Origin of the sequence: Salinivibrio sp. IB868 (assembly GCF_001995655.1) — a bacterium.
Lineage (GTDB): Bacteria > Pseudomonadota > Gammaproteobacteria > Enterobacterales > Vibrionaceae > Salinivibrio > Salinivibrio siamensis.
Genome location: NZ_MUEW01000003.1, coordinates 1 through 57,455, shown reverse-complemented (window position 1 = coordinate 57,455; position 57,455 = coordinate 1). Strand labels below are relative to the sequence as shown.

The following is a 57,455-nucleotide window of genomic DNA, read 5'->3' as shown; positions in this document are numbered from 1 at the left end:
AGGTATCACCGGCAGCCAGCATCACAGATTTACCTTGATCTTGGAACTGGCGTGCTAGTTTGCCGATGGTGGTCGTCTTGCCCACTCCATTGACCCCGACCATTAAGATCACGTAAGGCTTTTGGTCAGTCAGCACCAACGGTTGCTCGACCTTTTCCAACATCTGCGCCATTTCTTGTTTAAGAATGCCATACAAGGCTTCGCCATCTTTTAGCTCGCGGCGACTGGCTTTATCGGTCAGGTTATCGATGATTTTAGTGGTCGCTTCCATCCCCACATCGGAGATAAGCAGCTGCTCTTCGAGCTCCTCGAATAAGTCATCATCGATTTTCTTACCGCTAAACAGGCCAAAAAATCCAGAACCTAAGTTGGTTTTGGTTTTTTGCAGGCCACGCTTTAGGCGGGCAAAAAAGCCTTCACGTTGCGGTCTTTCACGCTCGCGAACCGCAGCAGATTGTGGCTCTGGCTCTGGCTCTGGCTCTGGCTCTGGCTCTGGCTCTGGCTCTGGCTCTGGCTCTGGCTCTGGCTCTGGCTCTGGCTCTGGCTCTGGCTCTGGCACGGTATTGACTTCGCTTTCGCTATCAGATGCAAGGGTTTCTTGCGGTTGTTGCGAGTTCGCCTCATCAATCGATGTTTCTACCGATGTGGTTGACTCTGCCGTCTCTTCCGCCACGTCTGGCGCAGTCGTTGGTGACGCTTGTTCTGGTTCAGGCTGTGTCTGGTCTTTTTTCCGACCCAGACCCAACCATGACATAAATCCACGTTTCTTTTTTTCTGCCATTGGCAAATCCTAAAGCATGCTTGATACAATCAGCGGCTCAATACCGAATCGGCATAGTCTATCACCTTCTTTACGGTCAAAAAATCTATGGTTAAACGCGCCAACCGCAAATCTTCATCAGCTCACGCTTCCCGTGGGGCTGGAGCTGTTCGTATCATTGCTGGCCGCTGGCGTGGCCGTAAGCTTGTCGTGCAAGACGCACAGGGGTTACGCCCCACTACCGACCGGGTGAAAGAAACCGTATTTAATTGGCTGGCGCCCCATCTTCCGGGAGCGCGCTGCTTGGATGTGTTTGCGGGCAGTGGTGGACTGGGCTTTGAAGCGCTCTCTCGCGGCGCGACTTGGACGCAGTTTTGCGAAAAAAACCCCGTAGCGGCCAAACAACTTCGAGATAACCTCGATCAGCTTGGCGCAGAGAATGCGCAAGTAGATAGCACAGATGCACTGACTCTACTCGCCGCGCCACCGCAAAACAGCCCGTTCGATGTGGTCTTTGTCGATCCCCCGTTTCATCAAGGGTTGCTTAACGACACCTTGGCTGCGCTCGCAAACAACGGATGGCTCGCACCTGGGGCATGTATTTACGTTGAAGCGGAAAGTGAGCTGGATGACTATCACGTCCCAGGAAACTGGCACTGTCATCGTGAAAAACGTGCAGGACAAGTCAACTTCCGTCTATATTTCAACGACCAAACGTAAGAGACACACTATGAAAGGACTAATTCTACTCGCCAAAGCGGCCATCGCCTTTGTTTGGATCGTCTTACTGGCCAACATCGTTCACCCGTTTCCAGGGGTGGCCGCCATGGCGCTCTATATCATGACCGGCTTTTTGTTGGTGATGCATGGGCTACAAATGCTGATTTTCTTAGGAGCATTTGGCGACAAAATTACCATGACGCGCTGGGAAAAATGGTCAATCCTGATTTTTGGGATTTTTGCGCTGCTCGATATTCGCCGCAAGCATATGATGTAAGTGTCATTCGCGACTATGCTGGCATTGCCAGCATAGTTCAAAACTGCCGGCGTTCTCTTCTCCACAGTGCTGGCATACCCAGTGTGTCTCGCTTTGCTCTTCATACGCCTGCAGTAATTGCCTTGCTTGAGCGACATTTTCTGGGGCAACCCATAAGGTTACGCCTTGCACATCAGTGGGTAACTCGCCCACTGCCGCACTCAGCGCTTCGCCTTTCAATACACAATCAATACGATGGCTGGATAACAGGCCTTTTAAGCTGTGCGCCTCCAAGGTGTTCATCGCTTGATAGACTTTTTCCATCTCACCCTCCTTGGGCGATCACCACCGAGGCACTGATCAGTGCTTGCGCTAAAAAATAACTCGACATCACCATCGCTTGTGCCGCACGAAATTCGCCCTTAAAACGCGCAAACGCCAGCACGGTATCTGACACCATAAAACAGATAGCACCGGCCAGTGCGAGTGCCGCCGCGGGGGAGTGAGTATTGAGCCAGTATTCACCGGCCGCCCATACCATCTGGGTGATCACGGCAATATACACGGCCACAGGCAGCGCGAGCTGCCCTAAGTTTGGGAGCAGTAAAAGAAAGACGATAATGCCCAGGCCAGACAACATGGCGGGCAGCCACCATACCATATGGCCGTCAAATTGCGCCCAAAACGCGAAGATATAGACCAGGTGTGCGAGTAAAAAACTGGTTAACCCCTGCACAAACCTGTCTTTGGGGAGCATTAAAAAGACATCGCCCACCACAGAGAGCAATAGCGCGACGAAGACCCATTGCGCATAATGAGAGACGCTAATGTGAGTGCCCACTATCGCCATGAGCATCACAATAGTCAGCGGTTTAAAAAGATAAAACTGCCAACGCGGGCCCCGGTAGGCTGCGGAGATATGCAGCAGTCCAGAACAACAGACAGCGAACCAGCTCCACATGAGTATCATTCCTTTCAAGACAAGGACGCCAAGTCTAGGCTGGCTGGCGGAGATGTCCAGCGTCCCTTGATGAGAACAAGATCCAGTTTAAAAAAATCGTAACGTTAACCGTGGGGTGACAACCGATTCTTGTGGTTAGCTAGCCACTCCATTGCGGCCACACTTGCGCGTAAAAACCAATTGCCCCCGCGGTAAACAGCAGGATAAGCCCCGCGGCAAGCCGCCAAATCAATCGGTTGCTTCGCGGTACTAATTCTGACTCACAATACTTACTCACCGATATAAATTCACGTATATCGTCCACTTCGTAACCCTCTTCATGAACGACTTTGTTACGAATAGTGGCGACAAAGCGCAGTTTTTTGATCACATCATGCGGCAGGCGTTTTTGGCTACTGTCGATGAGCTGATGGAGCCCCTTCCCTTCGGCGTGATAGTGCTCACGCAGCAAGCCTTCTAGGCGCTTACTGTGCTTAATCACGACTGCGACGTCATCCATGGTCTCTCTCCTTACCAGCTCCCATTTTATGAGTATGGTGGTTTTTATACCATTTAGGGGCATCAGGCTTCATGATTGCGATCTGATCCTGTCATCCTATATTCAATCAGTTATGACCGCCGTTGTCGTCAAAAGTGTCATCATTTATGGCACCAACCACGCGGTGGCGCGATATCGTTGCAATATAGCAGTGGTCAGCGCCGCCCCCGCAAAGGCATATAGCGTCAGCAAGGGGATCCAAACCATAGCGGGCGATAAAGTGGGCCAGTAAGCCCTGACGGGCCAAAGGAACACTGGGTGAATCAAGTAGATCCCTAGGCTATAACGACTCAGGGTTGCAACCCACGATGGTGTCGCTTTATTCGCTCGCCAATGTTTGACGGCAAGGAAAAGTGCCGCACTAATCAGCACCGTGTTGATCGTGGTATACGATAACCAACCCTCAGTGATATAACGCTGATGCGCAACACTGGTGGTTAACACGTGATACTCGGTCATACCCAAAGCCAGTAAGCCCAGCGCCCACCACAGTAACAACGCACGTGGCGCTTGGTGTAGCCAATAGCCTAACCATAAGTAGCCGCCATAGAGGATAAAATCATTCCGCCACCAGCCATGCGCGCCGGTTAAATACCAAGCCGTTAAGCTTATCCATGCTAATCCGATAAAAGCCACTGACCATGACGGTAAGCGTGGCATTAACGGGCGTAGCAATGGCACCCACAGCAGCAACGGGATGTAATAGTAGAAAAAGCCAAGGTGATAATAAGTTTCATGCTGAGGGGCCGCGCCCAATGTTTGGGTGACGGTCTGCCACGAAAAACCATCCGGCGTCAGTCCAGACAGACACGCAAACGCGAACGACCACACCAGAAAGGGCACCACCACCTTAACCACGCGGCGACGGATAAAATGGCGCAAGCGGAAAGGCCGCGTCGACGAGAGCAGCAGTAAGCCCGAAATCATAATAAAAATCGGCACCGCCCAGCGACTTGCACTGTTTAGCCCTACCGCGACCACCCAATCACTCAGCGCAATATCACCAATTTGAAACCGATACGGACCCAGTACATGAATCGCCACCACGAAAAAGGCAGCGAGGACACGCAATATGTCGAGGTAATCAATATGTGTCTGTGTTTCAGTCTGTTGCATTTGTTAACACTTTTAACCAGTGACCGGATCGAGCACGCATCCATCATACGCCAACTTCGCGTCAAATGATGTCCGTTAAAGTCATTATCCAGTCAAATATGTTTCTTTTTTGCCTCATTAGCAGCACGTAGATCGAGTTTTACGCTCACTAACTAGCTTTTAATCTTGCTATTTAAGTTAAAAAACAATTAACATTCGGCCTCCTTTTCCCATAGACGGGAAATGCAGTACAACGAAGGAGACCAACCCCATGCACTCAAGTACCACAGAGCAACAAGGTGGGCCGCACAAGCGCACACTGTTTACGCGCTTTCTCGATACCGTCGAGTGGCTCGGCAACCTGCTCCCTCATCCAGTGACCTTATTCGCGATTTTCTGTGTCGCTATCCTGATCGCCTCGGGTGTCGCTGGCTACTTTGATGTGTCTGTCGCCGATCCTCGCCCAGAGGGCGCAAAAGGACGTGCGGCAGATGGCATGATTTATGTGCAAAGCCTGCTCAACGCCGAAGGCTTGCAAATGATCGTCACCAACTTGGTGAAAAACTTTACCGGCTTTGCCCCACTCGGCACCGTGCTGGTGGCCATGCTCGGTGTGTCGGTCGCAGAACATTCAGGACTGCTGTCAGCCTCCATGCGCGGCCTGGTAATGGGCGCGTCGCGCCGTACCGTCACCTTTACCATTGTCTTTGCCGGTATTATCTCGAATACGGCTTCAGAGCTCGGTTACGTGGTTTTAATCCCGCTTGCCGCGATGATCTTCCATTCATTAGGCCGTCATCCATTAGCCGGGCTTGCCGCAGCGTTTGCCGGGGTATCAGGCGGTTACTCTGCTAACTTGTTGTTGGGAACTGTCGACCCCTTGCTGTCGGGGATCACCGAGTCAGCCGCGCAAATGATTGACCCAGACTACATCGTTGGGCCCGAAATGAACTGGTACTTTATGTTCGTTTCTACCTTCTTCATCGCGATTGTTGGTGCATGGATCACCGATAAGATTGTCGAGCCTAAGCTGGGCCAGTATGACCACGACCAAGCGTCTGAAGATGTCGCCGCCGCCTCCGCGAGCAAGCTTAATGATGACGAGAAACGCGGTCTTCGTAATGCCGGGATTGCGGTGCTGATTGTCAGCGGCATTTTAGCGCTCACCATCGTCCCTGAGTGGGGACCACTGCGTCACCCCGAGACCAATGAAGTGGCAGGCTCGCCGTTTTTGAAAGGCATTGTTGCCTTTATTATGGTGTTCTTTGCCGTTCCCGGTATTGTGTTTGGCCGTACCGTCGGCACCATCAATAACGATCGCGACGTGATTGATTCGATGTCTAAGTCGATGAGCGCCATGGGCATGTATATCGTGCTGGTGTTTTTCGCGGCGCAATTTGTGGCGTTCTTTAAATGGACCAATTTTGGTCAAGTGATTGCGGTCGGCGGTGCTGACTTTTTGCAAACCATCGGTTTAACAGGGCCTGCATTATTCTTTGCCTTCATCTTGATGTGTGGCCTGATTAACCTCTCGGTCGGCTCGGCATCGGCGCAGTGGGCCATCACCGCCCCCATCTTTGTACCTATGTTGATGCTGGTCGGTTATGCCCCAGAGACGATTCAATCAGCCTACCGGATTGGCGATTCAGTGACCAACATCATTACCCCGATGATGAGTTACTTCGGGCTGATTCTGGCGGTGGCGTGTCGCTATGTGAAAAACCTTGGCATAGGCACCTTGATTGCCACCATGTTGCCTTATTCGATGATCTTTATGGTGGGATGGAGCATTCTATTCTACGTATGGGTTTTCGTGCTCGGTCTGCCCGTTGGCCCTGGTGCAGAAACCTACTACAACTTCAACCAGTAACGTATCGTTATTCGGTGTTAAGGCAAGCGCTCGCGCTTGCCTTTTCTTTTTGGCGCGGCGCTTTTCCCATAAGTGTCATTTTCATCCATCCTTTAAGACGGTTATAGTAAACCTATCTCAGTGATGGTAAACCAAGATGACAGATCTCGCCGACAGTAAGGATCAGCCGGCTTTTGACGCGCACTCTCTCGCCCGTGAAGCAGTGCTGAGCGACGCATTTAAGCACCACATAACACCTTTTTGGCAACAGCGTGAACAAGGCTACTTCCACGGGGAAGGAGGGCTACGTTTACACTGGTGCAGCTTTACCCGTCCGCAGAATAGGCAAGCGGTCGTGGTGGTCAATGGCCGCATTGAAAGCGTGATGAAGTATCAAGAGATCTTTTATGACCTCGTTCAGATGGGCTATGACGTTTACAGCTTTGATCACCGCGGCCAAGGTTTGTCCGAGCGGCTCGTGATCAAACCGCGCGATCTGGGTCATGTCGAACGCTTTGACGACTATGTCACTGATCTGGCGACCTTCATGCAGTTTATCGGGGCGCACCGACAATACGACCATACCTTTATGCTCGCCCACTCTATGGGCGGGGCCATCGCCGCACTCTATGCGCATCGATTTCCCCACGCGATAGACGGGCTTGCAATGACCGCGCCGATGTTTGGCGTGCACGTCAGCCCGTGGCTTGGACGTATCGCGCCTTGGTTGTGTCGTTCGCTGGCGCGCTATCAGCATCCACCACGGTTTGGGCCCGGACAAGTTGGTTATCGTCATGTGCCGTTTGAGCAAAACCGCCTGACCCATTCTCGCGCACGGTATGCCTGGTTTCGTCAGCTCTACATCAACCAACCTCAACTGCAGATCGGCGGGCCTAGCGCTCGCTGGATTGCCGAGGGAATGGCCGCAGCCCAGCACTGCTTAGCCATCGCCCCCCAATTGGCCACTCCGACACTCATTTGCCAAGCTGGCGGCGAGCAGATTGTGTCTAATCCCGCGATGGCCGAGTTCCATTTTTTACGCCGGCAAGCCAATCAGCCGAGTCAATGGCAGTTTTTTCAAGGCTCACGACATGAAATCTTGTTTGAAACCGATACACATCGGCTGGCAGCGTTCACGGCCATTGATGATTTTTTTCAACGTCAGAGCCAACACTAAAAGCGGAAATCGCTCAGTGAGAGGGTTCCCTTTTTCACCGTCGTCAGTTGCAGTAGACTCAAACATACTGTGATTGTGATCGCCTAACTAATGAGGACATGATGTACAAACTCGTCGCTTCCGATCTCGATGGTACCCTGCTCACCCCAGAGCACAGTATCGCGCCCTATACCAAACAGGTGTTGGAACAACTGCACCAGCAAGGCATCCATTTTGTGTTTGCCACGGGTCGTCATCATGTTGACGTAGCGAGCATTCGTGAAACCGTTGGCATTCCTGCATACATGATCACCTCCAATGGCGCACGCGTGCATGACAGTGATGACAACTTGGTATTCCAACACAATGTTGACCCTGAGATTGTTGCCAACCTGATTAACGAGGTGAAGCAGGATCCGACCGTCACCATTCACCTCTACCGCGATAATGACTGGCTGCTGAGCAAAATGGATGAAGAGCTCGCCCGCTATCATAAAGACTCTGGCTTTAACGCCCAGGAGTTTGATGTGGACAACCCACCGGTCGATAACATCGCGAAGATTTTCTTTATTCGCCACGATCACGACCACCTACTCAAATACGAGCATCAGTTTTTGTCGCAGTATGGCGAGAACATCAGCGTGGCATTTTCGACGCCATTCTGCCTGGAAGTGATGGGCAATGGGGTGTCCAAAGGCGCCGCGTTAGAGGAAGTGGCGCGTCGTCATCAGCTCAACTTGGCGGACTGTATTGCCTTTGGCGATGGCATGAACGATGTCGAAATGCTACGTGCCGCCGGACAAGGCTTGGTAATGGCCACCGCACAAGCGCGCGTCAAGGCCACCCTCACAGATAAAGCCATTATTGGTAGTCATGCTGATGAAGCGGTGGCGCGCTATTTGAAAGCGCACCTATTAGACTCACTTTTATAAGCGACCTGGCTCACACCGTGAGCCAACAGGCGCCTGATGGCGATGCACTATTCCCCCGCCATCGCCAGGATCGCCTGCCATTGCGCTGCGGTAACCGGCATCACACTCAGTCGGTTACCTTTTTTCACTAACGGCATCTCGGCCAGCGCCGGATTTTGCTTCATCTCTGCCAGTGCAATTAACGGCACATGACGCTGATATTCCACATCCACCATAAACCAACGTGGGGTTTCAGGTGTGGCTTTCGGATCAAAGTAGCCGCTATCTGGCTCAAATTGGGTATGATCGGGATAACAAGCGCGGACCACGGTCGCCACACCGGCGACGCCCACTTGTTTGCACGAGGAATGATAAATCAGCACCTCATCGCCCACTTTGACCTCATCACGCAGCATATTACGCGCTTGATAATTGCGCACCCCTTCCCAGCATGAAACCTTTTGCTGCTTTAGTGTGTCTATCGAAAAGGTATCTGGCTCTGTTTTAAATAACCAATAACTCATGCTAGCTTGCTCTTAATCGGATGGTGGCGGCAATCTTGCCCTGCCTGCATTCAGGGCGCAAGCCTGCCTACTCTCGCTCAGTACAAGGAGTTTTTCGTGCCATCTCTTCGTCCCCTTATCATCGCCTCAATGAGTTTGCTTGCCCTCGCCGGGTGCGGTAGCACCTCTGGTCCGGTAGAACTGGGCCATCGTAGCGACAAGGTTTCAACCGGCTTGGTTCACACGCCGCAACCTTTTATGCAAACCGGCCGCATCTCTGTCAGCCCAGAAACGGCCAGCTTCACGCCGTGCGGCAGTCAAAAACAGTACTGGCTTGATTTAACCGCTGACCAACGCGCGACCTTATCGCAGCAGTCCGGTCCGGTATACAGTGAGTTTGAGGGCTATTTCACACCTGTGTCACGCCGCGGGTACAGTGCCGACTACCCTGCTGCGGTGACCATGACCCGCTTAAATATGCTCACCAGCGAATTAGAGGGATGCGCACAACCGCGTAATACCTTGTTGGCGGAAGGCCAGACCCCTACCACCTGGTCAGCCGCTGTCGGCCAAGGGCATCTGGCATGGGAAAGCGAGCAAGACTCACAAGAGCGCCCGCTCAGCGGACAAAGCATGAGCCAAGAGCAGGCACAATTCCGTGCTCAACAAGCCGCTTTAACGCTTAGCGCCCAAGGCTGCCAACAAAGCGCCAACACCCTCTATGGCTGGCAAGCACGCTTAAAAACGGCGAAAGGCACTTACCAAGGGTGTGCGATCTTACCTTCCGTGGATACCAGTCAGCATTGGGCGGGAGAATACCAAGGTACCAGCCAGTCGCCCGGCCAACCGACACTGACCACCAAACTGACGTTGCTGCCCGATCATAGCGCCATCACCAGCTACCACCCACAAGGGGAAGCGGTGACCAAAGAAACCGGGATTTGGCAGCCAGTCGGGGAGAACCAAGTCCAAGTACTCACTACCCGTAGTGGTGAGCAAATGGTGGTGTCTGAGCGCATATATACACGTAACGGGTTTACCCTCACCGCCTCCGAGGAAACCTTTAATGGCAACACCTACTCATTAGGTCATGAGGGTTTAACGCTGAGGCTCAAAGTCGGGGATGCCGTGAACGTATCAAACCAAACCGGCATTAAAGGCAGCGCCGAGAGAAACCCGCGCGTTGAGCAAGCACTCAAAGACTATCTTAGCGATAACGGCCAATCCGGCCCACTCACTTATCGCTGGCTTACTCACGACCTTAACCAAGACGGGCAAGCTGAGCTATTGGTCTTGACCGACAGCTGTGGCAGTGGCGGCTGCACCTTATTAGTGTTTAAGGGCGAGGCGCAAGGCTGGCAGTTTAATAGTCGCATGACACTGGTGCATGTGCCCCTTTTATTAGCACGCAGCCAAAACAAAGGTTGGCATGATTTGATCGTGCCGGTCGGTGGCGGTGGTGCGCCTGCCGGCCACCATGTGATGCGATTTGATGGGCAGCGTTATCCACTCAACCCCAGCACTGCGCCTCGCGCGCCCAAACCGGATAGCTCAGACACGGCATTATTTGCCGATGGCATCTATGCCACCCAACAAGGGGCGGTATTAGGCGAAGAATAACGTAGACACGAGCGCCCGTGGCACGCGGGCTCGCATTCCTTGTCGGACTTGCGCACAATAGCAACCTGACACCTTGAGGAGAGTCTGATGGCCCGTTCGCCCTGCATCCAATGCGGTTTTACCTATCACTGTATCTGTCACTGCTATTGGCCGCTGGAGAGCCAATTGCAATGTTTACTGGTGATGCACGAAAACGAAGCGGCGCGCCAATCCAACACCGGCAAACTGGTTAAAGCGGCGCTGCCCGACACGAAAATCGAAATTTGGCAACGCAAACAACCACCGCAAGCCTTGCTCGACAGCTGGGCGCGCGGTGATGTGTCACCTTGGTTGTTGTTTCCCAGTGACGATGCCGTCCCCGCCGATAGACTATTTGCTGACGTGGCTCGGTCTGTCTCTTGCGCGGATAGGTTAGTTTCTTGCACGGATAGTTCAGCTTCTTGCGCAGAGGCATTAGCCGCCACCAATGCACCTCGCACGCCGTTACAGTTTGTGGTGCTGGATGCCACTTGGCAGCAGGCGCGAAAAATGCTCAATAAAAGCCCGTGGCTCAATGGTCTGCCACGGGTCAGTTTGCCGTCGACTGCCGCCTCGCAATATACGCTTAGGCGCAACCAGCCTCCGGGACACCTGTGTACCAGTGAAGCGGTGAGTGCATTACTACGAAGCCAAGGCGACGTGAACGCCGCCACGCAGCTGGACCATTTTCTTGTCCACTTTATGGAGAGCTACGAAGCCGATCGCCACCATCACACTACACCACTCCCCGCCCCCAAGGTGCTGACGCCAAACACGTGAACAAAAAAACGCCGAGCACGGCGCGCTGCCATGCTCGGCGTTTACGTCGTTTATGGGCTACAGCTTAAAGCGGCTGATCTCTTGCTCGAGGCTATGAGAAAGCTCGGATAACGTCGCGGCTTGACGCGCGGCTTCATCCGCTTCGGTCGATAGCTCATTGGACACATCGCGAATGCCCTCTGAGTTACGGGTGATCTCCGCGGTGACGCTCGATTGCTCTTCCGCTGCCGAGGCAATTTGGGTGGCCATATCGCTAATTTGGCTCACCGCCGCGACAATCTGGCTCAAGCTTTCGTTCGCCGCGCTGGCATCTTCCACACTGGCATGCGCACGTTGCTGGCTATCTTGCATCATGGTCACCGCGCGACCGGTTGCCTGCTGCAAGGTATCAATCATCTGCTGAATTTCGGTGGTTGAAGCATGAGTACGCTGGCTCAATATCCGTACCTCATCGGCCACTACCGCAAAGCCACGGCCATGCTCACCGGCGCGTGCGGCTTCAATCGCGGCATTCAACGCCAGCAGATTGGTTTGCTCGGCCACTTCTTGAATGGTCGACAAGATGCTGGTGATGCTGTGCGCATGCTGATCCAGCTCACCAATCACACCGGTCGCCGCTTCCACTTCACGGGCAAGCTCGGTGATCGAGTGCTTACTTTGCTCCACTTGCTGGCCGCCATCGTTGGCAACGCTTTCGGTCTCTTGGGCGGTGCGCGCGGTGTTATCGGCATTACCGGCAATATCTTGGGTCGCCGAGGCCATTTCATGGATAGCGGTCGCCACCATATTGATTTCATCTTGCTGATGACCAATCCGGGTGGAGCGCTCTTCCGCTTGCGCCGCAGTTAGCTCGGCTTGTTGCTTGAGCGAGCCAGACAGCTGACGTAAGTGCGACACCATAGTGTGCATGTTGCCGACAAAGCGGTTGAAGTTGTTGGCAAGTTTGCCAATTTCGTCATTACTGTGTGGCTCAAGGCGCTGGGTTAAATCCCCTTCACCGGAGGCAATTTCTTCTAGCGCGGCGGATACATTGAGCAAGTCACGGAACAACACGTGCATCAACCACGTCACGGCACCGGCCACCAGCAAAGTGATCACCACCGCGGTCAGCACCAGATTGAACAAGGTATCACGCTGGCTGGCGTATTCAGTGCGCTTATCTAGCTCAATCGCCAGTACCCAATCGGTGTTAGGAACCGAGGCAAAATAAAACAGTTTATCAACGCCATCGACAGGCAGTTCCACCAGCGATTGCTGTGCCAACGCCTGACGCACGCGGTTTTCATTCAGCTCAGGAGACAGGCTGCGATACGGTTTTAGCAGGCGCGCTTTGTCTTTGTGAGCGAGAAAAGTGCCATCAGCACCTAGCAGCATCGCGTTCGCATTTTTGCCCACTTTTAATTGGGTCACGTCACGGATCAGCTGGTCAATCAACACATCTGCGCCCACCACACCGATTAATTCGCCATTACGACGTACTGGCTCGGCCAAGGTCACCAGCATCGCACCGGTAATCGCATCACTGTAAGCAGTGGTAATAATCGGGCTACCTGCGCTCACTGCTTGCTTGTACCACGGGCGGGCGCGAGGGTCATAATCATCGCGGTTGCGCTCTGGGCGCGAGCGATACATGGCGCCTTTTGGAGTACCATAATAGATATCGTCAAACCCACCGGCCTCACGTGCTTGCTGTAAATAGCTCACACGATGGCTACTGCTGGTGTAATCGGTAAAGGCACTGGTGATATCAGCACGGATTTGCACCCAACCGCTGATCGATTCAGTCGCCGCATCGGCGATACCACTGACGCGGCTATAGATGCTCGACTGGGTTTGGGCTTGAATTTGGCTTACAGCAAGCCAGGTGAGAAAGGCGGCCATCAGCAATACAGCAGATAAGCATGCCCCAATTAATTTTTGTTTTAGTGATAACTGCATGGGAACGGCTCTCAAAGCAACGACAGGTTAATTCCAAACTCCCCGATAACCGAGGTAGCAATAGTGAACAGCCGTCACCCCGTCCCTAGGGTACCGCGAGCCCATCCTGCGCGTCGCGGGTTCACAGCGCCGGATAATTTTTATCCGACATGGCAAGCGCGCGCTAATGTAACAGCGCGCAAGAAAGATTGCCATTTTTTAGACAAAAAACAGTCAACTAGAGAGCACTTAGAATCAAGATCACACATGCTGCCCGGCTACCCAGCCGGAGCTCCAGGCCCATTGGAAGTTATAGCCGCCGAGCCAGCCGGTGACATCAAGCACTTCACCGATAAAATACAGGCCGGGGATATCTCGCGCTTCAAGGGTTTTCGAGGAAATTGCGTGGGTATCCACCCCACCAAGCGTCACTTCTGCGGTGCGGTAACCTTCAGTGCCGTTTGGGGCAATGGACCACTGGTGAAAGTAGTGATGAAGCTGATCGAGCTGTTTGTCATCGAGCTGCTTGAGCGGTTTATCCGGCAAGCTATCGCGCGCAATCAAGACCTCGACCAAGCGTTTGGGGAATAGGCGAGACAGTGAGGTTTTTAAGGTTTGGTTGGGGTGCTTATCACGCATCGCCACCAGCACCTCTTTTAGCGACTCACTAGGGAGTAAATCGATGGTGACCGCTTCGCCCGGCTGCCAAAACGAGGAGGTTTGCAACACCGCCGGTCCCGATAAACCGCGGTGGGTAAAGAGCAGATTCTCGGTAAAGCACACCCCAGACTCAGTGGTGATCGAACATGGCACCGACACCCCGGAAATATCGGCAAAGCGCGTTTTGTCTTCTTGGTGCAAGGTATACGGCACCAAGGCGGCGCGAGTGGGCAGCACTTTTAGGCCAAATTGCTCGGCAAGCTGGTAACCAAAGGGGGTAGCGCCAAGCTTGGGCATCGAAAGGCCGCCCGTGGCAACCACCAACGACTGGCAGCGCACCGGCTCGCCATTGAGTTTAAGGCGAAAGCCGGCTTCTTCTTGTTCGATATCATGCACTTCACAGCGATAGCGTTGACTGATGGTGGCTTGGTCGCATTCGGCCAAGAGCAGGTTAACGATATCCTTGGCGCTGTCATCACAAAACAGCTGGCCGTGGTCACGCTCGTGATAGGCCACACCATGGGTGGCCACCAGACCAATAAAGTCCCATTGGCTGTATTGTGCCAATGCGGATTTGACGAAGTGCGGGTTTTCACACAGGAAGTTACTCGCGGTGACATCATAGTTGGTGAAATTGCAGCGTCCGCCGCCTGAGATCAGGATCTTGCGGCCCGGTTTTTTGGCATGATCCACCACCAAAACACGGCGGCCACGTTGGCCTGCTTGTGCCGCACACATCAATCCTGCCGCACCGGCGCCAATCACAATTACATCATACTCAGTCACACGCTTACCTGTTTATTCTCTGCTCACCCTGTGGGAGCGGCATTGTAGCAGCCCGCACGTGAGCGGCAAGCGCGATTTAACGCGCCTGCGCTTCGGGCGGTGGCACCATGGCATCGGCGCCCTGCGCCATCAGGCTTGGATCCATATGCAGCGTACGAGTTGGGAAGGCAATATCCGCACCGTGCTGATGAATAATACCAATCACTTGCAGCAGTACATCCTGCTTCACGCGGTGATAACGTTGCCAGTTCACCGTTTTGGTGAAGGTGTAAATAAAGAAATCGAGCGAATGTGGGCCAAAGCTATTGAAGTTCACAATCAAGGTTTGTCGTGTTTCAATGTCTGGGTGGGCTTCAAGCATGGCATACACATCGTCAATCACCGCGCTGATTTTATCGGCGTCTTGGTAACGTAGTCCGATGGTTTCATAGATGCGGCGGTTGAGCATCCGCGAGGGGTTCTCGACCACCACGTTACTGAATACCGAATTGGGAACGTATAAAGGGCGCAAATCAAAGGTGCGCACCACCGTCATACGAATACCAATTTTCTCCACTGTGCCCTCAATGTTGCGATCCGGCGAGCGCACCCAATCACCGACTTTAAACGGGCGATCAAAGTAAATCATCACCCCACCGAAGAAGTTCGACAGCAAGTCCTTAGCGGCAAAACCAACAATTAAACCCCCGACACCCCCGACGGTCAGTAGACCTGAGACGCTAACGCCCAGGCTTTTCAGCAAGGACAAGACCCCGAAGCACACAAAGAGGGCGCGTAAGACATTCCCCAAGGTATTGATAGTGGTGTGGTCGCGTTTGCTCGTCTCAATCATCACCTGCTCGCCGCTGTTAACTAGGCGTAACAGCACCCAAATGATGACCCAGATCACCACCAAATCTTGCACCAAGGTAAGCCAACTGAGTGAGACATTGCCTAAGGTGTTATCGACAACGATTTCCAGCGAATGAGAGGCTGGCCATAACCAAATCAACACACTTAAAGGCGTATCTATCGCCGGCCAAATGATGTCGTCCCAGCGGGTGATAGTCTTTTCCGCCAAGGCTTTCAGCCGCCCAACCAGCACGTGCCAAATCGTCCAGGCAATGGCACTGATGCCCGTTAACGTGACAACATCCGAGATCCATTCCCACGCCGCTGCCTCATGAAGCGACTGCCACCATTGGAGTAGGCTTTGCATGATTCCCTCAATTACGCTGTGATCCGAGTAGTGGCGTCAGGTTAACAAAAAAAATGCTGACCGAGGTCAGCATTTTGTCGAAATTGTTGGCGTCCGCTTACCAGCCCGCAAAAGCGACAAGAAAAAAGGTCGCGAGCAAGGCACCAGACAACGCAGCATTGAGGATGAACAAATGGCGCACTTTGTTGCATTTGCCCACGAATATTTCATCGTGATGATGGAGATACTCCTGACTACGAATGTACTGGTACAAGCGCTTTTGGCGCGAGATATCGCCTTGGGGTGAGAGTGAGAAAAAGTTGTTATCTCCGCGACAAATTTGCTGATAAAGCAGCGGATTCGCGTCGCGCAACATCACAACGAGCGCGCGCAGTGAAGACAGGTAGCGCGCGAAATTAACCAGTGTGACGGTAAAAACTGCCACGATTAGGATATCACCGTTCATAGACCTCTCCCTCCGCTACGCCGGATAGCGCTCAGAGGGAGAGGTAACCAGATTACTGCCCTGCTGAGCCGTCCATCACTGACGTAGACTCTTCAACCGCCATCGATGCCAAGTCTTTGTCAATAAAGAACAGTGCCTTGCCATCTTCGCCGACTAACTCGATCTTATCGAGTATGCCTTTAAACAGCTTCTCTTCTTCATGCTGCTCCGCTACATACCACTGCAAGAAATTGAAAGTAGAATAATCTTGTGTGGTAAACGCAACGTGCGCCAAGCTGTTAATTTTTTCCGTAATCAAGCGCTCGTGTTGATAGGTTTCGCGAAACACTTCGCCCAGTGATGCGAACTCATGACGCGGTGCGTCAATCGAACCCAAAATAGGCATCGCCCCTGTCTCACTGACGTACGTAAAAAGGCGCTGCATATGCTGCATCTCTTCTTGTGCGTGCTTATGCAGGAATCGCGCGGCTCCTTCGAAGCCTTGATCCTCACACCAAGCGCTCATTTGTAAGTATAGATTTGATGAGAAAAACTCCAAATTGATCTGCTCATTGAGCCTGTCAACCATGGCAGGTGCTAGCATATAAAACATCCTCTTTATTTGGGGTTAGCTGCCATTCTGACCAGCAGCACGTTGGTTTTCAAGCGGATCACGCCGACTAACCGCATCGAGACCGAGTCTTGTATCGAATTTATGACTCGTGTCATCGTCGAGTTGTTGATCGGAATGCGATCACAGTGACTGTTTTTTATACGCAAGCTCGCTAAACTGCGATGACAGCCAGATAGAAAAAGGATAACCCTATGTCATACAAGCATATTTTGGTTGCTGTCGATTTGTCAGATGACAGTGAACGCCTGCTCAAGAAAGCCGATGCCTTAGCCAGTGCCCTCGACGCCCAACTTTCCTTAGTCCATATCGATGTTAATTACGCCGAGCTCTACACCGGGCTCATCGACATTAACTTGGTCGAGTCGCGTAACCGTGTGATTGAAGAAGCGCAGCAAAAGCTGAATCAACTGGCCAGTGACGCGCAAAGTCCAGTGACACATACCTTGGTCAGCAGTGGCGATCTTGCCGAAGAAATCACTGAATCGATTCAAAATATGGGGATCGATCTGGTCGTGGTCGGCCATCACCAAGACTTTTGGAGCTCGTTGCTCTCCTCCACCAAGCAGTTACTCAATAAAACACCGGTGGATCTGTTGATGGTGCCTATCCGCGACTAACAGAACCACTTTCTTCCCCCGCGAAGGCGGTGATTCCGCCTTCTTGCTGCCATCATCGCTTTATCTGCTACACACCAAGATGAACCGATTGCGTCCCCGCGATGAAACGGTACACTGCCCTTTTTACCACTTTATCGAAGGAACCGAAGTCATGGGGTATCTTAGCGGCGTCACACTGCTGTGGGCCTTTTCATTTAGCCTGATTGGCGTGTATCTCGCCGGCCAAGTAGACAGTTATTTTTCTGTGCTGATGCGCATTGTATTGGCTGGACTGGTGTTTTTGCCCTTTTTGCGCCCTCGCCAAGTACGCCCTGCCTTTGCCGCAAAATTGATGCTGGTCGGTGCATGTCAACTCGGCATTATGTACTGCTTTTTCTATCAATCCTTTTTATTTTTGTCGGTGCCAGAGGTGCTGCTGTTTACCGTCTTTACCCCACTTTACGTCACCTTGATTTACGATGCCTTAAAACGCCAGTTTAGCGCGTGGTATCTCGTCACTGCCGCGGTTGCAGTGCTTGGCGCCGTGGTGATCCGCTATGCGACCGTCAACCCTGACTTTTTAATCGGCTTTTTGGTGGTGCAAGGTGCGAACCTGTGCTTTGCGATTGGCCAAGTCGGTTACAAGTACCTGCTTGAGAAAGAGCAAACTCAGCTGCCTCAACATGCGGTATTCGGTTGGTTCTATCTTGGCGCTTTAGTCGTGGGCGTGCTGGCTTTCGCCTTGCTCGGAAACAGTGACAAGCTACCCACGACACCCACCCAGTGGGGCGTATTGATTTATCTAGGCACCATCGCCTCAGGACTGGGGTATTTCTTTTGGAATAAAGGTGCGACGCTGGTTAATGCGGGGGCCCTCGCGGTGATGAACAACGCCCTGATCCCAGCCGGCATTGTGGTCAATGTACTGATTTGGAATCGCGAGGCAGATCTCATGCCATTACTCAGTGGCGGGGTGTTGATTTTAGCTGCGCTGTGGTTTAACCAAACCTGGGTCAAACGCCACGTTGCCGCGCAACGGAGTGCCGCCCCACGGTAGGCCGCCCCACGGCCTCTGCCACCCAAACACAAAACAGGCAGGGAAATCCCTGCCTGTTCACTTATCCGAGAGAGAAGACACGATCAGATAAAGGCAAACGCGTCTGAGTAAAGGTGATCGCGGCTCACGCCACGCTCTTTGCAGAACATGTCACGCGCCACACCCGCCATTTCAAAACGGCCCGCGATATAGATGTCGTAAGCGCCGAGGCTGACAAAATCTTCCATCACCGCTTCCAATACATTACCCACTTTCCCGCGCCACTCGCCTTCGGCTTGTTCCACCACTGGCATAAAGGTGATATTGCTGTGTGACTCAGCCAGTGCTTGCAGCTCATCATGCGCATAGAGCTGACAAGGGGTGCGGGCGCCCCAATAAATAAAGATCGGAGACTGTATACCTTGGCTAATACAGTGATCGACCATGCTGCGCACGTAAGAAAAACCAGTACCACCGGCAATCAGCAGCAAAGGACGCTCGCTCTCACGTAGCCAAGCATCACCGGCAGGCTCAGTAATTTCAAAATCCGCTTGACCACTTTCTAACGCGGCTTTGGCCTTTTCAACCACTTCCAAGGCAAACGGGTTTTCATCTGCCGCGCCAACGTGCAGCTCAAGCTCTGCACCCGCTTCACGACATGGGCTGCTTGCCAGCGAAAACGGGCGCTTATCTTTTTCACCCATCACCGCCATCACGTATTGCCCCGGCTGATAGCTCACCGCCTGCTGCGGCTTTAGGATAATGCGGTAGGTGTGACACGCCAACGGCTCAACGGCGGTCACTTCACATAGTATCGACATTCTGTTCCTCTGTTTGTTATTGCTACAGCCGATGAGGTTATTAGAGGCGGCATCACTACCGCCTTTGGCTGTGTTTGTATCGTTAATGGTGAATGCTAGCGCATTCCAATAGGATTAGTCTAAGATCCCTAATTCATCCCAAATCGCGTCGACACGTGCGACGACCTCTGGATCTTTAGCAATAGGCGTCCCCCACTCACGGTCGGTTTCCCCTTGCCATTTATTGGTGGCATCGAGGCCCATTTTCGAGCCGAGCCCAACCACGGGAGAGGCAAAGTCAAGCGAATCAATAGGGGTATTATCCACCATCACGGTATCGCGCGACGGATCCATACGCGTGGTTATTGCCCAGATCACGTCATTCCAATCACGCGCGTTGACGTCGTCGTCACACACTATCACAAACTTGGTGTACATAAACTGGCGCAAGAACGACCACACGCCCATCATCACCCGCTTGGCATGACCAGGGTATTGTTTTTTCATGGTTACCACCGCCATGCGATACGAGCATCCTTCAGGCGGTAGGTAGAAATCGACAATCTCTGGGAACTGCTTTTGCAAAATCGGCACAAACACCTCGTTAAGTGCCACGCCTAAAACGGCAGGTTCATCCGGTGGACGCCCCGTGTAGGTGCTATGGTAAATCGGTTTTTTGCGCATGGTCAGATGCGTCACAGTGAACACATGGTGACGCTCAACCTCATTGTAATAACCGGTATGATCGCCATACGGCCCTTCATCCGCGTACTCATTAGGGTCGATATAGCCTTCCATCACAATTTCCGCACTGGCCGGTACATCCAAGTCGTTGCTGATACATTTGGCCACTTCGGTTTTACTGCCCCGTAATAAGCCGGCAAACGCATACTCGGACAAGGTATCCGGCACGGGCGTCACCGCGCCTAGAATGGTGGCAGGGTCAGCACCATAGGCCACGGTCACTGGGAAAGGTTCATTGGGATGGGTTTGCATCCAATCATGCAAATCTAACGCGCCACCGCGATGGGCCAACCAACGCATGATCACTTTGTTTTTGCCAATCTTTTGCTGGCGATAAATACCCAAGTTTTGCCGCTTTTTGTTAGGGCCACGCGTGATTGTCAGTCCCCAGGTAAGCAAAGGTGCCACATCACCCGGCCAACAGCGCATCACCGGAATGGTATCCAGATCGACCTCATCGCCGCTCAGCACCACCTCTTGGCAACGAGGGCGGCGTACGGTTTTCGCCGGCATGTTGAGCACTTGGCGAAAAACGGGCAGTTTATCGAGTGCATCACGAAAGCCCTTGGGCGGCTCTGGCTCTTTGAGATAAGCAAGCAATTTGCCGACTTCACGTAGCTCGAGGACGTCGTGACGCCCCATGCCCAAAGCAACACGCTTGGGGGTACCAAACAGGTTCGCCAGCACCGGCATGTCATAGCCCACGGGATTTTCAAACAACAGTGCGGGACCACCAGCTCGTAACGTGCGGTCGCAAATCTCGGTCATCTCAAGATCGGGATCAACCGGCTGGCTAATGCGTTTTAGCTCGCCTTGGGTTTCAAGATAGTCAATAAAATCGCGCAAATCGGAAAGTTTCATATCAGGCTCAAGGGGTTAATGGTCGCCTCTATGATACCAAGTTAAGCGGTATCCGGATCGGTAAAGGCTCGACATTAGCGCGACGGTAACGCAGATGCAATGTGCTGTTGGCCAAGCGGCCCGAGCTGGTCTTGTAATCCGCTCAACCAATCCCCCTTGCCCGCTTCCACCAGCAGTTGTGCCACTTCTTTACCTTGACGCAACGACAGCTGTGTTAGCAAAAAGTCGGCAACGGGTGCAGGTAACGGCGACAAATTGGCCAGTTGTCGAATCGCAGGTCCTCGCAGCGAGGGGTTGTCAGCCGCCGCCATCATTTGCCGCAGTGCAAAGGGATCAGTTCCCCGCTCACGCAGCGCGTGCAAGGCCGCAAGGCTATACTGATCGGTGCCTCGGCGCCACAATCGCTCATACAGCGCAGAACGCTCAGTGGCTTGTGCCAACGCCGCCAAAATAGCATTGTCGGGCATCCACATTAGGGTCGGATCATTGAGGTACTGATCGGCCAAATACGCTAAGCCATCGGCGTCATAATCGGCAATCATGGTCACCAAGGCGTCACGGCGTTGACGATAGTCAGACTGATCGGGGTCAATCCACTCGGTCATCACTAATTGGCGATAGCTCAATAGCATGCCGAGCTCTTGGGTTAATTGCTGCTGACGATAGCGATTAAGCTGCTTGCGGGCCGCGGCGGCATAATGAAATGCTGGCGTGGTCACCCAGTAACCATCTTGTTGATGACGCAATAAGAAGTGCGGCTGCTGCTGACTTAAAGTAGCAAGGTACTCACGCCACTTGTCGTTATCAAGCCGCAGAGGCGAAGAAAGCAGCCGATATAAGGTCGCTTCTCGGGTGAGCGGCGGCAGTTGGCGGATGTGCGACTCAAGCGCGCTGATCTCGCCATTGGCTTGGAGGGTAAAGGCAGTCCGCATGGCATCTATCGTGCTCGCTTTATCTAACACTTGCTCGATAAAAGGCTGAGTCACAATTTGGCCCTCTGTCGCTGGCGCGTTGGCCGACACAGAGAGCGAGAAAAGGCCCACTAGACCTAGGCCAATCCCTAATAACTTGATGCGAAAACGTCTTGCCATCCGTTGCAATCCTATCTTCGGTGCCACGCGTCCTGCGTCACCTTTCCTTGGTGACAATGATTGTGCGAGCTCAGTATCAACGGGGCAATAAAAAAGCACTGCGAATGCGCAGTGCTTAACATTATTGCGTTATCAGTTACGAGTTTTGCCGACGCATGGCGTCAAAGAACTCATTGTTGGTTTTGGACATCGCCAGTTTACCAATCAAGAACTCCATGCCTTCCAGCTCGCCCATCGGGTGGACGATTTTGCGCAGGATCCACATTTTTTGTAGTTCATCAGGCTTGGTCAGCAACTCTTCACGACGGGTACCAGAGCGGGTGAAATCGATGGCAGGGAAAACACGTTTTTCAGCAATCTTACGCGACAGGTGTAATTCCATATTACCCGTGCCTTTAAACTCTTCGTAGATCACTTCGTCCATCTTCGAGCCTGTGTCCACCAGCGCAGTGGCAATAATGGTCAAGCTGCCACCTTCTTCCACATTACGCGCCGCACCAAAGAAACGCTTAGGACGGTGCAAGGCGTTGGCGTCAACACCACCGGTCAATACTTTGCCTGACGAAGGTACAACCGTGTTATAAGCACGCGCCAAACGGGTAATCGAGTCCAGCAAGATCACCACGTCTTTTTTGTGCTCCACCAAGCGCTTGGCTTTTTCGATAACCATTTCAGCCACTTGCACGTGACGGTTCGCTGGCTCGTCAAAGGTTGACGCGACCACTTCACCCTGTACCAAGCGCTGCATCTCGGTCACTTCTTCTGGGCGCTCATCAATCAAGAGCACCATCAGTTCACAATCCGGATGGTTGAACGCGATGCTTTGCGCAATGTTTTGCAGCAGCATGGTTTTACCCGCTTTTGGCGGTGCCACAATCAAGCCACGTTGCCCTTTACCAATCGGCGAGGCTAAGTCGAGTACACGGGCGGTGATGTCTTCGGTGGAGCCATTCCCACGTTCCATCACCATGCGCTCGCTGGCGTGCAATGGGGTCAAGTTTTCAAACAGGATTTTGCTGCGAGCATTGTCTGGCTTGTCACTGTTAACTTGGTTAACTTTTAATAGCGCAAAGTAGCGCTCGCCGTCTTTTGGCGGCCGAATTTTACCCGCGATGGTATCGCCTGTGCGCAGGTTAAAGCGACGAATTTGGCTTGGCGATACATAAATGTCGTCCGGGCCGGCCAAATACGAGCTGTCTGCGCTGCGCAAGAAGCCAAACCCGTCTTGAAGAATTTCCAGTACGCCATTGCCGAAAATATCTTCACCGCTTTTTGCGTGCTGTTTGAGGATCGAGAAAATGATGTCCTGTTTACGCAAGCGAGCCAGGTTTTCAAGTCCCATGCTTTCGCCAAGCGCAACCAGCGTCGAGACGGGTTGAGTCTTCAGTTCGGTAAGATTCATAGTGGTGAGTGTCTTGTTTGTCAAAGTTGAGGTCTGAAATTAGTTAGCGTGTCGAGACCAGTGGTATGTTCGAGAGATGAACAGAAGTACAAATTCCGTGCAATAAGGTAGCACCTAAATGGGGTATCGTCTAGTTAGCAGAAAAACAACCGCCGCTGAGAGGCAGCGACGGTTACTTTAGCATTAGAGGTTGGCGTCAAGAAACTCTTTCAACTGAGTTTTTGACACTGCACCAACCTTGGTTGCTGCTACGTTGCCATCTTTAAAGAGCAGCAACGTTGGGATACCACGGATGCCGAACTTAGGCGGTGTACCTGCGTTCTGGTCAATGTTCAGTTTTCCGATGGTGACTTTACCTGCGTATTCTTCAGCGATTTCGTCCAGGATTGGCGCGATCATTTTGCAAGGTCCACACCATTCTGCCCAAAAATCTACCAATACAGGCCCTGCAGCTTTTAGAACGTCTGCTTCAAAGCTGTCGTCGGTTAGCTGCATAATTTTGTCGCTCATCTTCTACTCCAATACATGTTTTTGTTACTGGCTAAATTGCGACCAGTAAATTATGGGACTATTTGACTGGATTCGCTTCCGTATTGCAAGCCTAAGCTGATATTCTATCCGGATGAAAATGACGCATATCACAGAGCAGAAATTTGCCGAGCTCGGCTTGCACGCCGATGTTCTTAAGAGCTTGGAGGCCAAAGGGTTTACTCAATGTACCCCAATCCAAGCCTTGGCATTGCCGGTCCTGCTCACCGGCCAAGACATTGCAGGACAGGCGCAAACGGGGACAGGCAAAACCCTGGCGTTCCTGGCTGCGACGTTTCATCACCTCCTTACAACCGATGCCCCTGCATCGCGTAAAAAGAATCAACCGCGTGCCATCATATTAGCTCCTACGCGTGAATTAGCGATTCAGATCTATAATGATGCGGAGCCGCTATTAGCCAATACGTCGATCAGCGCAGGACTTGCCTATGGTGGCGAAGGCTACGACAAACAGCAACAAACACTTGAACAGGGTGTCGACATTTTAATCGGAACCTGTGGTCGAATCATCGATTTTTACAAAAAGAAAGTGATTGATTTGCATGGTATTCAAGCCGTAGTGCTTGATGAAGCCGACCGTATGTTTGATCTCGGTTTTATCAAAGATATCCGCTTTTTGTTTAACCGCATGCCCGCCCCCGATCAGCGCTTGAACATGCTGTTTTCGGCGACCTTGTCGTATCGCGTTCAAGAACTGGCCTTCGAGCACATGACGAACCCAGAGCATGTGGTGGTCGAGCCCGAACAAATTACCGGCCATCGCATCAAAGAAGAGTTGTTCCAGCCATCGAACAAGGAAAAAATGCCGCTGCTGCAAACCTTGATCGAAGAAGACTGGCCTGAACGCGCGATCATTTTTGCCAACACTAAGCATCGCTGCGAATCGATTTGGGCGCATCTAGCCGCCGATAACCACCGTGTAGGCTTGCTTACGGGTGACGTGCCGCAGAAAAAACGGGTTAAAATCCTCGAACAATTCACTAATGGTGAGCTGGATTTGTTGGTGGCGACTGATGTCGCGGCGCGCGGCCTGCATATTCCGCAGGTGACCCATGTGTTTAATTATGATCTCCCAGACGACGCACAAGACTACGTGCATCGCATTGGCCGAACGGGGCGTGCAGGCGCCAGTGGTAGCTCCATCAGCTTTGCGTGTGAAGAATACGCCGTCAATCTCCCCGCGATTGAAGAATACATCGAACACAGTATTCCAGTCAGCGAATTTGACCGCAGTGCACTGCTAAAAGATTTGCCGCCGCCCAAGAAAATGGCCAAGCGCCCCAATACGCAGCGTCGCAGCAACAACAAAGGTGGCGGAAATAACCGTAACCGCCAACGTCGCCGCCCGCAAAAGTCGGCATAAGGTTTAACGGCACATAGGTCAGAGCGCATCATGAGTGGTCACGGACATCCCACATCGACCCCGTCGCTGTACGCCGCGATTGATTTAGGCTCCAACAGCTTTCATATGCTGGTGGTGCGCCAAGTGGCAGGCAGCGTGCAAACTCTCGCGAAAATTAAGCGAAAAGTTCGTCTCGCCGCAGGTATGGACGACCAACAACAGCTAAGCGACGAAGCCATGCAGCGTGGCTGGGATTGCTTGGCCTTGTTCGCCGAGCGCCTGCAAGATTTCAACACCGATAATATCCGTGTCGTCGCCACGGCGGCCCTACGTCGCGCAAGCAACGCGGATGCGTTTTTAGCCCGAGCTAACAAACTGCTTGGCCACCCGATTGAAATCATTTCGGGGGAAGAAGAGGCGCGTACCATCTACCAAGGGGTCGCGCATACCTCTGGCGGAGCGGGCAAACGCTTGGTGGTCGACATCGGTGGTGCCAGCACCGAGCTCATCATCGGTGAGCAATTTGAGCCTACCTTACTGCAAAGCCTCAATATGGGCTGTGTCACCTTTTTAGAAGACTATTTTGCCGATCGCGTGCTCAATCAATCGGCGTTTGATACCGCGATTGCCGGCGCCAAAGCCGAGTTAGCCCCGCTGATTGCGCAATATCGTGCGCTCGGTTGGGACTGCTGCGTAGGCGCCAGCGGTACCGTGCAGGCACTGCAAGAGATCATGGTCACCCAAGGCATGGATGAAGTGATTACACTCGATAAACTGCATCGTTTGCGCGATCAAGCCATCGCCTGTGGGCAAATGGACGCATTGGATATCGAGGGATTGACGTTAGAACGTGCGCTGGTGTTTCCAAGCGGCTTATCGATACTGATCGCCATTTTCGAGTGCTTAGAGGTGACACGCATGACCCTAGCGGGTGGGGCGCTGCGAGAAGGCTTGGTGTATGAAATGATGACCGCGATGCGCCATAGCGATATTCGTGCCCGCACCATTGCCAGCATCCAGTCTCGCTATCAGCTGGATGAAGCACACGGTATCAATGTCGCCGACACCGCCTTGGAGCTGCTCAATCAATGTCCGGCATCCTGGGTACCTGAGCCGGAAGCACAAAGCTTGCTTCATGCCGCCGCCTGCGTGCATGAAATTGGTTTAAGCATTGGCTTTAAGCAAGATGGTGATCATGCCGCGTATTTGATCACCCATCTCGATCTGCCCGGCTTTACGCGAGCACAGAAACAATTGGTCGCCACCTTGCTCCGCTACTATCGAGAGCAACTGGTGCTCATTGATGGCCAGCACGCGCTGTCTACCACCAGCGCCAATCGTCTGTTGCGCCTGCTGCGAATTGCGGTGATCTTATGCCATCGACGCGACAGTCGCGTCCGACCGATGCTAGCCCTCACTGCCGAGGAGGATGCTCTTACCCTCCACTTGGACACCACATTACTCGAGGCCAGCCCCTTGTTGCGTGCCGAGCTAGAGCAAGAGGCCTTGCGCCAATCAAGCCTTGGGTTGCCCCTAGTGGTGCTCACTGACGAAACTCGCATCTAACACCGGCGATGAATAAAAAAGCCCGCACCAGTGATGATGCGGGCTTTTTTTATTGAAGATCTGCGACACTACGCGGTGGTGATCCCGCTATGACGCAATAAGGCGTCAGGGCTTGGTTCGCGACCTCTAAAGCGCACAAACAAATCTTTCGGTGCCTCACTGCCGCCACGGCTGAGAATATGATTCAGGAAGTCCTCGCCGGTGTCGCGGTTAAAGATCCCTTCTTCTTCAAAGCGCGAGTAAGCATCGCTCGATAGCACTTCTGCCCATTTATAGCTGTAGTAACCTGCACTGTAGCCACCGGCAAAAATATGGCCAAACGCGTGCGGGAAACGGTTCCACTCAGGCGCGGGGACCACAGAGACCTGCTCACGCACCGCACTGAGTGTTTCCATGATCCGCGGGCCGACCTCTGGGTCAAACTCACTGAACAAACGGAAGTCGAATAAACTGAACTCAAGCTGGCGCAACATCGCCATCGCCGAATTAAAGTTCTTCGCGGCGAGCATTTTTTCTAGCATGTCTTCCGGTAAGGCTTCTCCCGTTTGGTAATGCCCCGAGATAAAGCTCAGTGCCTCTTGCTCCCAGCACCAGTTCTCTAAAAACTGGCTTGGCAGCTCAACCGCATCCCAAGGCACACCATTGATCCCTGACACATCCGCCACGTCGACTTGCGTCAACATATGGTGAATGCCATGACCAAATTCGTGGAATAAGGTGACCACTTCGTCATGGGTAAACAGCGCAGGGTCATCGCCCACTGGTGGGTTAAAGTTGCAGGTTAAATACGCCACTGGCGTTTGTAGCTCACCGTCTGCTTGACGACGACGAACGCGACACTCATCCATCCATGCGCCGCCACGTTTGTTTTCTCGCGCATACAAGTCAAGGTAGAAGCTACCGCGCAGGGTGCCTTGGCTATCATGAATATCATAAAAGCGCACACTGTCATGCCAGGTGTCGATGCCTTTACGCTCGGTAATCGTCATGCCAAACACACGATGCATCACTTCAAACAAGCCGGAGAGTACACGTGCTTCAGGGAAGTAAGGGCGAAGCGCTTCATCAGAGATGGTGTAGCGTGCTTGCTTGAGTTTTTCACTGTAATAAGGGATATCCCAAGGCTCGAGGGCATCAACCCCAAACTCTTCTTTGGCATAGGCTTTCACTTCCGCGAATTCACGCTCGCCTTGTGGGCGCGCTTTATCGACCAGATCATTCAAAAAGCCCATCACCTGGTCTGGGGTTTCCGCCATTTTCGTGGCGAGGGATAGTTCACTGTAGTGATTAAAGCCAAGTAGACGTGCTAACTCATGCTTGAGGCGCAGCGACTCGTTCATCAGCTCAGTATTGTCCCACTGCCCCGCCTGCGGCCCGCGATCAGAGGCGCGCGTGGTAAAGGCTTCGTACATTTCCTGACGCAGCGCTCGGTTATCACAGTACATCATGACGGGCAGATACGAAGGGATATCCAGGGTAAATAAGTAACCTTGTTGCGACTTGCTCTCGGCTTGCGCTTTTGCCGCGTTGCGCGCCGATTCGGGTAACCCCGCTAAGTCACTTTCATCGCTAATCAGCTTGCTCCACCCCATGGTGGCATCGAGCACATTGTTGCTAAACGATGATGATAGCTCCGACAACCGCTTTTGAATCTCACCAAAGCGGTGTTGCTGGTCGGCTGGCAAGGCAATTCCGGACAGTTCAAAGTCTTGCAGCGCATCGTTAATCGCTTTTTGCTGTGCCACATCGAGGGCGGAAAACTCAGCACTGTCTTTCATCGCTTTGTATGCTTGGTATAACCCCTTGTGCTGACCACGCCAGGTGGAGTATTCCGACAGTAACGCCAGGCAGCTTTCATACGCCTCACGCAATGGCTGACTATTGACCACCGCATTCATATGGCTCACCGGTGACCAGATGCGGCCAAGTCGATCTTCCGCCTCTGTGACAGGCACACTGACCGAATCCCAGCTGGGTTGCTCAGTCGCCGCCGCGGCATCTACCGCTTGGCGACAGTCAGCAATCGCGGCTTCCACTGCTGGTTTGACATGCTCTGGCTTAATGGCGGAAAACGGAGGTAAATCCTCAAATTGAAGAAGCGGGTTGGACATAGTGCCTTCCTTTTTGCTGATAAGGCGCTCGCATCGCGAGCCCCGGGCAGATAAGTAACCTTATTTATATGCCGTCTCTCTCTACGCTTTTCAATCCCTCCCCGTTTAGCGGGGTGTATTGCGAGCGTTACAAAATGATTCTGAGACTGCTGCCGCACTGTCGGTTTGGTATGCTATGTCTTTAGGGGTCAGAGATAGTGGCTTTACAAGCGACGCCAAACACGACAAGCTGACCTCGATATCAATGCCAGTGGCACCTAGTGCCTATAAGATGGAGAAAGACATGGCGAAGCATTTCGACTACATCTGTATCGGTGGCGGCAGCGGCGGTATTGCCTCAGCCAACCGTGCCGCGATGCACGGTGCTAACGTCGCCCTTATTGAAGCAAAGCACCTTGGTGGCACCTGCGTAAACGTAGGCTGTGTCCCTAAAAAAGTCATGTGGCACGGTGCTCAAGTTGCCGAAGCCCTTAACCTTTACGCATCAGACTATGGCTTTGATGTGGACGTGAAAGGCTTTAATTGGTCGACCTTAGTGGATAACCGTGAAGCCTACATTAGCCGCATTCATAAGGCTTACGACAACGTTCTGGGTAAAAACAATATCGATGTCATTCGTGGTTTTGCCCGCTTTGTCGATAACAACACGGTAGAAGTGGATGGCGAGCACTACACCGCCGATCACTTTCTGATTGCCGTGGGGGGCACACCCACTATTCCGAACATTCCAGGCGCAGAGTTGGGGATTGATTCCGATGGCTTCTTTGCCCTCCCCGAGCAACCTAAACGCGTGGCCGTGGTCGGTGCGGGTTACATTGCGGTCGAAATCGCCGGCGTACTGCATGCCTTGGGCTCTGATACCCACTTATTTGTGCGTAAAGACCGCCCATTACGCACCTTCGACCCTATGGTCACCGACACCTTGGTCGAGGTAATGGAAAAAGAAGGCCCCACTCTTCACACCCAACATGTCCCCGTGTCGGTCACTGAAGAAAGTGATGGTAGCCTGACTCTGGCCTTTGAAAACGGCACCACCCACAACACGGACACCCTGATCTGGGCGATTGGCCGTCACCCGACGACCGATAAAATCAACCTCGGCGCCACCGACGTGCAGACCACGGCCGATGGCTACATCAAGGTTGACCCCTATCAGACCACCAGCGTCCCACACATTCACTGTGTCGGGGATATCATGGATGGCGGGATTGAGCTGACGCCTGTCGCCGTCAAAGCAGGACGTCTACTCTCAGAACGTCTGTTTAACGGCCAAACGCATGCTAAAATGGACTATGATTTGGTTCCCACCGTGGTATTCAGTCACCCACCCATTGGCACCATTGGTTTGAGCGAACCAGAGGCGCGTGCCAAATACGGCGATGACAATATTAAAGTCTATACCTCCAGCTTTGCGGCCATGTACACCGCCGTCACCCAGCACCGTCAACCCTGTAAGATGAAACTGGTTTGCGCAGGCGATGAAGAAAAAGTGGTCGGTCTGCACGGTATTGGCTTTACCGTTGATGAAATGATTCAAGGTTTTGCGGTGGCGATGAAGATGGGCGCCACCAAAGCGGACTTTGATAGTGTGGTCGCGATTCACCCCACCGGGTCAGAAGAGTTTGTTACCATGCGCTAAACCGCGCGAAATGGGCTCACATCAAAACGCCGTGTTCAACACGGCGTTTTTTATTGGTCACTCGCGAGCATGATGAGACAGGCGACTAGTGAGTGAGCTGCGCACAAAATCGTGCTAAGCCTTCTTTAATGTCCGCTAACGCAGCAGCGGCTTGGTCGGCGGCCTCTTGCTTTGCCGCTTGCTCGAGTGTCAATGCTTGCTGATGCAGCTCGAGCGCCGCTAAATTGCCAGCGCTGCCTTTCATTTTGTGCGCTTCGCGCGCCAAGGCGGTGTAGTCGGCGTTAGCAAGCTGCTTTTCCATGCTTGGCAGTTGTTGCTCACTTTCTTCAACAAATATACTGCAAGCCTCATCAAGAAGCGCCGGGCTATCCATTAGCCGGCTTAAGGCTTCTTCTTTATCCCAAACCGATACATCGGCTTTTCCTTGATTGACACTCATGATGGACCCTTTGTACTGATAGACCTATGTGCCACGGGGGCTGTTTGATGGCTTTGTCGCCACCTTGTTTCTAATCGTTACTAAGCTTAACTGTCTACGTCTAGCACATTGAGAATGTCGCTAAACTCAGGCTCAATCATGCTCGCTTTTCCCCCAATTCATAACAAAGAAGTGAGTGCAGAACATGATGGATATGTTGCCTTGGCTAATCGTTTCTGGCCTGATTGTCTCAGTGATCACCGGACTACTGACCGTACTGATGGTAAAAGGCCTCGACTAAGCCCTTCAAGGCTCCTTAGTTCGCTATGGAGCCTTTATTTTTCCTTCCTTTTTTTGCCTTTCTTTTTTTCTTTGTTCGCTTTTTTGCCCTTTTTGTCTTTCTTGTCCGCTTTATTCTTGGCTTTTTTGGCTTTTTTGGCTTTTTGCGCTTTTTTATCCCCGTCACTGGCAAGAGGCACAGGGCGACAGAGATAACCTTTTTCACTGGCGACTCGCGCACACTTACTGCAAGCCGCTCGCGGTGGCGTGGTAATCGATGCGAGCGCACTTAAGTTGGCCTCAACCTCACCCCGTCGCCATTTGCACAAAGACTTAGCCATTTACGCCTCCGCACTTAACGCTGCGTTGATATACATGTCAAAGCGGTTCTTCTTGGTGGTAATACTAGAGTGTGGTGGCGTTGCCGCCAAGGGCTCAGCATAATCTGGACGCTTAACCACTACGCGGCTACGCGCGAGCTGGCACGCAGGCGCTAACAAGGCATCGGCGTCCGTGTCAGCGCCCACCAAAGCCTGAAACACACGCATTTCTTTTTTCACTAAGGCTGCTTTTTTCTTGTGGGGATACATAGGATCTAAATAGACCACATCAGGTCGTTGTAGCCCAGGGGTCTGCGCCATATCGGTAAGTGCTTGCTCACTACTGGCATGCAGCAGTGTCATGCGCGATTGCATCCATGTACCAATCTCACTGTCTTGATAGGCGCGCTGTAGCCCATCGTCGAGCAATGCGGCGACCACTGGATGCCGCTCAATCATTTGCACCTGACAACCTAAGGATGCTAATACGAACGCATCACGACCCAAGCCAGCCGTGGCATCCAACACCCGTGGCGTGACGCCTTTGTTGAGCCCCACCGCCTTCGCGATTGCCTGCCCTTTGCCGCCACCGAACTTACGCCGATGGCCGACCGCACCGCCAACAAAGTCGACATACACAGTGCCTAACTTAGGCTCATCCTGTTTGCGCAGCTCAAGGCGTGTCGTGGTCATGATCAACGCAAATGACGAATCAGGTGTGTGTGTAAGTGACCACTTGCTTTTTAGTCCCTCAAATTGCTCGGATTTGTCAGGGGCGTCGCAAATCAAACTGAGTTGCACATTGGCTCTCCGCGGCTGGTTATGCGCCGAGTATATCAGAGATGGATTTTTTCCTTTATCGTCTCTCGACGCGTCGACCAATTTTTTACCTGCTCGCCTAAGGGCGCGGGTACGCTAAAATGATAGCCTTGGGCATAATCCACATCCAGCGCGCGTAGTTTGTTGAGAATATGGGCGTTCTCGACAAACTCCGCCACGGTTTGTTTCCCCATTTGTTTAGCCAACTCATTGATTGCTTTCACCATCGCATAATCGGTGTCATCGGTGGCGATATCGCGGATAAATTGGCCATCGATTTTAATGATGTCGACCGGCAAGCGCTTCAAATAACCAAACGACGAAATGCCCGCGCCAAAGTCGTCCAAGGCAATCACACACCCCAAGGCTTTTAGCTGCGAGAAAAGCTCGATAGCACTGCTCATGTTGGTAATCGCCGCGGTTTCAGTGATCTCCAGACAGATGCACTCGCTAGGCACTTGGGTTTGCTTAATCGCGGCGATTAAGAAGGTGACAAAATCTTTTTGGGTGATTGACCGTCCCGACAGGTTAATCGAGATTTTACCCAGCTTGGCAATCTGATCCGGGTGAGCATCAAACCACGCCAGCGTTTTGGTCACCACCACAGTGTCGAGTTGATGTGCCATATTGTAGCGCTCGGCTGCTGGGATAAACATGCTGGGCGGCAACCAACCGCCTTGGGTGTCGCGCATCCGCACCAACGCCTCGATGTAGAGCGTATCTTGTCTACCTGGTCGAATATCGACGATCTGCTGTGCATAGATATCAAAGCGGTCGTGAGCAATGGCATCATGGATGTGGCTGACATATGCCATTTCTTGCTCACGGCGTTGCAGCTCCTCATCATCCGGATGATAAAGGTGTAAACGGTTACGCCCTTCGTCTTTGGCGGCATAGCAGGCGGTATCCGCTTGCGCGTGTACCTGCTGCGGCGAGCCGGCGGTACGATCCAGAAGACGAATCCCCAACGAACACGCCAAGCGCATGCGACTGCCGTGCCAGAAAAACTCACTGTCCGCCAAGGTTGCCAGGAGTTGGTGCCCCCAACTCAACGCGCTCTCGGCCGAGTGATGATAGGCAATCACACCAAATTCATCGCCCCCGAGTCGCGACAAGACCGCCCCTGTTGGCAGATGTTGCTGGATGATCTGGGCAACTTGTTTAAGTGCCTCGTCCCCCGCTTCATGTCCGGCGGTGTCATTAATCAGCTTGAACTGGTCCATATCGATGTAGTACATCGCGTGACACTGATCTTCTTCTCGCGCTTGTAACAGCGCGGCGGCGAGCTTTTGTTCAAAATAACTACGATTATACAGCCCCGTTAAATAGTCGTGATGGGCTTGATAAGTCAGCTGGTTTTCCATTTCTCGATGCGCGGTGATGTCTTCGCCCACCACCAGCAGCTGCGTCTGATTATGCATCGCGCGCACGGTTTCCCGAACCCACAAGGTATGACCATTGCCGGCACGATAAGGTATCTCACGCCGCCACACCTGCTCTTGGTTGTTGTGATCCCGTTTAATCATTCGATGGGGAGGCACTTGATGATCCGCATATAAGGAGGTGATCTTGTGCCCTAATAACGCGGCTTTATCATAACCAAACAAATCAGCGGCATACTGATTGAGCGATTGAATACGTGCTTGGTAATCAATGGTTAATAGAATGACAGGCTGCTGTTCATACAACATGCGGTATTCAATTTCGCTGCGCTGTAGCTTCTCTTCGGTTTGTTTGCGCTGGGTAATATCACGGGCCTCTAACAGCACGCGCCGTTGACCGTTTTCGCTGGGAAACCCTTTGACCGCCACGTCCAAAATCACCTCACGATGCGCTTCACTGAGGCAAAGCTCAAACCGGCGAGGCTGGGAGAAATCGGTAAGCTTGAGGTGCTCCTCGAGGTGGGCGGGATTGCGCCAAATCGGCCAAAACCACAAAGGTCGTCCACGATACGGGTGACTCACGCTGATTAATTGATTAAAGCTGGCGTTGCCTGACACCAAGATCCCGTTCTCATCCAACAGCGCAATAAACTGGTTACTTTGATCAAAAATACCTTTCAGCATTGCTCGGTGACGCTTTAACGCCACTTCACTGCGACGTAACTGGCGAATATTGGCACCGAGCATGGCTATCACGCTTCCCAATACCAACACCGCCAATGCCACGGCTTGAAACGCAACTTGGTGCTTTTGCCAAAGCGGCTGAGGCTTGTTAATCACCTCAGCGTCTTCGATGGCGCTCACATCCACATCCCAATCTTTCAGTGCGGGGTAATCGAATAACGTCAGGTTAGTACTGTCTCGTTCAGGGGGGAGGTTGCCCGCCAGTACATCCAACAGCAGCTGACCTTGGTGCTGACCTTGAGTTTTACCATCGATCACAATGCCACCGATCACGCCCTGACCCAGCATAAAGCTCATCGCACCATAAATCGGTACAGGCGAATCTTGGGTAAGAGTATGAATACCACTGAGTCTATCGAGAAAGGTGCCGTTCGCATCGCGAAAATAGGACAAGTAATACACCGCCTCGCCCGGCTGCATCGCTTGAATACGGTCACGTAAACCTTGGAATGGCAGGTTGGACAGCCTCACAATCTCGAGGCCTGACTGACCCGCCTTTCTCAGTTGCGCCTTCACCACATTCCAATACTGACGACTGGAGAACGTCTCATCGAGCAGTATATACACCCGCTTTAAATCTGGATGCAAGCGCTTCATTAGCGCCAAGTTGCGCGGTAGGTCTATTTCTTCTTTCACCCCCGTGACTTTGGGTAGTAAGGGGTAATGTTGACGACCAAAGTTATTGAGCCCCGCATAGACGACCGGTGTATCGCCCACGTACTCATGCAATTCATGGATCAGCCATAATGCGGCATTATCCGTGGTCAGAATGGCATCAAAATCATGGTTGGTCAGTTTATGGATATAAACATCTTTGAGCTGTTCGCGATAGGCATCCGATTGGTAGCGTTTACTTTCTAGGTAGGAATGCTGGAAAGCGATCTCTTCGCCTTGCGTGGCTGTTTCCAACCCTTCAACCAACGCCTGGTTCCAAAAGAAACCAGGATGATAGGAGTGCACCACCAGCACATCTTTTTGTGCGGCATTGACGCTACTGGCGATGAACAGTAGTAAGCCACCGAAAACGTATTTGATCCCCACATCCCCTTCCTGTTGGTTTGTTGGTATCTTGCTAAACAACGCGATACCCTACATTAGGCGTTAACGAAGTGGCTAAGCAACCGCGTTAACGAAAAATCTGGCCATGCTATAACTAAAAGACTAAAACAATGAACGAGTTGCCAAAATTGGATGACCTAGATCGTCGTATTCTCTCTACGCTGTTGGATGACGCGCGCGTCCCCTACGCAGAAATGGCAAAGCGCTTTCATGTCAGCCCCGCCACCGTTCACGTGCGGGTTGAGAAAATGAAAGCCGCGGGCATCATCGAAGGCACGGAAATATTGGTCAACACCAAAAAACTCGGCTACGACGTGTGCTGCTTTATCGGCATCAATCTTAAAGCGGCGCGAGATTACCACTCGGCACTAGAAAAACTCAATCAGCTCGACGAGGTGGTAGAAGCCTACTACACCACGGGGGCCTATAATATTTTCGTTAAGCTCATGTGCCGCTCTATCGAAGAGCTACAGTTTGTGTTGATTGACAAGCTTCAAGCCATCGACGAAGTACAATCCACAGAAACACTGATCTCACTACAGAACCCCATTAACCGCAATGTGATCCCTTGAGTTTTGTGGGGTCATCCAGGGCAGGCTAAAAAAACGCCCTTGCTCGTGGCAAGGGCGCTTTCATAAAAGGCGAGTTAGCCGACCGTCTCTTCCGGTCTGGGAGGCAAGGTGGCACCCGCGTCTTCCGCTAACCACTCAGCCACTTGCTTAGCAAAGTAGGTGAGGATCCCATCGGCCCCCGCACGCTTAAAGCACAATAATGACTCCATCACTGTCTCGCGCTCTTTTAGCCAGCCATTATCAATGGCCGCCTTGTGCATCGCATACTCGCCCGATACCTGGTAGGCAAACGTCGGCACTTTAAGCTCATTTTTTACCCGGCGTACCACATCCAAATACGGCATCCCGGGTTTAACCATCACGGTATCAGCCCCTTCAGCAATATCCATCGCCACTTCGTGCAAGGCTTCATCGCTGTTGGCCGGATCCATTTGATAGTTGGCTTTGTTACCCCCTTTCAGGTTCGCCGCCGAGCCTAATGCATCGCGAAACGGGCCGTAGTAATTGGACGCATACTTGGCAGAGTACGCCATGATCTGGGTATTGATATGACCATTGGCTTCCAATGCCTCACGGATACGACCGATTCGTCCATCCATCATGTCAGAAGGCGCGACAATATCGACGCCCGCTTCGGCATGAGATAGGGCTTGTTTGATCAGTACCTCGGTGGTGGGCTCGTTCATCACATAGCCGTCTTCATCAATGATCCCGTCTTGGCCGTGCACGGTGTAAGGGTCTAGCGCCACATCGGTGATCACGCCCATTTGCGGCACATGCTCTTTGAGTAAGCGCACCGCGCGTGGCACTAACCCTTCGGGGTTAAATGCCTCCGAGGCACAGCTGGTTTTAAACTCTTTCGGGATCACAGGAAAGAGCGCAATGGCAGGGACACCCAGCTTGGCAAGGTAATCGGCTTCATGGAGCAATAAATCAATCGAGAGTCGCTCGATGCCGGGCATGGATGCCACTGGCTCACGACGATTCTTACCCATGAGCACGAAGATTGGGTAAATCAAATCGCTTGCGGACAATGAATGTTCCGCCACCATACGGCGGCTAAAGTCAGTTTTGCGTGTACGACGCAGGCGTCGAGCAGGAAAGGCGCCTTGAATGGATACGGTCACTGTATCCTCCTTTAAGTTGCAGACCTGGGCTTTGGGGCAGCGAACTGCCTCGTGTAGTGTTCACCCAGTCACTGAATAGAAAAGCAGCGCTGAGTGTTTTTTATTGTGCAATCAATAATATGTTCGACAGGCTGTTGACGTAATCGTGCCACTGTTTGGGCGATATGGGGCAAGTATTTCGGCTCATTACGACTGCGTTTAGGTCGCGGCCGTATATCGCGAGGCTGTAAATACGGCGCATCGGTTTCTATCATCAACCTGTCATCGGGCAACCAGCTTACCTGTTGCTGAAGCTGCTGTCCGCGGCGCTCGTCGCATAGCCATCCCGTTACCCCTATATATAATCCAGCATCGAGGCAATCGCGCAGCGAGCGGTCATCGCCAGTAAAACAATGCAGCACCGCCGCGGGCAGTTTGTCGAGCCATGGACGCAAAATGGCGAACCAGCGATCGTGAGCGTCACGACAGTGCATAAACACCGGCATTGAAAGCTCAGCCGCTAGCGCAAGCTGCGCCTCAAAGACCGCTTCTTGTTGTGGCCGCGGCGAAAAGTCCCGATTGAAATCAAGCCCACACTCACCGATTGCGACCACCTCGGGACGCTGCGCTAATTGCTGAATCGCGCTTAAATCTGTCGCCTCGACCGATTTGGCATCATGCGGGTGGACACCCGCCGTGGCATAGGCAAAACCAGGATAAGAGCTCGCAAGCGCGGCGGCTGCTTGGCTCTCATCGATACTGGTGCCGGTCAGAATCATGCCCGTGACGCCCGCCTGTTTGGCATCATCCACCACGGTCTCTCTGTCTTGATCAAACCGTGTGCTTGTCAGGTTAACACCAATATCGATCATTCACTGGCCTCCTCGGATTCTGATTTCTCACGTGGGACATAAAAGCGCGATAGCACCACGCCCAGCTCGAACAGCAAGCACATGGGAATGGCCAGTAAGGTTTGTGAAATCATATCCGGTGGCGTCAGCATCATCCCCACCACAAACGCAGCCACTACCACATAGGGCCGCTTGCGGGTTAAGCTTTGTGCCGTGGTTGCTCCTGTCCAAACCAGCAGTATAATCGCGATAGGGATCTCAAAGGCAATGCCAAAGGCGAGAAAGAGCGCCAAGATAAAGTCGAGATAACTGGCAATATCCGTTGCCACTTGCACCCCTTCTGGCGCAATAGACGTGAAAAAGCCAAACACCAATGGCAGCACCACCCAGTACGCAAATGCCACGCCCGCGTAGAACAGCAACGAACTCGACACCAAAAGCGGCATCACTAACCGCTGTTCATGCTTATACAGGCCGGGAGCAACGAACGCCCAGATTTGATATAGCACCACAGGGATGGCGACGAAGACGGATATGACCAAAGTCAGCTTAATTGGCGTAAAGAAGGGAGACGCGACATCTGTAGCGATCATGCTCGCCCCTTCGGGCAGTTTGTCGATCAGCGGTTGGGCAATCAGGCTGTAAATATCATTGGCAAAATACACCAAGCAGGCAAAGACCACTAAGATGGCGATAATTGCGCGAAGCAGGCGGTTACGAAGCTCCATCAAGTGGCTGATAAGGGGCTGAGTATCGTTCACAGAAGACATAGTGGTTTGTTCACCGAAAACATAAAGCGTCTGACTCGTTATCGCTTATCCGTTGATGGCGCATCGTCGCCTTCATCGGGGTGATGAGAAGAAGGCGATGCTGCATAAGGGCGTTGTACATCCGCCGCGCGTTGACGTAGGGTGTCGACCGACTCTTGTAGCTCAGGTGACAAATCTTTCATCCCCGCTTGTTCGGCCTTGTGTAAATTGTCTTGGAGCTCTTTTAGCTTGAGCTCTTGTTCAAGCTCATCACGGACAGATCCTGCCATCCGTTTCGCCGCCCCCACCCAGCGCGACACATTGCGTATCGCAACCGGTAGTCGCTCCGGGCCAAGCACCACGAGGCCAATAATGGCAATCAGCACTAACTCCCAGAAACCTATATCAAACACGGCTTACACCTGCTCTTTATCTTTGCGTGCTTGCTCTTTTTTCGACGCGTCGGCGTCACTGTTGTCCAATGACTGCTGCTGAAAATCCGCATCTTTGTCAGTGGTTTTGGTTTCATCATCGTTCATTGCTTTTTTAAAGCCTTTGACCGCTGAGCCAAGATCGCCCCCCATGTTACGTAGCTTCTTGGTACCAAATAACAACACCACAATCACCGCAATGATCAGCAACTGCCAAATACTAATTCCACCCATACCGGTTCCCTTTCTTCCGTTTGGTTAACTTGATGTGCGCAGCAGTGTAACTGCTATTTATTACAGGTTTTATTACAAAGTCGCCAGCCCCACAACCAAAAGATAACCGCACCTGCAGCGGCGACACTCGGTAAGGTCTCGACTCGGTTGGCAAACAAAATGGTCGCCGTCAGCAGTAACGTCGCACCAATCCCGAGCATATAAGTAGCGCGCGAGTGACGCTGTTTGGTCTGCAAGTAACCGTGATAATAGGCTTCTAAACGCTGATTGACCTGACGACCTTGCCGTAAGCCGTCGTACACCAGTTCTGGGATCTCGGGGAGTTTTTCCGCCCAAAACGGTGCCTTTTCACGCACCGCCGCCCAGACAGCTTGCGGCCCCACTTGCTGTTTCATCCACGACTCTAAAAATGGCTTCGCCGTGGTCCACAAATCTAGTTGCGGATAGAGCTGACGCCCAAGCCCTTCAATGTAGAGCAAGGTTTTTTGCAACAACACCAGCTGTGGCTGCACTTCCATATTAAACCGGCGCGCGGTGTTAAATAGGTTTAATAAAACATTACCGAACGAGATTTCGCACAATGGCTTTTCGAAAATGGGCTCACACACGGTGCGAATGGCAAACTCAAAATCATCCACGTTGGTGTCGTGCGGCACCCAGCCAGAGTCAACATGCAGCTCCGCCACTTTACGGTAATCGCGGTTAAAAAAGGCGATAAAGTTTTCTGCCAAATAGCGTTTATCGTCGCGATTAAGGGTGCCGACAATCCCGCAATCAAGCCCAATCCACTGCGGATCATGTGGGTGCTCGTAGGAGACAAAGACATTGCCTGGATGCATATCCGCATGGAAAAAGCTGTCTCGGAATACCTGGGTAAAAAAGACCTCAACCCCACGTTCGGCCAGCAATTTCATGTCAGTACCATTGGCTTCTAGCGCCTCGATATCCGACACTTGAATGCCATAGATTCGCTCAGACACCATCACGTCTTTGCGGCAGTAGTCACTGAACACTTCGGGCACATACAGCGCCGGGTCGTTTTCAAAATTGCGGCGCAGCTGAATGGTATTGGCCGCTTCACGCATCAAATCCAGCTCATCGAGCAAGGTTTTTTCGTACTCGCGGATCACTTCGACCGGTTTTAAGCGACGCGCATCAGGCAGAAAACGCGCCACCAGCCGTGCCACACGATACATGAGCCGCAAGTCAGCTTGGATCACTGGCAAAATATCGGGGCGGATCACCTTCAGCACCACTTCACGCCCATTCGATTTGAGCGTAGCGGTGTGCACTTGCGCGATCGACGCAGAGGCGAGTGGATGGGGATCAAAGTCGCTAAACCAGGTTTCTAACGGGCCGCCTAACGAGGCTTCGATTTGCGCTTTGGCTTTGTGGCCATCAAAGGGTGCGACTTTATCTTGCAACTGTGCCAGCTCGTTGGCGATATCGGCGGGGAATAGATCACGACGCGTCGACATCATTTGCCCAAGCTTCACCCATACCGGGCCCAAGCTTTGCAGCGCCAAACGCAGTCGCTCCCCCACCGGCTTATCTGGGTGCTGATTCTTCAGCCAAAACAATGATTGGCGGCCAAGGTGCGCCAGCCGTGTTAAGGGTTGTTTGGGGAGTAAAGCATCCACACCATAAAGCAGTAAGGTACGGATGATAAAATACAAGCGACGAATTTCATTGAGTGTCATGCAGACTCCACCCGTTCTACCAACTGCTTAAACCTGGCTTCCAACCGCGCGACATCGCTGCGCAGCTCGTCCACTTGGTCACTGTATGACGCCACTTCTAATGGCCCAGGCGCTAAGCGCCATTCTTCCGTAATCACTTCTCCTGCATAGCGCTGTTGCCGCTGAGCCAATTGCTGCAATTGCTGCCAGCGCTGCTGCGCCTGACTCACCACCGTATGCGCAATCACATCGCCGGTGTAAGGTGCCAGCCACTCTGCCACGTCTAGTTCGATACCACTGAGCAACTGAGAAAACTGCTGGGCGACATCGATATCCCCCTCCAGCGTGAGTTTATCCGCTTTGATTAAGGCGGTTAAGTTTGCTTTTTGCTGTAGCTGTGGCAGTGCTGACAGTGACAATGATAGCGCCGCGTCGCATTCACCTTCGTAATGGCTAAGTACATCAATACGTTGGCCGAAGACAAAAATCAGTTGGCGATCAAGCTCTTGTAGAGTGACTCCGATACAACGCCCTTTTAGCCGAGCAAGGCGACGCTGGCTGTCGGCGTCTTTAGCAATCACAGCATTGAGCGCTGTTTCCAGGGCCGCGCACAACAGTGAATCAAGTGCCATGTTGGCTCCTTAGAATTTATATCCACGGTGCAGCGCCACGATCCCACCCGTCAGGTTGTAGTAGCTGGTTTGTTCAAAACCGGCTTGCTCCATCATTCCTTTTAAGGTTTCTTGATCAGGGTGCATGCGAATCGATTCGGCCAAATAGCGGTAGCTGTCTGGATCGTTAACAATCAGTTGCCCCATTTTGGGCAATACATGGAAAGAGTAGGCGTCGTAGACTTTTGACAACGGCTCGGCAACGGGTTTGGAGAATTCCAACACCAATAAACGCCCACCAGGTTTAAGCACACGGAACATCGAACGCAAGGCCGCATCTTTATCCGTCACGTTACGCAGCCCAAATGCGATGGTAATGCAATCAAAGTGGTCATCAGGGAATGGCAGCGCTTCTGCATTGGCTTGTACGTAGCTCACATTGCCAACAATGCCTTTATCACGCAGTTTATCGCGGCCCACTTTGAGCATTGAGTTATTAATGTCGGCGAGTACGACTTCACCACGCTCGCCGACAAGACGCGAGAATTTTGCGGTGAGATCGCCCGTACCACCGGCTAAGTCGAGCACTTTTTGCCCAGGGCGGACACCACTGCAGTCAATGGTAAAGCGTTTCCAGATACGGTGAATGCCCATCGACATCACATCGTTCATCAGATCATATTTTGCAGCCACCGAATGAAACACATTGGCCACGAGGCTTTCTTTTTCTTGGCGTTTCACTTGTTGGTAGCCAAAATCGATCGTCTCTTGATCCTGGTGCGCGTTTTTATCTGTCATTTTATTCCCCTAACGTATTGGCCCCAGTTTACTTTATCGCCCATCCCGACTCCAAGCGTACGACCAAGTTTATTATGATTCTTGCGGATTTGCGTCCCGCTCTGCCTGTGTAAGATTAAGAGGCTCATCAGGCGCAGGGTCGGTGGCAACACTGGCCAGCGACGGGCTGATGTCCCGTTTCACCTCCACGCCCAGCGCTTTAAACCCCTCTGCTTGGCGAATAATATTACCGCGGCCTTGGCTAAGTTTGTTCATCGCCCCTTGATAACTGTCACTGGCTTTACCCAACGCATTACCCAACCCTTCCATATCACTGACAAACAGCCGCACCTTGTCATAGAGCTTGCTCGCTTTTTCGGCAATCTGTTTGGCATTTTGGTTTTGGTATTCATAACGCCATAAGTTATTGATGGTGCGTAGTGCCACCAGCAAAGTGGTGGGACTGACCAACATAATATTATTATCCATCGCCTCACGGATCAGGCTGGCATCGGCTTCCACGGCCACTTGGAAAGCTGGCTCCACCGGAATGAACATCAACACATAATCCAGTGAACGCACACCATGAAGCTGATGATAGTCTTTGCGTCCCAAGCCACGAATATGCTGGCGAATGGCTTGGACATGCTCTTTTAATGCGGCATCTTGCTCAACCAAAGTGTCTGCGTTGTAGTAGCGTTCATACGCGACCAGCGCCATTTTGGCATCTATTACCACGTCTTTATCTTGGGGTAATTTCACCACCACATCGGGCTGGTAGCGCTTGCCTTGCTCGTTTTCAAAGCTCACCTGGGTTTGATACTCACGCCCTTCACGCAAGCCGGACTCTTCCAAAATACGCGCCAACACCACTTCGCCCCAGTTGCCCTGTTGCTTGTTATCACCTTTAAGCGCTTGAGTTAGGTTATGCGCTTCCCGCGTCATGTCCGCATTCAGTTGCTGGAGGTTTTTGATTTCATGGATCAGGGTGTGACGCTCTTTGGCTTGTTCACCAAAGCTGTCAGTGACTTGCTTTTTAAACCCTTCCAACTGCGACTTAAGTGGTCCAAGTAAGCTCTCTAAGCTCATCTTGTTTTGCTCATCAACGGAATGGACCTTTTGCTCAAATACCTGGTTGGCCAGCTGCTCAAATTGGGTACGCAGCCTTTCCTCCGCATTTTCTAATAAGGCGTGCTTTTCTTTCGCGGCATTGAGTTGTTGCTCCGCGCTGGCTTTGACCTCGCGCAGCTCAGCGAGCAGCTCAGACTTTTCCTCTCGCACCGCATCAAGTTTGTGGGTCAACGTTTGATTGTCTTGGCGCAATTGTTCCAATTGACGCAACTTCTCACTCGCGGAGGTTAATTTGCCGTAATACTGGCGCAGCTCTTGTGTCAGACGATCGCGCTCTACATCTAAGCTGTCTAACTCTTGTTGTTGCTGCTCCAGTTGCTGATGAAGCTGTTGTTGCTGTATATCAGCCGTTGACTGCTGTTGAGCATATTGGGTATCAAACCAATGTTGATACTGAGCGACCACGCGTCGATGCAGCCAATAACTCAACCCGGCGGCACTGATCACGCCAAAACAGAATGTGAGAATAGCTAACGTCGGTAATGACAGGCCAGAAAGCATAATGGGTTCTCTATTGTGCGGTCATCAATGTCAGCAAGGCTAATGGGATACTGGATAGATGTCCAGTCTATCTCGGTGCGTACGAATACCGTAGACTGCCTAGCTTAAAAGGCAGATTTGCAGGGAGGCAGTATGCACAATGAACGTAAAGCACTGATATTTGGATTATCTGCAGTGCTATTGTGGTCAACGGTCGCGACCGCATTCAAAATTACCTTAAGCTACATGACCCCGATTCAAATGCTGGCCGCTGCCAGCGTGGTCTCTGTACTGGTATTGACCGCTATTGCCGCGGTGCAAGGCAAGCTATCGGCACTTTGGCCCACTTTTCGTCGTCGACCTGGCTATTATTGCCTACTGGGGATGATTAACCCTTTGATTTATTATTTGGTTCTTTTCAAAGCCTATGATCTTCTTCCTGCCTCTTTGGCCCAACCATTAAATTACAGCTGGGCCATTACGTTGACCTTAATGGCAGCAGTATTTCTCGGCCAAACCATTCGTCGCCAAGATTGGATTGCGGCGGCGTTAGGCTATTTTGGTGTGGTAGTGATCGCTACAAAGGGCCAGCTTTTATCGCTTCAGTTCGATAGCCCGCTTGGCATTGGGCTCGCGTTGCTCTCCACGCTATTGTGGGCAGGGTTTTGGGTACTAAACACTAAAAACCCTGCCGACCCTGTGCTCGGCATTCTGTTGAGCTTTACGCTGTCATTACCTGCATCTTTATTATTGGCGGGGATAACAGCATCTTGGAGCGGTATCCCATGGCAAGGCTGGCTAGCGGTGAGCTATGTGGGGCTTTTTGAAATGGGGATAACATTTATGCTGTGGCTGAGCGCGATGAAATATACCCAGAATGCCTCTCGGATCAGCAATCTGATATTTATCTCGCCATTTATTTCCTTGATGCTATTGGCCACCATTATTGGTGAGACAATCCATATCAGCACCCTAATCGGTCTTAGCTTTATTGTCGTGGGTCTGCTGATTCAGCAACGCAAACCCAAAAAAAGCAAACAGCCAGCGGCGAGTACCTAACGCTTCTGGCGCCACACGCCGCTCTGTCATCTTTATCCTTGTGAGTGATGGGCGGCGATCAGCCCATCTTGCGTTGGATTATATACTCATAAAGCTCGTCAGCAGATAAACCGTCTTGCGCCAAGCCTTGGGTTATTTCTTCAATACGCTCAGAACGGCGCTCTTCAATTACCTGATTAAATTGATAAACCAGTTCGTGTAAATATTTCAGTGGCACCTGATGAGCGGCGCTACGTACACGCTCTTCACTTTGGCTGCCTAATTCTGCCAGCAATTTGCCAAACATGATTTTCTCGGGCGATTCCTCAAGTTGCTCAAGGACGCGCGCCATTTCGATTGTCGATAATGACATAGTGTGTAACTGACCTTTGGATATAAAACGAAAAGGAATGAGCATTAATTCGGTTTGCTTAGTAAATATACTCTTAACTTGGGGCTTTTAGCAAAATAAAAAAACGCTGGCCGAAGCCAGCGAAAAGGGATGATGGGTTGTCGAGACCCCAGCGTTTTGCACGTCTTATTATATTTTGCCAACTGAGCGGTTGTTTTTACTGATTATTTAATCTCTTACCGCTTTCGCATGCCATTGCTTACCTTTCGGCGACCACAAAATCAGTAGCCCAGGCAGCAATAGCCACATATGCACTGTCATCAGATCACTGGCCGATAATCCCAAGCGCTGGGTTAAGCTGACTAAAAGGCCAGCGCCACTCATTTGGAACAGTCCCAACAAGGCTGCCGCCGTGCCCGCCCGGTCAGAAAATGGCGCCAATGCCGCACCCGCTGATGCGCCCAGCACCCAGGCAAAGCCGAATGACGAGGTGAAAATCGGCAACATAAAGGCCCAAGGGGCAGCAATAGGGCTGAGTGCCAGCATTAATCCACCAGAGCCCACCAGCATCATCAAGCCAATATTGAGCGCGCGGCGGCTGCCAAATTGTTGCATATAGCGTGGCGCCAACATCGCTGCGGCAATGTTTAATGCCGCGTTGGCGCCAAACCAAAAGGTGAAGCTATTCATGGAAATACCGTACCTGTCCATCAGCAATACAGGCGCAGAGGTGACATACGCTAAGATCACCGCCATCGCCAGCATGCAAAGAATGATGTGGTAGGTAAATGTTGGCACGCGTAGTACTTGCCAATACCGACGTAAGCTGAATAAGCGCCCAGCGTTATCTGTGTGTGTCGGGCGCGTCTCAGGCAAAAACACGCTAACCAAGACCAAACCCAATGCCGCATAACCCAGCATAAAGCTAAAATTAGCCCGCCAATCAAACATTTGTGTCAGCCAGCTTCCTAACAGTGGCGCCAAGGCGGGCACAAAGCAAATCGCGCCATTTAAGTAGCTAATCATGTGGCCGCTGCGCTCAGCACCGAATCGGTCACGCACCGCTGCAAATGCACACACGGAAGTCGCACACGCGCCAAAACCTTGTAGCAAACGCGCCACCAGCATCATATCCATCGAGGTCGCGAGCCACGCCATCAATGAGCTAAGGCCGTATAGCGAAATACCAATTATCGCGACAGGCTTACGACCAAAGCGGTCAGCCAATGGCCCCGCAAACAGCTGGCCCAAACCCAAACTAAACATAAACCAAGTGACGGTATCTTGCGCCAACGTTGGGCTCACATTAAAGTCACCGGCCATATACGGTAATGCAGGCAGGTAAATATCAATCGCCATCGGACTAAACAGCACCAGTAGCACCATTAAGGCGACCAGCAAACGATTCGATGTCGGTGAATCAGTGTGTGTCATTGGTTACTCCTCTATACAGGCACGCAGTATAGTGGTTTCACGATATGAACCATAATGGTTTATAGTAAAAGCAGATATTCCAAAGGAGAATACCAGCAATGGATTTGGATCAGCTGCAGCGCACCGACCTCAATTTATTGGTGTGCCTACATGTATTGTTGGAAGAGTGCAATGTCACGGGCACGGCGAAACGCCTCCATTTAAGCCAATCGGCGGTAAGTAAAAATTTGGCCCGACTAAGAGCGCAATTTAACGACCCACTTTTTACGCGAGCGGCCCACGGGCTCAAACCCACGGTTCGGGCGCAAGCCTTACAAGCGAAACTACGCGCTTTACTCAATGATGTTGCGGCGATGACCGAGCCGGATCACTTTCAGCCGCACTTAAGCGATCGCTGTTTTCGCTTTGCCCTCGTCGAGAGCGCCTATCCATTGCTACTGCCACAGTTTATTGGCGATATGCTAGAAGCGGCCCCAGCTATCACCCTTAATACCGCTGCTTGGGATCAAACCACCTTTGATGGGCTTGCGCGAGGCAATATCGACTTTGGCATCACCGGCAAGGACTTAAATCCCGCCGATGCCATGTTGACCATGATGCCGCCTAAGGGCGTGCGCTACCAAGAGCTTTGCCAAGATCACCAGTGTGTGTTGATGCGTGCCGATCACCCTGCACTCAAGGGACCATGGGATGAAGCGCGTTACCTTGGACTGCGACATGTACAGGTTAAGTGTGATGGGAATGACCGCTGGCTGTTGGACTATAAACTGGCAGAGCGTAATATTGAGCGTGACATAGCCATGTACGTGCCAGATTTCAACAGTGCGGCGAGCCTGTGTACCTATACCGACCTGGTGTTTACCTCACCAAGCCAGTTTGCGCATTATATTGCCGCATCGCTCAATTTGGTGGTACGGCCGTTACCGACGCCAATACCGCCGATGGCGTACACCTTGTTTTGGCATCAAAATCAAGAAAATGACCCAGGGCACCAATGGCTGAAAGCCTTGATTATTTCGCGCTGTCAGCAATTTAGCCCAGCAAAATTGCAGCCTATTGCCAATCGCGCTAGGGTCTAACCCACCGGCTTTTCACGCGTGGCCGAACATGGCGAGTTCACCCTATACAAAGAAGGAAGAATAATGGACGCGACCCTTACTAAGCGTATTGAGCAGCTAAGACACTGGCTGGCTCAACACGACTATGACGCCCTACTCATCCCCCATGAAGACGAATACCTCGGTGAGTATGTGCCTGAGCATAACGAGCGCCTGCATTGGGCAACCGGCTTTACCGGCTCCGCAGGGGCCGCGGTGATCACCCGTGACAAGGCAGCGATTTTTGTTGATGGCCGCTATGTGGTTCAAGTCCGTAAACAAGTCCCCGCTGGCCTGTTTGACTACTGCCATCTGATTGATGAGCCACCGGTGCAATGGGCCCAACAACAATTGCCCAAGGGTGCTAAGCTGGCTATCGACGCTCGCATGCATAGCGCCGCTTGGTACAAACGCACTCAACGCACGCTGGATGGGGCTTTGACTCTGGTGAGTGTTGAGCAAAATCCGATTGAAAGCCTGTGGGATGATCGCCCTGCCCCGCTTAATAGCCCGGCCATTTTACTGGGTGAAGAGAAAACCGGCCGCGCCAGCTTGGATAAACGTCAAACCATTGGACAGCAGTTAGCCGATCAGAATCTTGATGCCGCGGTACTCACTCAACCCGATGCCGTCTGTTGGCTGCTCAATATCCGTGGTCGCGACATCCCACGTTTGCCGGTGGTGCTAACCCAAGCGATTATCAAGCAATCCGGTGACGTCACCGTGTTTATCGACCCTGACCGTCTCCCCGAAGGCTTTGATGCACACGTGGGCCAAGGCGTGAGCGTCGCGCACCCAGACAGTCTGGTTGATTCCCTGCAAGCGCTGAGCGGTCAACGTGTATTGGTCGACCCAAACGGTGCCAATGCCTGGACACTGGACACCCTCCAACAAGCGCAAGTCACCGTGGTGGAAGCGCAAGACCCGTGTGCGCTTGAAAAAGCGGCCAAGAACCCGCAAGAAATCGCCGGTATGCAAGCCTGCCACGTGCGCGATGGTGTTGCCGTGACTCGCTTTTTGGCCTGGTTTGACCGTCAAGTCGACGCGGGTGAACGCCCTGATGAAGCCGTGCTCGCAGACACCCTGTATCAATTCCGCCAACAAGACGATCAACTGGTCGACTTAAGCTTTGATACCATTTCCGCCGCCGGTGGCAATGCGGCCATGTGTCACTATAACCACAACAATCAGCCCAAACCGAGCGTGATTGAGAGCAACAACGTCTACTTAGTCGACTCAGGCGGCCAATACTATGACGGCACCACCGACATTACCCGTACGGTGCCGGTGGGCGAGTGCAGCGCTGAGATCAAAAAGGCCTTCACGCTGGTGCTTAAAGGGCATATTGCGTTGGCTACCGCGCTGTTCCCGAAAGGGACGTCAGGCAGCCAGCTTGATGCCTTGGCACGCCAGTATTTGTGGCAACACGGCTATGATTTTGACCATGGCACCGGTCACGGTGTGGGACATTTCTTGGACGTGCACGAAGGTCCACAGCGCATTTCCAAAGCGCCCAATAGCGTCGCGCTATTGCCGGGTATGGTGGTGTCAAACGAGCCGGGCTACTATCGCGCCGAGGCGTTTGGGATCCGGATTGAAAACCTCGAGTTGATTGAAGAAAAGCCCACCGAGGGCGACATGACGATGCTCGGGTTTGCCTCACTCACGCGTGCGCCGATCGATCGTCGTTTGGTCGATGTGAGCTTGCTCAGCGAGGCGGAAATTCAGTGGTGGAATCGCTATCATCAAACCGTGTGGGATGAAGTCAGCCCGCACCTCGATGATCAAGACCAAGTTTGGTTAAAACAAGCGACAGCGCCGCTAAGCCGTTAAGTCGCGTCTTCACCGAGTGTGAAAAACAAAAAGCGTCCGATTGGACGCTTTTTTTATTCCCCTTTCAGGGCTTTCTCGACCGCTTTAGGCGAAAAGCCGCGCAAGGTGGTATCGCCAATGCAAATCACCGGGACACCCCGCGACCCTGTTGCCGCCAGCAGCTTCTTGCCTTTGGGCGTGGCCGTATCGACGACACGATAACGCAGCCCCTTTTTATCCAAGTAAGCTTTGGCCGCCTCACAGTGAGGACAGCGCGGGCCCATATATAAAGTAATACGTTTCATACCCGCATTGTCGCTAACCCGCTGCCGTTTGTGAAGCCATTTGCGCCTGACGCGCGATATCGTAGATGTTATCCCAATCTTTCCATACCACCTCAAAACCGAGCGCACGAACGCTGGCGGCTACCTCTGCCGCGCTGCGCTCATCACTGATAGCAAACTGCTCCAATTGTGGCTCCGGGTTCGCGTAGCCGCCCGGTTGGGTTTTTGACGCCGCGGATAAGCTCGTGACCCCAAGCGGTAACACATTGTCGCGAAAGTGGGGTGACTCGCGTGTCGATAGCGACAGCTCCACCTGCGGATTCCACAACCGATAGGCGCAAATCAGCTGAACCAGTTGCTTGTCGGTCATCACCGATTTCGGCTGCAGCGCGCCCGCGCAAGGACGTAAGCGTGGAAAGGACAACGAATAGCGGCTTTGCCAGTATTGCTTTTCCAAATAATCCAGATGCTGGGCGGTAAAAAAGCTGTCGGTACGCCAGTCCTCAAGGCCAATCAAGGCGCCCAAGCCGATCTTATCGACCCCTGCTTGTGCCAACCTATCTGGGGTTTGCAACCGATAGTGAAAGTCGGTTTTATTCCCGCGCTTGTGGTGTTCCCCATAGGTTGGAGCGTGGTAGGTTTCTTGATACACCATTACCGCATCCACCCCCTGTGCCACCAAGGCGCGATACGCCTCGGTATCCAGCGGCTGCACCTCCATCGCCACATGATGAAAGTATTGCTTCACCACCGGTAAGGCGCGGAGAAAATACTCGAGCCCTACCTTGGTTTCATGCTCACCGGTCACCAAGAGCACACTGTCAAAGCCCATTTTTTTGATCGCTTCACACTCGGCGGCGATTTCGGCTTCATCCAGCGTGCGCCGTTTGATTCGGTTTTCCATCGAAAAACCGCAATAGGTACACACGTTGGCGCACAAATTGGAGAGATACAGCGGAATATAAAACCCCATGGTGTAGCCAAACCGCTGCCGCGTCAGCGCCGCAGATTGCTGAGCCATGGCCTCGAGATACCCTTCAGCGGCAGGACTGATAAGGGCGGCAAAGTCGTCCAAATTACGCGATGACTTGGCCAGCGCCCGCTCGACATCTTGGCGCGTTTTGCTGTAAATCGAAAGCCGATGATGATCCCAATCGAGTGCTGCCCACCGCTCAGAAAAACTCATCACGCCTCCTTAGCGTCAAGAAACGCGGTTAAAGGGCTAGAAGCGTGGGCGTGATTGTGTGTGCCCGCCAGTCCAGCGCGATACGCGCAGCGTCCTGCTTCAACCGCTTGTTTGAACGCCGCGCCCATGGCAATCGGATCGCCGGCGGTGGCAATCGCGGTGTTCACCAAGACGGCATCGGCGCCCCGCTCCATCGCTAACGCCGCATCTGACGGTGCACCAATGCCGGCATCAATGATCACCGGCACGCGAGCTTGCTCGATAATGATGTCGAGAAACGCCATTGAGGCTAGCCCTTGGTTGGAGCCAATCGGTGACCCAAGGGGCATCACCGCCGCGCAGCCCACCTCTTCCAAGCGCTTACACAGCACAGGATCAGCATGACAATATGGCAGCACCACAAACCCCTCATCCACAAGGGTTTTCGCCGCTTGAAGGGTTTCAATCGGGTCAGGCATCAAATATTTGGGGTCGGGGTGAATCTCCAACTTCACCCAGTGCGTTCCCAATGCTTCTCGGGCAAGACGCGCGGCAAAGACCGCTTCTTGCGCATTCTTCGCTCCCGAGGTATTGGGCAGCAGGTGCACACCTAGCTCGCGCAGCGGGGTTAAAATATCATCTTGTATGGCATGGACATCGACTCGCTTTAGCGCCATGGTGACCAGTTCAGTACCACTGGCCGCCAGTGACTCGGCCATGGTCTTGCGACTAGCAAACTTGCCGGTGCCGGTTAACAGCCGAGATGAAAACGTCGTATCCGCAATGGTTAACATGATTATCCTCCGGCAATCGCTTGAAAGACCGCCAAGCTATCGCCAGCGGTGAGTGACGTGGATGACCAAGCATCACGCGCAATAATGGTCTGATTTAGCGCCACTGCGACTGATTCGGCCGGCACCTTCATCTCCTCAATCAATTGCGCGACAGTTGTGGCATTGACCTCTGTCGGCGTGTCATTAATGGTTAACTGCATCGCTTACCTCCCGCTTTGGCTGACAAACCGCACAATGCGGATCCACGGGCAGCGAAAAGTGCTGCCATGTCATGGTTTGTCCATCCAGTCGTGACAAGCGATTGGTCCTGACCGCCTGCCCTAATAACAGCTTTATTGCTTCCAGCGCTTGCGCGGTGGCCATCATGCCGACCACAGGTCCCATTACCCCAGCTTCAGCGCAGCGTGTGGGTTCAGAAAGCGTCACGTCTGCGAAGGCGCACGCATAACATGCGCTATGCGGTTGATAAACCAATAACTGGCCTTGCCAACCGATCGCCGCCGCGCTCACCAAGGGTGTACCAGCCTCTACACAGGCTTGATTGACTGCATGGCGAGTGGCGAGATTATCACTGCAATCGAGAACCACATCCGCCATCGCTACTTCAAGCGCCAGACGCTCACCTTCTAGATAGGCATTGATGGCTCGGCACTGGCAATGTGGATTCAGCGCGACCAAGTTAGCGGCTAGCGACGCGGCTTTATCGGTGCCGATTTGCGCCTCCTGATACGCCACCTGACGCGCCAAGTTAGATAGCTCAATGTGGTCCGAGTCAGCAATCGCTAACTGACCCACGCCAGCGCCTGCAAGATAGAGGCCCGCGGTGGTTCCAAGCCCACCGGCACCGACCATCAACACGCGCGCATTGCTAAGTGCCTGCTGCCCGCTCTCTCCGACTTCTGGCAGCATGATTTGCCGGCTATAACGCAGGTATTCACTGTCCGATAACATCGCGCTCTCCTTGCTGTCTGGATGGATTAAGACAGCGATTAAATGCGTCAATGCGCGCCGCTAAATCAGGCGCTTGCGTCACGGCACGGACCACCGCAATGGCGTCCACGCCGGTGCGCCAAACGTCAGGGGCTCGGTTGAGATCAATACCGCCAATCGCCACCGTCGGGAAGCGGCCATCCACAGTCGCCACCTGCTGCGCTAACGCAGAAATGCCTTGTGGCGGCTCGGCGAGCTGTTTGGTGGTAGTGGGAAAAATATGGCCGATGGCGAGATAACTGGGCGAGAGCGCAATCGCTGCAGCAAGTTGTTCGGGACTGCGTGTCGATACGCCAAGGCGCACGCCTTGCCGCGCAAGTCGGTCAAGATCCGCCTCTTGTAAGTCTTGCTGGCCCAGATGAACGCCATAGGCGCCAGCTTCAAGCGCAAGCTGCCAGTGATCGTTGATAAACACCTGCGCATGGTGCGTGCGGCCCAAAGCCACCGCGCGCTGTACCCAGTCTGCCAATTGTGGATGGGCTGGCTGCTTCACACGCAGTTGTACGGTTTTCACCCCCAAGCAAAGTAAGCGTTCAAGTAAATCCACGTCGTCTACCACCGGATATAATGGGCCTATGCCTTCCGACATAGGCGCAAACGGGGTCAGGCTCATGATTCCACCTTATCGCTGTCGCTTATCTCAGCGCCTTGTTGTGACGAATGATGGGATTTTTGCAGGTAGAGTTCACTGCCCTTTTCTCGAAACTCTTGCGATTTTTGCTGCATGCCTGCTAACGGGTCTTCCAGCATGGTGACATCAATCGCTTCGCCCGCAGCGGCATAGCCATTTTCTTTGGCGTAATCGCGGACTTCTTGGCTGATTTTCATAGAGCAGAATTTTGGCCCACACATGGAGCAAAAATGCGCGACCTTGCCCGACTCTTGAGGCAGGGTTTCATCGTGATAAGCACGCGCCGTCACCGGATCTAAAGCAAGGTTAAACTGATCTTCCCAGCGAAATTCAAAGCGCGCTTTGGAAATGGCGTTATCCCGCACCTGCGCGCCCGGATGTCCTTTGGCTAAGTCGGCGGCGTGTGCGCACAACTTGTAGGTGATAAGCCCAGTTTTAACATCCTCTTTATTGGGCAGACCCAGATGCTCTTTAGGCGTGACATAGCAAAGCATCGCACACCCAAACCAACCAATCATCGCCGCACCAATCCCAGAGGTGATGTGGTCGTAACCCGGCGCGATATCGGTAGTCAGCGGGCCTAAGGTATAGAAAGGCGCTTCGTGGCAATGGGTGAGCTGCTCGTCCATGTTCTCTTTGATCATGTGCATGGGCACATGGCCAGGGCCTTCAATCATCACCTGCACATCGTATTCCCATGCCACCTTGGTTAGCTCGCCTAGGGTACGTAGCTCACTGAACTGGGCTTCGTCGTTCGCGTCAGCTACCGAGCCCGGGCGTAATCCATCGCCTAACGACAGCGATACATCATACGCGGCACAAATTTCGCAGATTTCGCGAAAATGGGTATAGAGGAAGCTTTCTTGATGATGCGCCAAGCACCATTTGGCGATAATCGAACCGCCACGCGAGACAATCCCAGTCACGCGATTGGCAGTCATGGGCACATAGTGCAAACGCACCCCGGCGTGAATGGTAAAGTAGTCGACCCCTTGCTCGGCTTGCTCTATCAAGGTATCGCGCATCACTTCCCAAGTCAGGTCTTCGGCAATGCCATTCACTCTCTCAAGCGCCTGATACATAGGCACAGTGCCAATCGGGACTGGGCTATTACGTAAAATCCACTCGCGAGTTTCGTGGATATTGCGTCCGGTCGATAAATCCATCACCGTATCCGCGCCCCAACGGGTCGCCCACACCAACTTTTCGGTTTCTTCCTCAATGGAGGAGCTCACCGCCGAGTTACCAATATTGGCATTCACTTTCACGAGAAAGTTACGCCCAATAATCATCGGCTCCGCTTCTGGGTGGTTAATGTTGGCCGGAATAATCGCACGCCCTTCAGCAACTTCTTGGCGCACAAATTCGGGAGTGATGTTTGAGGGTAAATGAGCGCCAAAGCTTTCTCCTGGGTGCTGGCGATTTAGCTGCTCTTCACGATACTGCTGGCGCCCCATGTTTTCCCGGATAGCGATAAATTCCATCTCTGGGGTGATAATGCCTTGGCGTGCGTAGTGAAGTTGGGTCACACATTGGTTAGGTTTCGCCCGACGGATAGGCGGTAAGGCACTAAAGCGAAGATCATCTAAGGTTTCATCACTGAGGCGGGTCTGCGCATAGTCTGAGCTCACTGCACCAAGAAACTCTGTATCGGCACGCTCATCAATCCAGGCTTTGCGCAGTGGCGCTAAGCCTTGGTAAATATCGATAGCACTCTGTGGGTCAGTATAAGGCCCTGATGTGTCATAAACCCGAATGGATTCATTGGCTTCATACTGCGGATTGTCTTTACTGCCACCCACAAAGGTCGGAAACAAATGGATCTCTCGCATCCCTACGCGAATATCGGGTCGCGATCCCTCGACATAGACTTTTTCCGAGTTGGGGTAGGTTTGCGCAGAGAGAGAATCGATAAAAGATTTGGCCTCAAGACGGGCCTGTTTACGGGTCGACATAGCATTACTCCGGTGTTCATTATGGGAATTAATGCTTGCCGGAAAACGCTGAATTGAGATGTGAGCAAACTGGCAGACGCGTACGGCCTGTGATCTGATGCATCTCTTGTTCCCTTCGCTGGTCCTAACCAGATCAGGTTCAACGGATCCCACTTGATGTGGTCTCAGCCAATTGGCACTCCGACAAGTTCAACGCCAGTATAAGAAATCACCGCCGCAACAACAAGCGACGTAACACGATGTTTTCACTTAACCGGTAATGCGTCCTAGCAGCCAAGCCCCCATCGCGGCCGCTCCCAAGCATAACGCAAGGTTGAGACCCACGTTTAACAAGGCTTTCACCGTCTCACCATGTTGGAACAGCATCAAGGTATCTACTGAAAAGGTCGAGAAGGTAGTAAATGCGCCCAAAAAACCAATCGCAACCAGTTGGCGCCAAGGCACCGGAGCAATCACCTCTTGACTCATCGCCGCTAAAAAGACGCCCATCGCTAATGACCCGAGTACATTTACTATTAAGGTACCGTATGGGAATGCACGACCAAGCACCGCAACGCTCCACTCTGATACGAGAAAACGCGAGGATGCCCCTAATGCGCCACCAAGCCCTACCCACAATATGCTTACCACAGGGTTGCTCCTTTCGATTGGTAAAAAGTCATCATACCGCGACATGTGAACAAGAAACAGGAGGAAGAAAAAGGCTAGAGAGGTGTGGTTGCTACCACAGAGAGTAGATACAAAAAAAGCACCGACAATGTCGATGCTTTGGTATTTGGCAGGGGTAGAGGGATTCGAACCCCCAACACGCGGATTTGGAATCCGCTGCTCTGCCAATTGGAGCTATACCCCTGTAGATAGGTGCCTATTGTAGCGATCCCGCGACAAATTACCACCACCAATTACTCTTCAGACGTTTGATCGCTTATTTATAAAGCAAATCTTTCCCAGAAGCTCAATAACAAAAAAACCCTACTAAATTTAGCAGGGTTTCTAAGTAGTGGCGGAGTGGACGGGACTCGAACCCGCGACCCCCGGCGTGACAGGCCGGTATTCTAACCAACTGAACTACCACTCCGCACCAATGCTGTATGACTAAAGACTTATATCTCTTGGCTTTAATCAATTGTAATCAAAGCCTGGCGATGTCCTACTCTCACATGGGGAGACCCCACACTACCATCGGCGCTGCTTCGTTTCACTACTGAGTTCGGCATGGAGTCAGGTGGGTCCAAAGCGCTATGGTCGCCAAGCAAAATTTTGTCTGGAACAAAATTTAACGCACTTCAGTGCGGCCCGTCAGGGTCAAATACAAGGATGTATTTGATAAATTNAAGCCTGGCGATGTCCTACTCTCACATGGGGAGACCCCACACTACCATCGGCGCTGCTTCGTTTCACTACTGAGTTCGGCATGGAGTCAGGTGGGTCCAAAGCGCTATGGTCGCCAAGCAAAATTTTGTCTGGAACAAAATTTAACGCACTTCAGTGCGGCCCGTCAGGGTCAAATACAAGGATGTATTTGATAAATTCGTTCCTAAATCTAGAAAGCTGTTCGTTCTCGCCACAATCAACTGGCTTTATTCGAGTCCAACCCAAAACCTCTTGGGTGTTGTATGGTTAAGCCTCACGGGCAATTAGTACAGGTTAGCTCAACGCCTCACAGCGCTTACACACCCTGCCTATCAACGTTCTAGTCTAGAACAACCCTTTAGAGAGCTCGAAGCTCTAGGGATGA

General features: G+C 52.5%; 56 protein-coding genes, 2 tRNA genes, 3 rRNA genes and 1 riboswitch (1 of these 62 running past the window's edge). Of the genes, 16 read left to right on the top strand and 45 right to left on the bottom strand.

Annotated elements, in window-relative coordinates:
• Positions 1-781: the 5' portion of a signal recognition particle-docking protein FtsY gene (gene ftsY, locus BZG20_RS03780; protein ID WP_077578178.1), read on the bottom strand. It extends 500 nt beyond the left edge of the window; the window shows 781 of its 1,281 coding nt (coding positions 1-781); the start codon lies at positions 779-781; the stop codon falls past the left edge of the window.
• An 87-nt stretch (positions 782-868) separates the two neighbouring features.
• Between ftsY and rsmD the strand changes: the two genes are divergently transcribed.
• Entirely contained in the window at positions 869-1,480 is a 612-nt protein-coding gene (rsmD, locus tag BZG20_RS03775) for a 16S rRNA (guanine(966)-N(2))-methyltransferase RsmD (RefSeq protein ID WP_046074560.1), read from the top strand.
• A gap of 10 nt (positions 1,481-1,490) precedes the next feature.
• A complete protein-coding gene (locus BZG20_RS03770; protein ID WP_046074561.1) occupies positions 1,491-1,757 on the top strand; it encodes a DUF1145 domain-containing protein in 267 nt (88 codons plus the stop codon).
• A gap of 3 nt (positions 1,758-1,760) precedes the next feature.
• Here BZG20_RS03770 and BZG20_RS03765 read toward each other — a convergent pair whose 3' ends face one another.
• From BZG20_RS03765 to BZG20_RS03750, 4 genes are all read right to left on the bottom strand, one after another.
• Positions 1,761-2,060 (bottom strand): DUF2007 domain-containing protein, encoded by a 300-nt coding sequence (locus BZG20_RS03765; RefSeq protein ID WP_046074562.1) that lies wholly within the window; start codon positions 2,058-2,060, stop codon positions 1,761-1,763.
• A 1-nt stretch (position 2,061) separates the two neighbouring features.
• Positions 2,062-2,697 carry a lysoplasmalogenase gene (locus tag BZG20_RS03760; RefSeq protein ID WP_046074563.1) on the bottom strand — a complete coding sequence of 212 codons (636 nt, stop codon included), beginning with the start codon at positions 2,695-2,697 and terminating at the stop codon, positions 2,062-2,064.
• A 139-nt stretch (positions 2,698-2,836) separates the two neighbouring features.
• Positions 2,837-3,196, bottom strand: a complete 360-nt coding sequence (locus BZG20_RS03755) for a DUF4145 domain-containing protein (protein ID WP_046074564.1) — start codon at positions 3,194-3,196, stop codon at positions 2,837-2,839.
• Between the two features lie 144 nt (positions 3,197-3,340).
• Positions 3,341-4,351 carry an acyltransferase family protein gene (locus BZG20_RS03750; protein ID WP_046074565.1) on the bottom strand — a complete coding sequence of 337 codons (1,011 nt, stop codon included), beginning with the start codon at positions 4,349-4,351 and terminating at the stop codon, positions 3,341-3,343.
• Positions 4,352-4,601: 250 nt separating this feature from the next.
• On the opposite strand from BZG20_RS03750, the gene BZG20_RS03745 reads away from it, so the two are divergent.
• From BZG20_RS03745 to BZG20_RS03735, 3 genes are all read left to right on the top strand, one after another.
• On the top strand, positions 4,602-6,200 hold the full coding sequence (locus BZG20_RS03745; RefSeq protein WP_046074566.1) for an AbgT family transporter: 1,599 nt from the start codon (positions 4,602-4,604) through the stop codon (positions 6,198-6,200).
• 136 nt (positions 6,201-6,336) lie between these two features.
• The gene (locus BZG20_RS03740) at positions 6,337-7,356 is read left to right on the top strand and encodes an alpha/beta fold hydrolase (protein ID WP_052708049.1); all 1,020 of its coding nucleotides are present in this window, start codon (positions 6,337-6,339) and stop codon (positions 7,354-7,356) included.
• A gap of 101 nt (positions 7,357-7,457) precedes the next feature.
• Positions 7,458-8,267, top strand: coding sequence for a Cof-type HAD-IIB family hydrolase (locus tag BZG20_RS03735; protein ID WP_077578177.1), 810 nt, complete (start codon positions 7,458-7,460; stop codon positions 8,265-8,267).
• Positions 8,268-8,314: 47 nt separating this feature from the next.
• Here BZG20_RS03735 and BZG20_RS03730 read toward each other — a convergent pair whose 3' ends face one another.
• Positions 8,315-8,770, bottom strand: coding sequence for an EVE domain-containing protein (locus BZG20_RS03730; RefSeq protein WP_046074568.1), 456 nt, complete (start codon positions 8,768-8,770; stop codon positions 8,315-8,317).
• A gap of 96 nt (positions 8,771-8,866) precedes the next feature.
• Between BZG20_RS03730 and BZG20_RS03725 the strand changes: the two genes are divergently transcribed.
• Both BZG20_RS03725 and BZG20_RS03720 read left to right on the top strand, forming a co-directional pair.
• Positions 8,867-10,369 carry a hypothetical protein gene (locus tag BZG20_RS03725; RefSeq protein WP_077578176.1) on the top strand — a complete coding sequence of 501 codons (1,503 nt, stop codon included), beginning with the start codon at positions 8,867-8,869 and terminating at the stop codon, positions 10,367-10,369.
• 87 nt (positions 10,370-10,456) lie between these two features.
• Complete coding sequence (locus BZG20_RS03720) at positions 10,457-11,167, top strand: DTW domain-containing protein (RefSeq protein WP_077578175.1); 711 nt, start codon at positions 10,457-10,459, stop codon at positions 11,165-11,167.
• 57 nt (positions 11,168-11,224) lie between these two features.
• Here BZG20_RS03720 and BZG20_RS03715 read toward each other — a convergent pair whose 3' ends face one another.
• The 5 genes from BZG20_RS03715 to ftnA all read right to left on the bottom strand — a co-directional run bounded on the left by BZG20_RS03715 (position 11,225) and on the right by ftnA (position 16,756).
• Positions 11,225-13,105 (bottom strand): methyl-accepting chemotaxis protein, encoded by a 1,881-nt coding sequence (locus BZG20_RS03715; protein ID WP_077578174.1) that lies wholly within the window; start codon positions 13,103-13,105, stop codon positions 11,225-11,227.
• Between the two features lie 240 nt (positions 13,106-13,345).
• Positions 13,346-14,530, bottom strand: coding sequence for an NAD(P)/FAD-dependent oxidoreductase (locus BZG20_RS03710; protein ID WP_077578173.1), 1,185 nt, complete (start codon positions 14,528-14,530; stop codon positions 13,346-13,348).
• A 76-nt stretch (positions 14,531-14,606) separates the two neighbouring features.
• Entirely contained in the window at positions 14,607-15,728 is a 1,122-nt protein-coding gene (locus BZG20_RS03705; protein WP_077578172.1) for a mechanosensitive ion channel family protein, read from the bottom strand.
• Between the two features lie 97 nt (positions 15,729-15,825).
• A complete protein-coding gene (locus tag BZG20_RS03700) occupies positions 15,826-16,173 on the bottom strand; it encodes a universal stress protein UspB (protein WP_077578171.1) in 348 nt (115 codons plus the stop codon).
• Between the two features lie 52 nt (positions 16,174-16,225).
• Complete coding sequence (gene ftnA, locus BZG20_RS03695; RefSeq protein ID WP_046074610.1) at positions 16,226-16,756, bottom strand: non-heme ferritin; 531 nt, start codon at positions 16,754-16,756, stop codon at positions 16,226-16,228.
• A gap of 221 nt (positions 16,757-16,977) precedes the next feature.
• Between ftnA and BZG20_RS03690 the strand changes: the two genes are divergently transcribed.
• Together BZG20_RS03690 and BZG20_RS03685 are read left to right on the top strand one after the other, a co-directional pair.
• A complete protein-coding gene (locus tag BZG20_RS03690; RefSeq protein ID WP_046074574.1) occupies positions 16,978-17,403 on the top strand; it encodes a universal stress protein in 426 nt (141 codons plus the stop codon).
• Positions 17,404-17,554: 151 nt separating this feature from the next.
• The gene (locus BZG20_RS03685) at positions 17,555-18,439 is read left to right on the top strand and encodes a carboxylate/amino acid/amine transporter (protein ID WP_046074575.1); all 885 of its coding nucleotides are present in this window, start codon (positions 17,555-17,557) and stop codon (positions 18,437-18,439) included.
• An 83-nt stretch (positions 18,440-18,522) separates the two neighbouring features.
• Here BZG20_RS03685 and fre read toward each other — a convergent pair whose 3' ends face one another.
• From fre to trxA, 5 genes are all read right to left on the bottom strand, one after another.
• Positions 18,523-19,239: an NAD(P)H-flavin reductase gene (gene fre / locus BZG20_RS03680; RefSeq protein ID WP_046074576.1), complete on the bottom strand. Its 717-nt coding sequence runs from the start codon at positions 19,237-19,239 to the stop codon at positions 18,523-18,525.
• A gap of 114 nt (positions 19,240-19,353) precedes the next feature.
• The gene (ubiD, locus tag BZG20_RS03675) at positions 19,354-20,823 is read right to left on the bottom strand and encodes a 4-hydroxy-3-polyprenylbenzoate decarboxylase (protein WP_046074577.1); all 1,470 of its coding nucleotides are present in this window, start codon (positions 20,821-20,823) and stop codon (positions 19,354-19,356) included.
• A gap of 74 nt (positions 20,824-20,897) precedes the next feature.
• Entirely contained in the window at positions 20,898-21,914 is a 1,017-nt protein-coding gene (locus BZG20_RS03670; RefSeq protein ID WP_077578170.1) for a hypothetical protein, read from the bottom strand.
• Positions 21,915-22,050: 136 nt separating this feature from the next.
• Positions 22,051-23,316, bottom strand: coding sequence for a transcription termination factor Rho (gene rho / locus BZG20_RS03665; RefSeq protein WP_077578169.1), 1,266 nt, complete (start codon positions 23,314-23,316; stop codon positions 22,051-22,053).
• 183 nt (positions 23,317-23,499) lie between these two features.
• Positions 23,500-23,826: a thioredoxin TrxA gene (trxA, locus tag BZG20_RS03660; RefSeq protein WP_046074579.1), complete on the bottom strand. Its 327-nt coding sequence runs from the start codon at positions 23,824-23,826 to the stop codon at positions 23,500-23,502.
• Between the two features lie 112 nt (positions 23,827-23,938).
• Here trxA and rhlB point away from each other — a divergent pair, with 112 nt between their 5' ends.
• On the top strand, positions 23,939-25,228 hold the full coding sequence (gene rhlB / locus BZG20_RS03655; RefSeq protein WP_077578168.1) for an ATP-dependent RNA helicase RhlB: 1,290 nt from the start codon (positions 23,939-23,941) through the stop codon (positions 25,226-25,228).
• 30 nt (positions 25,229-25,258) lie between these two features.
• Positions 25,259-26,773 (top strand): guanosine-5'-triphosphate,3'-diphosphate diphosphatase, encoded by a 1,515-nt coding sequence (gene gppA / locus BZG20_RS03650; RefSeq protein ID WP_077578167.1) that lies wholly within the window; start codon positions 25,259-25,261, stop codon positions 26,771-26,773.
• A 68-nt stretch (positions 26,774-26,841) separates the two neighbouring features.
• Here the strand turns inward: gppA and prlC are convergent, their stop codons facing one another.
• Entirely contained in the window at positions 26,842-28,884 is a 2,043-nt protein-coding gene (gene prlC, locus BZG20_RS03645) for an oligopeptidase A (protein ID WP_077578166.1), read from the bottom strand.
• 283 nt (positions 28,885-29,167) lie between these two features.
• On the opposite strand from prlC, the gene gorA reads away from it, so the two are divergent.
• The gene (gene gorA / locus BZG20_RS03640; protein WP_046074583.1) at positions 29,168-30,523 is read left to right on the top strand and encodes a glutathione-disulfide reductase; all 1,356 of its coding nucleotides are present in this window, start codon (positions 29,168-29,170) and stop codon (positions 30,521-30,523) included.
• Between the two features lie 85 nt (positions 30,524-30,608).
• Here gorA and BZG20_RS03635 read toward each other — a convergent pair whose 3' ends face one another.
• The 4 genes from BZG20_RS03635 to BZG20_RS03620 form a co-directional block, all read right to left on the bottom strand.
• Positions 30,609-30,962, bottom strand: a complete 354-nt coding sequence (locus BZG20_RS03635) for an Hpt domain-containing protein (protein WP_052708052.1) — start codon at positions 30,960-30,962, stop codon at positions 30,609-30,611.
• Between the two features lie 314 nt (positions 30,963-31,276).
• Positions 31,277-31,561: a hypothetical protein gene (locus BZG20_RS03630; protein ID WP_046074584.1), complete on the bottom strand. Its 285-nt coding sequence runs from the start codon at positions 31,559-31,561 to the stop codon at positions 31,277-31,279.
• Complete coding sequence (locus BZG20_RS03625) at positions 31,562-32,341, bottom strand: class I SAM-dependent methyltransferase (RefSeq protein WP_046074585.1); 780 nt, start codon at positions 32,339-32,341, stop codon at positions 31,562-31,564.
• Between the two features lie 35 nt (positions 32,342-32,376).
• Positions 32,377-35,565 carry an ABC transporter substrate binding protein gene (locus tag BZG20_RS03620; protein ID WP_241829516.1) on the bottom strand — a complete coding sequence of 1,063 codons (3,189 nt, stop codon included), beginning with the start codon at positions 35,563-35,565 and terminating at the stop codon, positions 32,377-32,379.
• Positions 35,566-35,654: 89 nt separating this feature from the next.
• Here BZG20_RS03620 and asnC point away from each other — a divergent pair, with 89 nt between their 5' ends.
• Positions 35,655-36,116 carry a transcriptional regulator AsnC gene (asnC, locus tag BZG20_RS03615; RefSeq protein WP_046074586.1) on the top strand — a complete coding sequence of 154 codons (462 nt, stop codon included), beginning with the start codon at positions 35,655-35,657 and terminating at the stop codon, positions 36,114-36,116.
• A 74-nt stretch (positions 36,117-36,190) separates the two neighbouring features.
• Here asnC and hemB read toward each other — a convergent pair whose 3' ends face one another.
• The 9 genes from hemB to rmuC form a co-directional block, all read right to left on the bottom strand.
• The gene (hemB, locus tag BZG20_RS03610; RefSeq protein ID WP_046074587.1) at positions 36,191-37,243 is read right to left on the bottom strand and encodes a porphobilinogen synthase; all 1,053 of its coding nucleotides are present in this window, start codon (positions 37,241-37,243) and stop codon (positions 36,191-36,193) included.
• Between the two features lie 68 nt (positions 37,244-37,311).
• Positions 37,312-38,094, bottom strand: coding sequence for a TatD family hydrolase (locus tag BZG20_RS03605; RefSeq protein WP_077523467.1), 783 nt, complete (start codon positions 38,092-38,094; stop codon positions 37,312-37,314).
• Complete coding sequence (gene tatC / locus BZG20_RS03600; RefSeq protein WP_046074589.1) at positions 38,091-38,843, bottom strand: twin-arginine translocase subunit TatC; 753 nt, start codon at positions 38,841-38,843, stop codon at positions 38,091-38,093. The genes BZG20_RS03605 and tatC overlap by 4 nt, the downstream gene beginning before the upstream one ends.
• Before the next feature lie 38 nt (positions 38,844-38,881).
• Positions 38,882-39,235, bottom strand: a complete 354-nt coding sequence (tatB, locus tag BZG20_RS03595) for a Sec-independent protein translocase protein TatB (protein WP_046074590.1) — start codon at positions 39,233-39,235, stop codon at positions 38,882-38,884.
• A gap of 3 nt (positions 39,236-39,238) precedes the next feature.
• On the bottom strand, positions 39,239-39,487 hold the full coding sequence (gene tatA / locus BZG20_RS03590) for a Sec-independent protein translocase subunit TatA (RefSeq protein ID WP_046074591.1): 249 nt from the start codon (positions 39,485-39,487) through the stop codon (positions 39,239-39,241).
• A 53-nt stretch (positions 39,488-39,540) separates the two neighbouring features.
• Entirely contained in the window at positions 39,541-41,187 is a 1,647-nt protein-coding gene (gene ubiB, locus BZG20_RS03585) for a ubiquinone biosynthesis regulatory protein kinase UbiB (protein WP_046074592.1), read from the bottom strand.
• Positions 41,184-41,798 carry an SCP2 sterol-binding domain-containing protein gene (locus BZG20_RS03580; protein WP_077578165.1) on the bottom strand — a complete coding sequence of 205 codons (615 nt, stop codon included), beginning with the start codon at positions 41,796-41,798 and terminating at the stop codon, positions 41,184-41,186. Before BZG20_RS03580 ends, ubiB begins: the two co-directional genes overlap by 4 nt.
• A 9-nt stretch (positions 41,799-41,807) precedes the next feature.
• Positions 41,808-42,575: a bifunctional demethylmenaquinone methyltransferase/2-methoxy-6-polyprenyl-1,4-benzoquinol methylase UbiE gene (gene ubiE / locus BZG20_RS03575; protein WP_046074594.1), complete on the bottom strand. Its 768-nt coding sequence runs from the start codon at positions 42,573-42,575 to the stop codon at positions 41,808-41,810.
• Positions 42,576-42,647: 72 nt separating this feature from the next.
• Entirely contained in the window at positions 42,648-44,186 is a 1,539-nt protein-coding gene (gene rmuC, locus BZG20_RS03570; protein ID WP_077578164.1) for a DNA recombination protein RmuC, read from the bottom strand.
• Between the two features lie 132 nt (positions 44,187-44,318).
• Here rmuC and BZG20_RS03565 point away from each other — a divergent pair, with 132 nt between their 5' ends.
• A complete protein-coding gene (locus tag BZG20_RS03565) occupies positions 44,319-45,224 on the top strand; it encodes a DMT family transporter (protein WP_077578163.1) in 906 nt (301 codons plus the stop codon).
• Positions 45,225-45,282: 58 nt separating this feature from the next.
• On the opposite strand, the gene BZG20_RS03560 is transcribed toward BZG20_RS03565, so the two are convergent.
• Together BZG20_RS03560 and BZG20_RS03555 are read right to left on the bottom strand one after the other, a co-directional pair.
• Positions 45,283-45,576, bottom strand: coding sequence for a hypothetical protein (locus tag BZG20_RS03560; RefSeq protein WP_046074614.1), 294 nt, complete (start codon positions 45,574-45,576; stop codon positions 45,283-45,285).
• Positions 45,577-45,783: 207 nt separating this feature from the next.
• Positions 45,784-46,989: a multidrug effflux MFS transporter gene (locus tag BZG20_RS03555; RefSeq protein WP_077578162.1), complete on the bottom strand. Its 1,206-nt coding sequence runs from the start codon at positions 46,987-46,989 to the stop codon at positions 45,784-45,786.
• 98 nt (positions 46,990-47,087) lie between these two features.
• Here BZG20_RS03555 and BZG20_RS03550 point away from each other — a divergent pair, with 98 nt between their 5' ends.
• The gene (locus BZG20_RS03550) at positions 47,088-48,068 is read left to right on the top strand and encodes a LysR family transcriptional regulator (protein WP_046074598.1); all 981 of its coding nucleotides are present in this window, start codon (positions 47,088-47,090) and stop codon (positions 48,066-48,068) included.
• 63 nt (positions 48,069-48,131) lie between these two features.
• On the top strand, positions 48,132-49,919 hold the full coding sequence (locus BZG20_RS03545; RefSeq protein ID WP_077578161.1) for an aminopeptidase P family protein: 1,788 nt from the start codon (positions 48,132-48,134) through the stop codon (positions 49,917-49,919).
• A gap of 53 nt (positions 49,920-49,972) precedes the next feature.
• Here the strand turns inward: BZG20_RS03545 and BZG20_RS03540 are convergent, their stop codons facing one another.
• The 13 genes from BZG20_RS03540 to BZG20_RS03480 form a co-directional block, all read right to left on the bottom strand.
• A complete protein-coding gene (locus BZG20_RS03540; RefSeq protein WP_046074600.1) occupies positions 49,973-50,203 on the bottom strand; it encodes a glutaredoxin family protein in 231 nt (76 codons plus the stop codon).
• A 13-nt stretch (positions 50,204-50,216) separates the two neighbouring features.
• Positions 50,217-51,368 carry a 2-iminoacetate synthase ThiH gene (thiH, locus tag BZG20_RS03535; RefSeq protein ID WP_077578160.1) on the bottom strand — a complete coding sequence of 384 codons (1,152 nt, stop codon included), beginning with the start codon at positions 51,366-51,368 and terminating at the stop codon, positions 50,217-50,219.
• Positions 51,368-52,141, bottom strand: a complete 774-nt coding sequence (locus BZG20_RS03530; protein ID WP_077578159.1) for a thiazole synthase — start codon at positions 52,139-52,141, stop codon at positions 51,368-51,370. Before BZG20_RS03530 ends, thiH begins: the two co-directional genes overlap by 1 nt.
• Positions 52,142-52,143: 2 nt before the next feature.
• Positions 52,144-52,341, bottom strand: a complete 198-nt coding sequence (thiS, locus tag BZG20_RS03525; RefSeq protein ID WP_046074603.1) for a sulfur carrier protein ThiS — start codon at positions 52,339-52,341, stop codon at positions 52,144-52,146.
• On the bottom strand, positions 52,325-53,092 hold the full coding sequence (locus BZG20_RS03520) for a HesA/MoeB/ThiF family protein (protein WP_077578158.1): 768 nt from the start codon (positions 53,090-53,092) through the stop codon (positions 52,325-52,327). The genes thiS and BZG20_RS03520 overlap by 17 nt, the downstream gene beginning before the upstream one ends.
• Positions 53,076-53,744 (bottom strand): thiamine phosphate synthase, encoded by a 669-nt coding sequence (gene thiE, locus BZG20_RS03515; protein WP_077578157.1) that lies wholly within the window; start codon positions 53,742-53,744, stop codon positions 53,076-53,078. Before thiE ends, BZG20_RS03520 begins: the two co-directional genes overlap by 17 nt.
• A complete protein-coding gene (gene thiC / locus BZG20_RS03510; RefSeq protein ID WP_077578156.1) occupies positions 53,741-55,717 on the bottom strand; it encodes a phosphomethylpyrimidine synthase ThiC in 1,977 nt (658 codons plus the stop codon). Before thiC ends, thiE begins: the two co-directional genes overlap by 4 nt.
• A 93-nt stretch (positions 55,718-55,810) precedes the next feature.
• Positions 55,811-55,910, bottom strand: a riboswitch (TPP riboswitch).
• A 56-nt stretch (positions 55,911-55,966) separates the two neighbouring features.
• Positions 55,967-56,347 (bottom strand): fluoride efflux transporter CrcB, encoded by a 381-nt coding sequence (gene crcB / locus BZG20_RS03505; RefSeq protein ID WP_158010013.1) that lies wholly within the window; start codon positions 56,345-56,347, stop codon positions 55,967-55,969.
• 146 nt (positions 56,348-56,493) lie between these two features.
• Positions 56,494-56,570: transfer RNA gene (locus BZG20_RS03500), tRNA-Trp, on the bottom strand.
• Positions 56,571-56,718: 148 nt separating this feature from the next.
• Positions 56,719-56,795 (bottom strand) — tRNA-Asp (locus BZG20_RS03495).
• Between the two features lie 59 nt (positions 56,796-56,854).
• A 5S ribosomal RNA gene (rrf, locus tag BZG20_RS03490) occupies positions 56,855-56,970 on the bottom strand.
• 83 nt (positions 56,971-57,053) lie between these two features.
• Positions 57,054-57,169, bottom strand: a 5S ribosomal RNA gene (gene rrf / locus BZG20_RS03485).
• Between the two features lie 164 nt (positions 57,170-57,333).
• Positions 57,334-57,455: ribosomal RNA gene (locus BZG20_RS03480) — 23S ribosomal RNA — on the bottom strand; the annotation flags it as partial.

Coding starts and splice junctions, on each gene's coding strand:
- BZG20_RS03730 (WP_046074568.1), bottom strand. CDS start 8,770: ATGAGTTATTGGTTATTTAAAACAGAGCCAGATACCTTTTCGATAGAC.
- BZG20_RS03770 (WP_046074561.1), top strand. CDS start 1,491: ATGAAAGGACTAATTCTACTCGCCAAAGCGGCCATCGCCTTTGTTTGG.
- fre (WP_046074576.1), bottom strand. CDS start 19,239: ATGTCGATACTATGTGAAGTGACCGCCGTTGAGCCGTTGGCGTGTCAC.
- rhlB (WP_077578168.1), top strand. CDS start 23,939: ATGAAAATGACGCATATCACAGAGCAGAAATTTGCCGAGCTCGGCTTG.
- thiE (WP_077578157.1), bottom strand. CDS start 53,744: ATGAGCCTGACCCCGTTTGCGCCTATGTCGGAAGGCATAGGCCCATTA.
- thiS (WP_046074603.1), bottom strand. CDS start 52,341: ATGCAGTTAACCATTAATGACACGCCGACAGAGGTCAATGCCACAACT.
- ubiB (WP_046074592.1), bottom strand. CDS start 41,187: ATGACACTCAATGAAATTCGTCGCTTGTATTTTATCATCCGTACCTTA.
- BZG20_RS03745 (WP_046074566.1), top strand. CDS start 4,602: ATGCACTCAAGTACCACAGAGCAACAAGGTGGGCCGCACAAGCGCACA.
- BZG20_RS03700 (WP_077578171.1), bottom strand. CDS start 16,173: ATGAACGGTGATATCCTAATCGTGGCAGTTTTTACCGTCACACTGGTT.
- BZG20_RS03760 (WP_046074563.1), bottom strand. CDS start 2,697: ATGTGGAGCTGGTTCGCTGTCTGTTGTTCTGGACTGCTGCATATCTCC.
- tatA (WP_046074591.1), bottom strand. CDS start 39,487: ATGGGTGGAATTAGTATTTGGCAGTTGCTGATCATTGCGGTGATTGTG.
- rho (WP_077578169.1), bottom strand. CDS start 23,316: ATGAATCTTACCGAACTGAAGACTCAACCCGTCTCGACGCTGGTTGCG.
- BZG20_RS03705 (WP_077578172.1), bottom strand. CDS start 15,728: ATGCAAAGCCTACTCCAATGGTGGCAGTCGCTTCATGAGGCAGCGGCG.
- BZG20_RS03720 (WP_077578175.1), top strand. CDS start 10,457: ATGGCCCGTTCGCCCTGCATCCAATGCGGTTTTACCTATCACTGTATC.
- ubiE (WP_046074594.1), bottom strand. CDS start 42,575: ATGACAGATAAAAACGCGCACCAGGATCAAGAGACGATCGATTTTGGC.
- BZG20_RS03750 (WP_046074565.1), bottom strand. CDS start 4,351: ATGCAACAGACTGAAACACAGACACATATTGATTACCTCGACATATTG.
- BZG20_RS03635 (WP_052708052.1), bottom strand. CDS start 30,962: ATGAGTGTCAATCAAGGAAAAGCCGATGTATCGGTTTGGGATAAAGAA.
- ftnA (WP_046074610.1), bottom strand. CDS start 16,756: ATGCTAGCACCTGCCATGGTTGACAGGCTCAATGAGCAGATCAATTTG.
- trxA (WP_046074579.1), bottom strand. CDS start 23,826: ATGAGCGACAAAATTATGCAGCTAACCGACGACAGCTTTGAAGCAGAC.
- BZG20_RS03735 (WP_077578177.1), top strand. CDS start 7,458: ATGTACAAACTCGTCGCTTCCGATCTCGATGGTACCCTGCTCACCCCA.
- BZG20_RS03740 (WP_052708049.1), top strand. CDS start 6,337: ATGACAGATCTCGCCGACAGTAAGGATCAGCCGGCTTTTGACGCGCAC.
- BZG20_RS03580 (WP_077578165.1), bottom strand. CDS start 41,798: ATGGCACTTGATTCACTGTTGTGCGCGGCCCTGGAAACAGCGCTCAAT.
- thiH (WP_077578160.1), bottom strand. CDS start 51,368: ATGAGTTTTTCTGAGCGGTGGGCAGCACTCGATTGGGATCATCATCGG.
- BZG20_RS03690 (WP_046074574.1), top strand. CDS start 16,978: ATGTCATACAAGCATATTTTGGTTGCTGTCGATTTGTCAGATGACAGT.
- BZG20_RS03670 (WP_077578170.1), bottom strand. CDS start 21,914: ATGGCAAGACGTTTTCGCATCAAGTTATTAGGGATTGGCCTAGGTCTA.
- BZG20_RS03630 (WP_046074584.1), bottom strand. CDS start 31,561: ATGGCTAAGTCTTTGTGCAAATGGCGACGGGGTGAGGTTGAGGCCAAC.
- BZG20_RS03685 (WP_046074575.1), top strand. CDS start 17,555: ATGGGGTATCTTAGCGGCGTCACACTGCTGTGGGCCTTTTCATTTAGC.
- BZG20_RS03605 (WP_077523467.1), bottom strand. CDS start 38,094: ATGATCGATATTGGTGTTAACCTGACAAGCACACGGTTTGATCAAGAC.
- BZG20_RS03715 (WP_077578174.1), bottom strand. CDS start 13,105: ATGCAGTTATCACTAAAACAAAAATTAATTGGGGCATGCTTATCTGCT.
- BZG20_RS03555 (WP_077578162.1), bottom strand. CDS start 46,989: ATGACACACACTGATTCACCGACATCGAATCGTTTGCTGGTCGCCTTA.
- BZG20_RS03765 (WP_046074562.1), bottom strand. CDS start 2,060: ATGGAAAAAGTCTATCAAGCGATGAACACCTTGGAGGCGCACAGCTTA.
- BZG20_RS03565 (WP_077578163.1), top strand. CDS start 44,319: ATGCACAATGAACGTAAAGCACTGATATTTGGATTATCTGCAGTGCTA.
- BZG20_RS03755 (WP_046074564.1), bottom strand. CDS start 3,196: ATGGATGACGTCGCAGTCGTGATTAAGCACAGTAAGCGCCTAGAAGGC.
- thiC (WP_077578156.1), bottom strand. CDS start 55,717: ATGTCGACCCGTAAACAGGCCCGTCTTGAGGCCAAATCTTTTATCGAT.
- rmuC (WP_077578164.1), bottom strand. CDS start 44,186: ATGCTTTCTGGCCTGTCATTACCGACGTTAGCTATTCTCACATTCTGT.
- BZG20_RS03530 (WP_077578159.1), bottom strand. CDS start 52,141: ATGTTAACCATTGCGGATACGACGTTTTCATCTCGGCTGTTAACCGGC.
- gppA (WP_077578167.1), top strand. CDS start 25,259: ATGAGTGGTCACGGACATCCCACATCGACCCCGTCGCTGTACGCCGCG.
- asnC (WP_046074586.1), top strand. CDS start 35,655: ATGAACGAGTTGCCAAAATTGGATGACCTAGATCGTCGTATTCTCTCT.
- BZG20_RS03540 (WP_046074600.1), bottom strand. CDS start 50,203: ATGAAACGTATTACTTTATATATGGGCCCGCGCTGTCCTCACTGTGAG.
- BZG20_RS03560 (WP_046074614.1), bottom strand. CDS start 45,576: ATGTCATTATCGACAATCGAAATGGCGCGCGTCCTTGAGCAACTTGAG.
- gorA (WP_046074583.1), top strand. CDS start 29,168: ATGGCGAAGCATTTCGACTACATCTGTATCGGTGGCGGCAGCGGCGGT.
- BZG20_RS03550 (WP_046074598.1), top strand. CDS start 47,088: ATGGATTTGGATCAGCTGCAGCGCACCGACCTCAATTTATTGGTGTGC.
- rsmD (WP_046074560.1), top strand. CDS start 869: ATGGTTAAACGCGCCAACCGCAAATCTTCATCAGCTCACGCTTCCCGT.
- prlC (WP_077578166.1), bottom strand. CDS start 28,884: ATGTCCAACCCGCTTCTTCAATTTGAGGATTTACCTCCGTTTTCCGCC.
- BZG20_RS03545 (WP_077578161.1), top strand. CDS start 48,132: ATGGACGCGACCCTTACTAAGCGTATTGAGCAGCTAAGACACTGGCTG.
- tatC (WP_046074589.1), bottom strand. CDS start 38,843: ATGTCTTCTGTGAACGATACTCAGCCCCTTATCAGCCACTTGATGGAG.
- BZG20_RS03520 (WP_077578158.1), bottom strand. CDS start 53,092: ATGTTATCGGACAGTGAATACCTGCGTTATAGCCGGCAAATCATGCTG.
- ubiD (WP_046074577.1), bottom strand. CDS start 20,823: ATGAAACTTTCCGATTTGCGCGATTTTATTGACTATCTTGAAACCCAA.